A 57,671-nucleotide genomic window follows, 5' to 3' on the forward strand; every position below is an offset into this window, starting at 1 on the left:
GCGCGGTGCCGAGCATGGTCTTCACGCCGAAGGAGCGGGAAATCCTCGAGCTGCTCGCGCGCAATCTGTCGAACAAGGAGATTGCACTGGCCATGGCGATCGGCGAGGAGACCGTCAAATGGCATCTGAAGAATCTCTTTCGCAAGCTCAATGCCGGCACGCGCAAGCACGTAGTGCATCGTGCAACGGCGCTCGGGCTGCTGGATAGCGGCGGCTGAAGCCGGACCTCCAGCCGGCGCATATCGCGCCGCGGCGCCAGCCTCGCCAGCGCGCCGAGGGCGCAGCGAGCCGCGATGGACATGACGCACGAGACCCGGGATACCCGGTAACCCTCCCCCTCCCCGAAGGGGGGGAATCGATCGGCCGTGCACAGTATGCTTTGACACGATGACGCGGCACGCCGCTGCGCCGACAGTTCTACGAGGTAGTCTCCGTGTCAGCGACCCAAGCATCCGATAGCCCCGACAACCTGATTGCACCGACCCCGTCGGCCTACGCCTATCCGCTGCTCATCAAGCAACTGCTGCTGAACTCGCAAAGCCTGAGCGCGCATCAGGAAATCACCTATCGCGGCAAGCTGCGCTATACGTTCGCCGACCTGCGCCGGCGCATCGGGCAGCTCGCCTCCGCACTGGAAACACTCGGCGTGCGGCACGGCGCGACCGTCGCCGTCATGGACTGGGACAGTCACCGCTACCTCGAAAGTTACTTCGCAATCCCGATGATGGGCGCGACACTGTTCACGGTCAACGTCCGCACTTCGCCGCAACAGATCGCGTATGCGCTGAACGACTCGCACGCCGCCCTGGTGCTCGTTCATGCGGAGTTCCTGCCGGTGCTCGAGCAGATCCAGGCGGAGCTGAAGTTCGTGCGCCAGGTCGTGGTGCTCGCCGACGGCCATCCGATGACGCCCACGCCCCTGCCCGTCGCGGGCGAGTATGAGGCGCTGGTCGAGCCTGCCTCGCCGGACTTCGTCTTTCCCGAGTTCGACGAGAACACGCGCGCCGCGCTGTTCTACACGACGGGCACCACGGGCGACCCGAAAGGCGTGTGCTACAGCCACCGTCAGATCGTGCTGCACGCGCTGACGATCTCGACGAGCCTGTGTTCGCCGCGCGATGGACAGCGGCTGCATCGCGAAGACGTGTACATGCCGATCACGCCGATGTTCCACGTGCTCGCGTGGGGCGTGCCGTACATCGCGGTGCTGCTCGGGCTGCGCATCGTGTTGCCCGGCCGCTATGTCCCCGAGATATTGCTGGAGCTGAAGAAGACCGAAAAAGTGACGTTCTCGCATTGCGTGCCCACCATCCTGCAGATGCTGCTCGATGCCGCGCGCCGCGACGGCCACGATCTGAGCGGCTGGAAGATCATCACGGGTGGCGCGGCCCTGCCCCCCGGACTATGCCGCGCCGCCGTCGAGCAGGGCATCGATGTGTTCGCGGGCTATGGGATGTCAGAGACGGGCCCGACGGTGGCGCTCTCGCAGTTTCCTCCGGGCGGCGCACCGGCCGATCAGGACGAGAACGTGCGCAAGCGTTGCATGACGGGACGTCCGCTACCGATGGTGGACCTCCGGGTGGTCGATCCCGACATGCGCGACGTGCCGCGCGACGGTGCGACACCGGGTGAAATCGTGCTGCGCGCGCCGTTCCTCACACAGGGGTACCACAACCAGCCCGAGGCATCCGAGGCGCTGTGGCGCGGCGGCTACCTGCATACCCAGGACGTCGCGGTGATGACGCCGGACGGTTACGTGCAGATCGTCGATCGTATCAAGGACGTCATCAAGACGGGCGGCGAATGGGTGTCGTCGATCGAGATCGAAGGCTTGATCGGGGAATTGCCGGACGTGCTGGAATGCGCGGTGATCGGCGTCAAGGACGACAAGTGGGGAGAGCGGCCAATGGCCCTGGTGGTGCCGGTCGAGGGAAGCTCGCTCGGCGTCGAGGACGTGCGCGAGCATCTGCAGCGGCACGTCGAGTCGAAGCGCATCAGCCGGTACGCGGTACCGGAAGCGAACCGGATCGCGTTCGTGGACGGCATACCGAAAACGAGCGTCGGCAAGATCGACAAGAAAGCGATCCGCAAATTGACTGAATGACGCGACGCGAATCGGGCGCAGCCGATAACGGATTCACTCTCTGAGGACAGCATGAAACTGGACAGCTATCGCGACCAGGCCGTCATGATCACGGGCGCCGCCGGTGGCTTTGGTGCCCTGCTCGCGACGGAACTGGCAGGCATGGGCGCACGCCTCGTGCTCGCTGACTACGACGCCGACGGGCTCGAGCGCATCGCCGGGACCTTGCGCGGCATCGGCGCCGAGGTCGTCGCGCAGCGTTGCGACGTGACCTCGGAAGCCGAGGTCGAAGCGGTGGTGGCCGCCGCCGTCCGGCAGTTCGGGCGGTTCGATGTCGGCATCAACAACGCCGGCATTCTGGTGCCGATGAAATCGCTGATCGAGACCGAGGAGAGCGACCTCGACCTCGCCTTCGCGGTCAATGTGAAGGGCGTGTTCTTCGGGATGAAGCATCAGATTCGCCAGATGCTCGCGCAAGGCGGCGGTGTCATCCTCAACGTGGCCTCGGTGGCCGGCCTCTCCGGCGCGCCGAAGCTCGCCGCGTACGCGGCCGCCAAGCACGCCGTGGTGGGCCTGACACGCACCGCGGCGGTCGAATACGCGCGCAGGAACATTCGCGTCAACGCGGTTTGCCCGTACTACAGCGCAACGCCGATGGTGACCGAAAGCGATGTCGGCGAAAAGCAGGAATTTCTCGCGCAGGGTTCGCCGATGAAGCGGCTCGGGCGGCCCGACGAGATGGTCGCCGCGATGCTGATGCTGTGCGCAAAAGAGAATTCGTACCTGACGGGCCAGGCGGTTGCCGTGGACGGCGGCGTTTCCGCCCTGTGAATGAAAGCGTTTGTCGCGCGCGAGGATAGCCTGTGAATTCGACGAAGAGCAAAGCTGAGACTTTCACCCCCTCACCTGCGCCGGGGCAACGCGACCGTGGCCGTCCAGAACGGCTGCGCGCCGGAACCCTCGATCCGGAAGCCGAAGTGCTTCTGACGATGCTCAACTTCACGAAACAGAAGCCGGTCAACCGCTCCAACATTCGCCAGCATCGGTTGAGGTGGCGTCTGTCCGCGCTTGCGCTCGGCCATGCTGATGCGGTGGCCCGCGTCGAAACACTGTCGATCCCCGGGCCGCACAAGCCGATCCGGCTGAAGATCTATCGGCCTTCGGTGACGGCCGAGGCTGCACCCGCACTCCTGTGGTTTCACGGCGGCGGCTTCGTGATGGGCGGACTCGCGACCGCCGACGCCATTTGCCGGCATATCGCGATGGCGAGCGGCGTGACCGTCGTCGCGGTGCGCTATCGCCTGGCGCCGGAGCACGACCTGTACGCCGGCCGCGCCGATTGCATGGCGGCGATGGACTGGATCGTCCTCGAGGGGCATTCGCTCGGCATCGATACCACACGTCTCGCCGTGGGCGGCGACTCGGCCGGCGGCAATCTCGCCGCCGCCGTAGCCCAGCGTCATACCGAACAAGCGGGAACGGCACTGCGGCTTCAGGTGCTGGTCTATCCCGCGACGAATCTGCGCGACGACTTCGCATCCAAGGCAGAAAACGCCAGCCGCTACATGCTGACATCGGCAAGCATCGATGCGATCCGCGTGCTGATTACACAAGGGCGCACGGACCTGGCCGACCCCTGGATCTCGCCGGCATTCACTCATGAGCTGCACAACTTGCCGCCGGCAGTCGTCGTAACGGCCGGCTTCGATCCGATCCGCGACGATGGTCTCGCCTACGCCGGGCGTCTGCGTGAAGCCGGCGTGCCGGTCGAACTGCTGCACTACGCAGGGCAGTTCCACGGCTTCCTGAACTTCGATGGCGTGCTGCGGGCAGCGCGCGATGCGCTCGAACGCATCGGCACGACGCTTCGGCTTAACCTGGTTTCGCCTGCCGGCGAAGCTCCCGCGCCAGCCGATCGCACGATCGAGTTGTCGGCGCGCTGCCAACATGATTTCGCGTGGGCGGGACTGCGCATGGGCCGCAATCTGCTGATCGGGTCGCTCATGCTGGGGGAGCAACTCGAAAGTTGGTACTGGACCACGACGCGCCGCGCGATGGCCGATGCCGGATGGACCACGGGCCTGCCCGCTTTTCCGCTGTTCAATCCTGTTGCCGCCTATCGGGAATGGCTCGGGCAGCACTTCGCGCCGATCGAGGCAAGCGAAACCTACCGTGGCGGCGTGCAACCGTGATGACCGGCGTGCTGCATCGTGACACCCTGCGCGGCGGACAGACTGAATTCGCAACGCGCGAGCATGCCCGATTTCCGCGCATCGATCGTATCGACCTGTATTGACCCGTATCGACCTGTATTGACCGTTAGGAAGCGAAATGGCCTCCCCTGCATTCCCCGATCCGTTTCAGATGTGGCGCGACGCCTTGTCGAAGTTCGAGAACGACGCCAACACGCTCGCAACCGGCAGCATGCAATCGCAGGACGTGCTCCAGTCACTCCACCAGTTCTCGTCTGTCTGGCTCGGCATGCAGCAGTTGTTCGAAAAAGCCGTCACGGACTATCTGCGGCATGCCAACCTGCCGAGCCGCAAAGAGGTCGCAAAGCTAGCGGTGTCGTTGCAGCGCATCGAAGACAAGCTCGACCGGTTGTTGCCGCAGGAAACCGCCGCCCCACCCGCGCCGCGTCCGGCGCGAACACGCCGCCCGCCCGGTGCGGCGTCCCCCGCCGAACCTCACGCCGCGGCAAAGCAAACGCGCCGCGGCACGCATGCCGACAAGGGCTGAACGATGGCCTCGCAGCCCACTGACAGGAAGAGCGCGAATCCCGCGCTGGCTGAGCGCCTGCAGCTCGAAGTCGAGCGTGCGGTGCAGCGTGGCCTCAAGGGGATGGAACTGCTCGGCGTCAATCAGCCGGCGGTCGGCCGCACGCCGAAGACCACGCTGCATCGGCGCGGCACATTGGAGCTCGTCCACTATCACGCAAGCGTCGACGAGGTCTATCGCGTGCCGATCCTCGTCGTGATGGCGCCGACGAACAAGGGGTACATCCTCGATCTGGCGCCGGGGCAAAGCCTGATCGAGTTCCTGCTCGGGAGCGGCTACGACGTGTACCTGATCGACTGGAACGAGCCGACCGACGACGAGCGCGACCTGAAGATCGAAGACTACGTGCTCGACTTCATTCCCGACTGTATCCGCCGCGTGCAACAGGACTCGGGCGAGCACGACGTGACGCTCCTCGGCTACTGCGCGGGCGGCATGCTGTCGGTGATCCATCAGTCGCTGCACGTGGACGGACCGGTGAAGAACCTGGTCTGCATGACGACGCCGATCGACTTCTCGAAGATGGAGCTGTTCCGGTCTTTGTCGGATGAACGCAGCTTCGATGTCGACCGCTTCGTCGACGGTGTCGGTGTCGTGCCGGCCGATTTCGTTCTCGCGGGCTTCGACGCGTTGCGCCCGGCGAGCCGCATCGCGGGGCAGATCAGGCTGTGGGACAACCTCTGGAACGACCGGTTCGTCAAGGGCTACCGCATGATGGAGCGCTGGGGCAACGAGACGCTGCCGCTTCCCGGCGGCTACTTCCGTCAGACGACCAAGGAGCTGCTGCAGAAGAATGCGCTATACGAAGGCACTTTGCGCATCGGCGGGCGACTCGTCGAGCTCGGCAAGATCACCGTCCCGCTCCTGCACATCGTCGCGCAGTACGACCATATCGTGCCGCCGGCCTGCGCGCGCCCGCTGGTGGAGCGAGCCGGATCGCCCGACAAGGAGGAAGTCGTGCTGCCGGGCGGCCATGTCAGCATTGCCGCCGGCGCGAACGCGATCAAGCGCATGTGGCCGAAACTCAATTCCTGGCTGGAGGAACGTTCGATATGACCGAGACATCACGCAGCTATCCGCGCAGCATCGAATGCGCAGGCAAGCAGATCGAGATCGCGCGGATGACGAGCGCCGACCGGGACGCGGTGGTCGCGTTCGTCGCCACCTTGCCGGCGCACGATCTGCTGTTCGTGCCGCGCGACATCGGCCGGCCTCAGGTCATCGACGCGTGGATGCGCGCGCTCGACGGCGAGGAAGTGACCAGCCTGATCGCGCGCGAGCGCGACGGGACGGTGGTCGGCTGCACGGCGATCGTCACCGACGATCTGAGCTGGTCGAGACATGTCGGCCAGTTGCGTATCCTGGTATCGCCCGCATCGCGCGGCACGGGCCTCGGGCGCGGACTGATCCAGGCGTGTTTCGCGCAGGCGCTCGAGCGCGGACTGAAGAAGCTCGTTGCGCAAATGACGACCGACCAGGGAGCCGCGATCGCGGTGTTCGAGGAGTTGAGTTTTCGGGCAGAAGCGCTGCTGCATCGCCAGGTGGCCGATCGGGACGGCAACATGCATGACCTGGTGGTGCTCAGCCACGACGTCGACGCCGTGGCGACGCGCCGCCAGTTGTATGGGTTGAGCGACGCGCTGAATGACGTGAACCCGCGGTAGGCTTTACAGGAGACCGCTGACGAGTTGTTGCGCCGACCTGGTGATCCCGGCAATGCGTAACTTCGTTTCGCCGCAACCGTATGCTTCGACCGCTCCTGGCCTTCCGGTCAAGGTCGGCCGAATATCTTGCAGGCCGCCCCTTACTATCTTCACTCCCGTGCGACACGTGCCGCCGTCAGCTGTGCGTAAAGCAGCATTGTAGTAAGACGGTAAAGTTCGTCCTTTGCCTTGTCATGTGCCGTGACCTGTTGCATGACCAGCACTTACCTATCTGGACATGCGCGGCGGGTACACATGGCGCGCAGTGCGAGGTGGCAACGAATGGCGAGGGTATTTGTGGCCCGGTCAGGCATGGGAAGTGAGCCAGCATTCTTTGCGTCAATAAGCATTGGATGGGTGAGACTGGCCAGCCATTTCTTCATTTGTAGCTCTGCTCAGAGAACCGTTCGGCGAAAGAGCTCAAGGACATCATCGACCCGTACGTCGACGCAAACCGAATGCTTCGTCCTTACGTCCCAGGCAGCAGCCGGCACTTTCATGTCCGCGGGTTTCTGAATGGTCTGTCCAATCGCGACCCCCTCAGTGACTACGCAAATTGCACCGCGACGGCACGCGTACAGAGACGGGTCGATGAGATATGCGACGGTCGACGGGTCGTGAACGTAGATGCCGTAAACGCCGGCGCTGTCCTGGTGAAACTGCTCATACACTCGCGTCACATCCCAGACAAGGCGCGCTGCTCCGCTTCCGCCTTCTTTGAATTGTTCAAGATACTCGTGCGACATAATCGTCCGTTGCGTCACATCGAGTCCGAGTACTGTCACAGGACACGCCGAGGCAAAGACAATGTCCGCTGCATCTGGGTCTGCAGAAATGTTCGCCTCTGCGCATGGCGAGATATTTCCTAGAGCCCCTCCGTAGCCGAAGGCGCCCCCCATTACGATGACGCCCTTCAACAGGTACTGGATTTGCGGGTCTTCCTGAAAGGCGGCGGCGAGGTTCGTGAGAGGGCCGACCGCGAGCAGATTGATTTCGTTCGGACTGGCGCGAACAGTATCAATGATGAAGCGAACCGCCGACCGTGGATCGATTCGTTCTCGCCAATCGGAGTCCAACGCTGGTAGCGCGATGTCACCGAGTGCGTTGTTTCCATGGATATGGCCGATGGGGGCAGGTGCTTTGCGACGGATGGGATCGGCCGCGCCTTGTGCGACCGGCACGCGCGGATCGAATAGCTCGTCGCGCAGGTAGACAGCATTGCGCGTGGTGACGTCAATTGTCGAGTTACCGAAAACGGTAGTCACGCCGACTACCTGCAGCGACGGATGCCGCGCAAGGAAGGCCAGCGCCATCGCGTCATCGACACCTGGGTCGGTGTCAAAAATCACCTTTTGCATACCTCTCCTCCAAACTTTTGTCACATGAGCGACAGATTTGCGAACACGGCGCCAGCGCGCCGAGGTCTTCCGGAGGCATTAAACAAGTTAAATCGCCCAACGTCAAGCGATTGACGTATGGGTTTTTCTGCATTATTCGTCGTTCAGAGGTACAGTTCCGGACAGGGCCCAATTCTTTCGCGAGCCCGCCAAGTGGACAAGGGATTGTCCTCGCCGGGTGTCTTACAATATCCGCAGGCTAATTCGTACTCCGCGAGACGTGTCGAGCTTACAGGAAGAGAATATGAAGACAAAACGCGCCACCGCGAAGGATGTTGCAGAACTTGTTGGGTGTTCCGTATCGGCCGTCTCGCTCGTTGTCAGCGGTCGCACCGAGGGACGCATCAACAATGATCTTCGAGATCGGATAGAGGCGGCAGTTCAGGAACTCGACTATCGCCCGAATCAAAGTGCCCGGACGTTAGCTACGCGCTCGCCATCCAACATTGCTTTCGTCTGTCCGGATATCCGCAACCCATTTTTTGGTGAAGTTTTCCATGGGCTCTCCGCGAGCGTCGCGGCTCAGTACAGGGTTCAGTTGCGAGTGCCATCAAGCGGTCTCGACTTCGGCATCGACGTCGTGCGGGATGCCCAGTCAGAGAATATCGCCGGTCTTATCCTGGCCGCCCCGTCGTCCGGCGTTATGGAGCTGTTTCGCTCGACTTGCCCAACTGTACTGCTTGAAGCACCAGACCAAACGCTTGGCTTGCCGTGTGTTGACTTGAATCTTGAATCAGCGGCAAAAGGCCTCGCGCAGCATTTGCTGGCCATGGGCCACCGAAGAGTCGGTTACCTCAGCTATCAACCGAAGAAGGGAACGTTCGTTGTCCGCCGACACCACCTCGAGGTTGCAATGCAGGAAGGCGGCGCTCACCTGCTAGACGCGATCGCTTCAGCGGGAGAACTCACGATTGAAGAGGGCGAAGCAAGGTTCTTCGAATCGTGGAAACACTGGAAGGAAAACGGGGTTACAGCAGTTGTCGCGGCAGACGATATCCTCGCGTACGGCGCGATCCGTGCGGCGAAGAAAGCCGGCCTTCATATTCCCGGCCAACTGAGTGTTGCTGGCTTCAACGATATTCCTTTCTCTGCCCTTATCGCTCCCCCGCTCACTTCCGTCGACTTTCGAGCTTACGAGCTCGGACAGGCCGCTGGCGCCGCCATGATAAATACCATAAACGGGCGTGCAACCAACCTCACCGTTGTGGAAACGGAACTCCATCTTCGAGCTTCCACCGGGGCCGCGACACCACTAAAAGGCCCAAAGCGACGCGCCTCGGGCACATCCTCCGCTCCCGCCGTCTGACCTCACCTGCATCCCGGTGAGGTGCGGATCTTTCCCCATCCGCGCCTCATCGGACGTTCCTGGCGATCTTGTCTCGCAATCAAAAATTGCCCCTGTAAACCCTAGGTAGTTTCATCCGCACTTGCAACGTCAAGCGCTTGATGTAACATACGTCAAGCGCTTGACGTAAAGGTTGCGGGCATAGATCAGACATTCAAGGGTTTGCCCCTACAATCCCTCGCGGGACGTGCATCTGCATATTTTTGTGGAGTAACAAGGAGATTTTCTGTGGAAGACATCAAGAACATCGATTCGGAGTCCAAACTGATTCAAACCGGTGCGAATCGTATGGACTGGATTCGCTCGCGCATGTTCATGCTCGAGCGGGTGCGTCGTGAATTCAAGGAGACCAGGCCCTTCGCAGGCCATCGCATCGGTATGTCGCTGCATCTGGAGCCGAAGACCGCCGTGCTTCTGGAAACATTGGCCGCCGGGGGTGCTGAAATCGTCGCCACGGGCAACCATGGTTCGACGCAGGACGACATCGTCGCGTTTCTCCGAAGCCAGGGGATGAAGATCTTCGGAGCGCGTGCCGACAGCCTCGAGCAGCACCACAAGAACATCGCCGCAGTACTGGACTCGACGCCGGATGTCCTTCTGGACAACGGCGCAGACCTGGTTGCGGGCATCGCCGAACGCGGAGCATACGACAGCGTTCTGGGTGGCACCGAAGAAACGACTTCCGGCGGGTTGCGCCTTCGGGATCAACTGCGGGAGAAAGTCCCCTACCCCGTGATCGTCATCAACGACAGCCTTCTCAAGGCAATCGGCGAGAATCGTCATGCCGTCGGACAGTCGGTGGTCGAGAGCCTTATGCGAATCACGAACCTGATGATTCCCGGCAAGCACTTTGCGGTGGTTGGTTACGGATGGTGCGGTCGAGGCGTTGCGCAGTATCTGCGGGCGTTGGGAGGGATCGTCACGGTCGTCGAGACAGACATCTTGAAGTCGTTTGAGGCAGCGCTCGACGGGCACCGCGTCGATAGCGCGAAAAACGCCGCGGCATGGGCCGACGTCGTCATCACTGCAACGGGCCAGAACAACGTTTTCGGGTCGTCGGAATTCAGGAATCTGCGCAACGGCGTAGTCCTCGCAAACTGCGGTCACTTCCCATGGGAAATTGACGTCGAGTCGCTCAAGAATAGCGCGCGCTCGGTGGTCGACATTGACGGAACGTTGGAGCGCATCGAGCTTGACGATGGACGAAAAGTGGTCCTGGTCGCAGACGGTCGTATGTTCAACCTCGCGGGCAATCAGCCGAAGGGCAACTCTATCGAATCGATGGATCTCGGATTCATGCTCCAGGCTCTGTCGCTCGAGTATGTGGTCAAGAATCACCAGGCGATGCAAAACGGTGCCCAATGCGTGCCACGCGTCATCGAGGAAGAAATTGCACGGCGCCTTCTCGACTCAATGGACGTCAGCCGGTAAGCAAGACGGCCCCGCCGGGCAACTTAAGGCAATAAACAACCGGGCGGCACACCGAACACCGTGCCGCTCGAAGAATAAGGAGACCGTGGCAGATTTGTCACGTGATTCACGCGAGGCGCGGGAGTACAACGACAGCCGTGCCCGAGAACAGTAAGGGTTAAACGAAATGACGAGCTACCCGGATGTTACCGCGACGCAACCGCGCGGAGAAAGTCTTACTGCGATTATGGTTGCGCTCCTGGCCGCCTGCGTTGCGTTTCAGTTAAACGCGAGTATGGTCAGTCCAGCACTCGAAACTATATCGGTCGAGTTGCACACTTCAGAACGAATGGTAGGGCTGTCACAGACGGTTTTCTTCACACTTGCGGCGCTGTTCTCGCTTTTCCTCCCTCGCTTCAGCGACATCGTCGGGCGAAGAAAAATTCTTGCGGGTATTCTCGGCGTAATGACTGCAGGAAGCGTGCTGTGCGCCTTCGCTCCGAATATCGAGACCTTTATTCTCGGACGCGCTATCCAAGGTGCATCCGGACCAGTCATTCAACTTTGCCTGCTCATGCTACGGGTGAGCGTAACCGACAAAAAGCAGTATGGTCTGCTTCTCGGAGTGATTACCGCCGTCAACGGCGGCGTCGCAGGGATAGACACCATCGTAGGCGGCTTTCTCGCAAGTCATATCGGCTTTCGTTCAATTTTTTGGGTTGTGACTGCTATCTCTGCGATTGCACTCGCGCTGGTCCTCCATCAAACGGACGAGTCGATGCCTTCGGCGGGGACAAAGATGGATTGGCCTGGCGTCTTTCCTCTCGTCGTTTCGCTGACCGCCTTACTGCTCGGGCTAAACGAAGCAGGCCGTCTGGACGCCGCGAACTGGTCAAAGGTCGGACTGTGCGGCTTGGTCGGAGTCGCCGCATTTTGTGCTTTTTACTTCGTAGAAGCTCGAAGCAAAGCGCCGTTGGTCGCGCCGAGGCATTTGCGACAGCGCGCGACGTGGTCTCTGCTGATAACCACGGCGCTCACCTTGGCCGGAGTTTATGCGGCAGTCTATGGCGTGGTTGCGTCTCTGGCACAAAACCATCCGGCTGGCTTCGGCATGGGCGCGGACACCACCGCGTACATCTTCCTGACGCCCTTCGCGATTGTCGGCTGGATTGCAGGTCCCATCGCCGGCCGCCTCGGTCCGCTCGTCGGATATCGGCGCATCTTGCGTGTCGGTCTTGCTCTCTGTCTTGTCTGCCTGGCAGTAGCCGCCACCAGCGGAATCAAGTCTCTGCCGATCATGATTGCGTGCGTACTCGTGATGGGCGTGGCATACGTCGGGATGGCGAACATCATGCTAAACGGACTGGGGATCGTATTGTCGCCGCCTGAGAATCCCGGCTTTCTTCCGGGTCTGAATGCCGGTGCATTCAATCTCGGTGCAGGTTTGAGCTTTGCGGCTCTCACCGCAATTCAGGTGAAGGGTTCCCCGCACGGCAGTGCTTCACTGGCCGGCTACTCGAATGCGCTGCTGTTTGGTGCAGCTGTGACGGCCGCCGCTCTTGTCGCCTCGTATTTCATTCCACAACCGAAGAACGCTGAAGAAACCGAGTAACACAGCTACAGGCGAAGCCCTTACGCCCCTGCCGTTTCGCCTTGAGGATTGGAATCCTGAAAAAATGAATACTCCTGTCAATAACCCGCAATCCGAAAACACATCCTTGCGACGCGTGATTGTCGTTGGGTCGGTGAACGAGGACATCGTTGTGAACGCCACGAGACTTCCCGTGCCCGGCGAGACAGTCAGCGGCACTGCAATCGAGCGGCTGCAAGGCGGCAAGGGAGCGAACCAGGCAGTTGCGTCCGCACGAGCCGGCGCCACCGTGTTTATTGTCGCGGCCGTTGGAAACGACGATGCGGGGCGCGCGGCGGTCGCCGATCTCGCTGCCAACGGCGTGGACACGTCGCACGTTTGGGTCGACAACACGGCTCCCACCGGGACGGCAGTGGTTAGCGTCAGCGCAGATGGAGAAAACAGCATTGTCGTAGTCCCGGGCGCCAACGCAACACTGAACTCAGACTTTGTAAGTGCCGCGCTGCTCAAACTGAACCTAAGGCATTCGGATATTGTCGTGCTCGGCTTTGAGGTTCCCGACGAAGTGGTGCTGGGCGCAGCCCGCGTCGCACAAATATCGGGGGCCCAAATCGCGCTGAACCCCTCCCCTGTTCGCGAGGTTCCGCAAGAGCTCTATGCGCTTCGCCCCATCGTAGTCGCGAACGAGGGGGAGGCAAAAGCGCTTACCGGAACCGCTTCAGTCGAGGATGCCATTCGCCAGCTATTGTCGCAGACCAGGGCTCCCGTCGTTATCACTATGGGTGAGAAGGGTGCAATATTCGCCTCGGCTTCCAGCGCGGCCTTCTCCCTCGCGCCCGCACTAAAGGTTAAACCGGTGGACACAACGGGCGCGGGGGACACATTCATGGGGGTTGTCTGTGCGTCCTTGGCTGCTGGCGACAACCTCCAAGATGCGACACGCCACGCAGCTGTAGCCGCCAGTCTCGCTGTCACGAAGCTTGGCGCACGAGCGTCGAGTCCGCATGCAAGTGAAATAGCAAACGCGCTCGAAAGCGTTCCGGCTTGAATCAGCAGCACAGCAACATCGCGTCAAAAGCATCATCGAAGAAGAGCCGACGGGTAGGTGTAGTCCAGATCTGGATGGCGCCAGCCGAAGCCTCTTTGTAAGCAGAATAACAGCGACGCCGTCTGGCAGTCGGGCAGAAGATCAATGAAATTCAAAATATACTTAGGTCTACTATTATGATGACTTGCTTCAACCTCTGGAGCGAGGCAGAGCTTGCGTCGAAGTCGATGTTGGATCGTGAAAAGTGGCTAGCGTTGTCCGCAACGGTGTTGCTCGCGTCGGTCGCTCCAAAGCCAGCATGTGCTCAACAGCAAGATCTGGCACAACCGCAAAGCATCGCAGCCGCCACGGACACAGCTCCAAACAATCTGATGGCCCAAAGCGGGCAGCAGAGCGCCGGCGGTGCTGGTGTGCCGCTTCCGTCGCGACCGGTGAACGAACCACCGCCGGAGCCGTCGCCTTACCTGTCCTCCTGGCTCAATCAAAGCTTCGGTGTGGTGGGAAGCGCACGCACCCGATTTGGGCCGTACCTCAACAACGACGTCTACGCCGAATACGAATTCTGGGGACGCAAAGGGCCTTTCGACCTATACGGCTACGTCGACCTCCCGCGTGCATTCGGTGTGGGAAACGTCCACGATACGGGTGTCACGAACAATGGCTCACCAGTCTTCACGGAGCAAGAGCCTCGCATTTCGATTGACCACTTGCTGGGTCGAAGTCTGGCCGTTGGGCCGATCAAAGAATGGTACATGTCGTTTGACTGGATTTACGATCTGGGCCATAGCCGGGCAGGACGACAGAACACGCTCTATTCGGGCTTTGGTGTCGACATCGATACGCATACAAAGTGGCTGCTCTCCGCGAACCTATATGTTCGCAGACAGTGGGAGAACTATGGCGCTGCCAACGAAAACAGCTGGGATGGCTACCGTTTACAGATGAAGTACATATATCCAATTGCCACTTTCTATGGAGGAAAGCTTACCTACATCGGGTATTTCAACTACGACTTCGGTTCGCGTCTGCGTGAAAAGACGGGGGACAATAGCCGAACTAACAATGCATTTGTTGCAACGAACGCGTTAAATTATGGATTTAAGCATTGGCGGTTCTGGGCTGTTGCTCGCTACTTTCATAACGGTGGGCAGTGGCAAGGAGGCGAGCTCGAGACGCCAGGCGGAACGATTCAGGTCCGCTCGACGGGATGGGGTTACTACGGGTACGTTGGCTACCAGTTCTAAGGGATCAGTTACACAGAGAGGATTCTGCCCGTCACAACGAGGGCGACGCTTCACTGGTGAAGTCGGAAACGAAGCGTCGCATCAGTTCGAGCCGCTCCGCAGCAATCTGGCGAGCAGTTTGCGTCCGTAGCCCGTCACCGAGCATAAGCAGTTTGGTCCGAAAGTGGTCTAGTGCAAAAACGTTGTCATTCAGTTCTCTGTCACGTGCGAGCGGGTCCTTCGCGCAATACAGGCTCCGACCGAGTCGTCCAGCGACATAGAAAGTACGCGCGATGCCAATCGCTCCGAGTGCATCAAGCCTATCGGCGTCGCGCAGGATGAAGGCTTCGAGCGTTTGGGGCTCAATGCCAGCCGAGAAGCTGTGAGACTGAATGGCATGCGCAGTAGCCGCGATACGCATCGGAGTCCAGCCTATCTGCAGAAGGAGCTCTGATGCAAGCTCTGCAGACAGCACCGAGGCTTGCGACCTCCGCGGGTCGTTTTTTTCTATATTCACGCAATCGTGAAGTAGCGTCGCAGCGGCTAGAAGTTCTTTGTCCACGACAGGTTCGTGTTCCGCAATTCGAGACACGAGGTTCCAGACGCGGACGATGTGCCCGATGTCATGTGATCCGTCCGTTCCAAAGTGGTCGAACGCACGAGTTTGCAGTAGCGATTCAACCAGCTGTTCGTGGGGAGCAAACGAGCGTGCGAAATGCTCGACGGCAGACGTTTCATTCGGATGAGATTTCATGAGTGAAGGTGTGGTTTGTTGAGAGCGACAGGTCGCGAGTTCACACAAGGCATATCGATCGCTCATAAGGCTGGGCAATCGCGCCGCGAGGTGCAATGATTTTATCCTGATTAGGGATACAGCTCGTATCGATGGACTAGAGTTCACAAACGCGTAGAGAACTTTCCTTGCCGCCCTGCTGGTCGACTCCTGACAACGGTAGCGCCCGATTAGACCTGTCACGCCCGATTCCCCAAGATATAGCATGCTGCAATCATTCAGCTCGATTACCTACAGGAAGCACCTTCGTGCGTTCCCGTCTCCTAAGCAGCTTTTGTTACCGATGCCCACCGAGGTCACGCGACATATATCCCTTTCCAATCACCTTGCGCTGGTCGGAATCGCTCGGCGATATCAGCTTAAACATTCATTCAATGAAGTGATCCGGATTACATATCTGTCGTATTTTCTATGGGAAACAGGCTTCGGTGACGCCGACATCGGTCTTTTTGAAGAAGCTGAGCGGGTAATGGATTCCGCGACCGATCGTGCAACCAAGGAGGATGCATGGTTCCTCGATGAAGCAGAGCTGACCGTTCTTAAGCGCGTGGTAAGTCATCATGACAGCCAGCTCGACACAGTTTCAGCGAAGGCCTATTTCGAAGCTACGTATCGGCTCAACGCGCTTCTGGGCTCGAAAAATGGTGCGTCGCCCATTCGCAAACGAACTTACACGAAGTCGGTCAACGACACGCCCGCGAAAGATACTCTACTTGTTTCAAAGCAGGCCAGGCAACGTAAAGTACAGAAACATAACAAATGAAACAGTCTTCGCTGTTCGCCTTCGTGCTTTTCGACGCAACAGGTGACCTTTCGTTCTGGAAAACAATTCCAGCGCTGTACCAGTCAGACCTGGACAGACCTCTCTCGCCGGAGGACAGGATCATCGCCGTTTCCCGCGATGAGCTAGACACACTGTCGTTTTGCGGGCTTGCGGGACGAAGGATTTCTGGCAGCGACGGCGGCAGTCGGACCGGAGACGGCTGGCTGCGGCTCGTCAATCGATTTGATTACGTTCGAGTGAGTATTGTTCCTTACCGAGGTGGTACCGGCCCAGCCACGCGGAAAAGAGATTCACGTGATCTTCGACAACGTGAGCAACTACAAAACCGACATCGTTCAAACATTTTTGATTGACTATCTGAATGTCTCAATACATTACACCCCACTCGATTGTCAAACGACGGGCGGGAGCATTTATATGACGACAGTTCCACCTGCTCCCGTCTTACCGATACCGTCAGCGATACCGAGAAATTCTGTCGGCACTCCTCGACCACGCAGCGATCGTAATGGACGCCGGTGCCGCTCTTGCTTAAGTCATCACGGAGAACGAGGCAATTAGAGACATTGCGTGACTGCAATCCTGATTGAAATCATGGGGTAGTCGTGACAGTTGGCGCCGGTGCAGATGTTAGGCTTCCGTTGATAGGGCAAGGTCGGTCAGAAGACATCCCGGATCGAACGGCAGCTCGGGGCTGCGGAGATCCATAATGGTGCCTTTCTGACTTTGGTGTGCAGTGGCAACCGAGTCTCTTCGACTTCGATGCCATATTCATCCGACGCGTTTGGCCGCCCCATAACGACATCAAACCACTGAGCGCGGTCTTCCACGGCGCGGAACATTTTCTCGTCATGGGTTCTCATTAGGTACGGCTCATAAACTTCGATATTCTTTCCGACTCGTTCAGCCAGTGCACCGATCCGATCCAGTCGACCCGTCCGCTGTTCAAGAACGCTGGGGTTCCAGTCCAGGTCGTGATGGATAACGAATCGGCATCGTGATGACGGCCGATGCCCTGGCGCCCGTCATGTGGCATCCTCGACTGCAATTGTCCAGCCGCAATAGATTGCAACAGGCATTCACAGTGTCCCACTCGTTAGAACTTGTCAGCTAGCAACTGTTCAGTTTTTCTGCGTCGCGTAGTGTGCACTGCCTGCAACGCGAACCTTACTCCCGAATCGTTCAGTGAACCTGGGTCAACAGTTCGTCGAGCGATTTTCTGGCGTCGCCATAGAACATCCGCGCGTTCTCCTTGTAGAAGAGCGGGTTCTCAATGCCAGAGTAGCCGGTGCCCTGCCCCCGTTTCAGTACCAGCACATGCTTCGCCTTCCAGACCTCAAGCACCGGCATGCCTGCGATGGGCGAGTGCGGATCGTCCTGCGCCGCCGGATTGACGATGTCGTTCGAGCCGATGACGATCGCAACATCGGTAGAAGGGAGGTCTTGGTTGATCTCGTCCATTTCGAGCACGATGTCATAAGGCACCTTGGCCTCGGCGAGCAGCACGTTCATGTGCCCGGGCAGCCGCCCTGCTACCGGATGGATACCGAACCGTACCTGCTTGCCTTTGGCACGCAGCCGCCTGACCAGCTCGGAGACCGACTGCTGGGCCTGCGCAACCGCCATGCCATAGCCTGGCACCAAAACCACCGATTCGGCGTCGTCGAGCATCGCCGCGACGCCATGGGTATCGATCGCCACCTGTTCGCCCTCGATCGCCTGTGCCGGTCCGCTGCGCGCGCCGAAGCCGCCCAGGATGACACTGAGAAAATTCCGGTTCATCGCCCGACACATGATGTACGACAAAATGGCGCCCGACGAGCCGACCAGTGCTCCCGTCACGATCAGAAGATCGTTCGACAACGTAAATCCGGTTGCGGCCGCCGCCCAGCCCGAGTAGCTGTTCAACATCGAGATCACCACGGGCATATCGGCGCCGCCGATCGCCATGATCAGGTGCCAGCCAACGACGCCTGCAATGAGCGCCACGCAGATCACGGTCCAGATCCCGGCGCAGCGGAAATACAGGCCGCCGAGCAGCAGGCAGCCGAGTCCCGCCGCAATATTGATCGCGTGGCGGCCCGGGAGGATCAGCGCCTTTGACTGGATTTTTCCGGCGAGCTTCCCATAGGCGACGATCGAGCCCGTGAACGTGATTGCACCGATCAGTATGCCGAGGAACACCTCGACCCGCATGATCGACAGTTCGATAGGTGTCTTGTGCGCGAGCATCGCCACGCCGCCTGAAAGCGTGCTGGCAGCGCCGTCACGCAGCGCCTGCGCCGCCTGCTGTGCCTCGATATCGGCATTCAGACCGATGAACACGGCCGCGAGGCCGACGAGGCTGTGGAATGCCGCCACGAGTTCCGGCATCTGAGTCATCTGAACTCGCCGTGCGACGATTGTGCCGCAAGCACCGCCCAACGCGATCAGGCCGATGATTGGCACGATCGCGCCGCCACCGCTGAATATCGTCGCAAGGAGCGCAATCGCCATGCCGGCGATGCCAAACCAGATTGCGCGCTTTGCCTTCTCCTGATTGGAGAGGCCTCCTAGCGCCAGTATAAAAAGGACCGTTGCGCCAATATAGGCGCCCGTAACCAAACCCGAATGCATAGCCTGCTCCCGACTAGCTCTTGTTGAACATGGCCAGCATCCGGCGCGTGACCAGGAACCCGCCAAAGATATTGATCGACGCCATCAAAATGGACAGTGCCGCCAGGCTTCCGACAATCAGATCGGATGAACCCACCTGCAGCAACGCACCGAGAACGACGATCGATGAAATGGCGTTGGTTATGGCCATCAACGGCGTATGCAGAGAATGCGAAACGTTCCAGATCACATGGAAGCCAACGAAAACCGCCAGCACGAAGACCATGAAGTGCTGCATGAAAGCTGGCGGCGCGGTTGCGCCGACCAGGAGGGTAACGATCACCCCGGCGAGAAGCATCCAGGTTTGACGCTTGCCCGCGACCTTGCGCTGGGCATCTTCGCGCGCCGCCTTTTCCTGCACCGACTCAACCGGAGTTCTGTTCGGCGCGGCCCTTGCAATCGCCTGTACCTTTGGCGGCGGAGGAGGGAAAGTGATTTCTCCCTGCCTGGTCACAGTGGCGCCGCGAATCACGTCGTCCTCCATGTTAACGAACGCTATGCCGTCTCTGGCCGGTGTCAGGTCGTCCATCATGTGGCGGACGTTGGTGGCATAGAGTGTCGAAGCCTGCGCCGCCATGCGCGACGGAAAGTCCGTGAAGCCGATGATCCTGACGCCGTTCACCGTCTCGATCGCCTGTTCCGGGACGGTGAGTTCGCAGTTGCCGCCACGCTCGGCAGCAAGATCGACGATGACTGAACCGGGCTTCATGGCATCGACCATATCCCTCGTCCAGAGCTTCGGCGCCGCCCGCCCCGGGATCAGGGCTGTCGTGATGACGATGTCGATCTCCGGCGCCAGGCCCCGGAGTCTTGCGAGCTGTTTGGCCTGGAATTCCGGCGACGAGGGAGCCGCATAGCCTCCCGTGACGGTCGAGTCCTGGGTCTGCTCGAATTCGAGAAAGACGAATTCGGCGCCCATCGATTCGATCTGTTCGGCGACTTCCGGCCTTACGTCGAAAGCGTAAGTGACCGCACCTAGCGACACCGCCGTGCCGATAGCGGCAAGACCGGCTACGCCCGCCCCGATCACCAGCACCTTGGCCGGCGGCATCTTGCCGGCGGCGGTGATCTGGCCGGTCATGAAACGGTCGAAATGGTTGCAGGCTTCGACCACCGCGCGGTATCCGGCAAGGTTGGCCATCGACGACAGCACATCCATCTTCTGGGCGCGGCTGATGCGAGGCACCATGTCCAGCGCCAGCGCGGTGACGCATCTCGCGTTCAGCGCCTCCAGCAATTCGGCATTCTGGCCAGGATACAGCAGCGACATAACGATCTGGCCGCTGCGGGTCATCCCGACTTCGACCGGTTCGAGAGGCCGTATCTTTGCGACGACGTCGGACAGCGCCCAAAGGTCCGCGGCGCTCGGCACGACGGTCACGCCAGCGTCGCGATAGGCCTCATCGGGGAAGCGGGCAGCGATGCCGGCGCCCGCTTCGATAAAGCAGTCATAGCCGAGTTTCTTAAGGGCTAGAGCGGACTGGGGCGTCATCGCCACACGTCTCTCGTCCTTTAAAATTTCCTTCGGAGTACCAATTTTCATAAGCGTCTCGTTTCTTTAATATGCCTACCATGCGATACGAGCCACAACTTGAGAAGTCCAGGCTGCGGCATTGTCGGGCGCCTTTCCTCCACCCGGATTTCGCATGCGCACCCGATCGCGGGCAACTCGAGCCGTGTCGCCCGCGGCTCCGAAGCACACCCGATCAAGCGATCGTGACACCCAACGCTGGGCCGCAAATATCCATAAAACTTTGGTGTTGAAGCTTTTGCTGAGCCTGGCTCCGGGCGATCCCGTCGAGGCGGTCCTGCGGAACCGCGATCTCCTTTCCGATCTCTACCCTTCGTTGATGCTGGCTGAACCAGTCAAAGAGTTTGGGGTGCAACTGCTGAACCGGATAGCCAAGCAGCGACAGTCTCTGGGTGTAGATAATCCACGCGATATCCACCAGCGAGAAGTCATCCGACGCGATGTTGCGGGACGAAGTCAACCGTTGGTTCAAGTCCGAGAACGCGGCGTGGAACCGCAAGGCTGCCGCAACCGAGACTTCATCGGTAATGCCCTCCCGGTTATAGCGATCCCAGAACTCGAACTCCCGCTCTTTTTCCAGATCCTTCACCCCTCCAACAGTGCCCGCCCCACGCTCCCGATAGTTCTTCAGATCGTCGGCGCTCTTCGGAGGCGTCGACCGTACGACCAGAAATCGGAACGTGAGTGCGCGCATATCCAGATGGAGATCGTTCTCGAACTCAAGCATCTTCTCGATATCCGAGCCGAGTTGCGCCGGAACCAACGACGGAGAAGGAAAGCGCTTTTCAATGTGAAGCAATATGTCGTTGCTTTCGATGTGAACGTCACCTTCATCGACAAGCACAGGGACCAAACCTCGAGGGTTGATACCGAGAAAATACTCGCTCAGGGTCTCATTTGTGCCAATATTTATCGTATGCGAGGTCCAGTCCACCCCCTTCAGGTTGAGAAAAGTTCTCACCTTCTGGGAGCAGGTCGACATAGGCGCGTGAAACAGGTGTAGCCCCTTCCAGCTCAGCACTTCAGTGGTACGAATATCGGATCTTGCCAGCTTTACCATCTCTTCCTCCATCATTAGGCCATCAGCCGTGAATCTTCTGCCGTGCGTGTTCAGGTGTAGTGCTTAAGATTCGATCGCTGGTTTCATGAGATCCGCGATCGGATCACGGGATCGCGCATCACGAGCGTATCGTCTGCGTCCTGAGAGTGACGAACTCTTCGGCGGCGCTCGGATGGATGCCGATGGTCCGGTCGAAGTCCGCCTTGGTCGCCCCGGCGACGATTGCCACCGCCAGACCCTGCATGATTTCTGGCGCATCCTCGCCCAGCATATGCGCGCCCACGACCTTGTCGGTTCTTGCATCCACAATCAGTTTCATCAGCGTTTTGCGCGCCCGACCTGTTAGCGCATGGCGCATGGGCGTGAATCTGGACATGAAGATCTTGATCCCTTCCATGCTCTGCGCAGCCTGCTGCTCCGTCGGCCCTACCGTGGCGATAGGTGGGATGGAGAACACGGCCGTCGGGACGTACTCCAGGCTTACCTCGCGCGGCCTGTTGCCATAGAGCGTATCCGCGAGAGCATGTCCCTCGGCCGTGGCTACGGGAGTTAGGTTCATCCGGTCCGTCACATCGCCCAGCGCGTAGATATGCGGCACGTTGGTGACAAGATCCGCCCCTACCGCGATCTCGCCTCGCGCCCCGACGTTCACCCCTGCGGCCCCGAGATTCAGCCCCTCGGTGTTAGGCGCGCGACCAGTGGCAAAGAAGACCATATCCACCTCCAGCACGGTGCCATTCGAGAGCGTCGCTTGCTTGCCGGCACCGTCCGCGGTGACGGCGACGGGGGTGGTGCCTGGATGCAGAATGATGCCGTTCTGCACCAGCGCCTCAGCCAGTGCGACGCGCAGATCCTCATCAAATCCGCGCAGTGGTAGCGGCTGCCGGTAGACGAGGTGCGTTTGCGCTCCAAGTCCGGCGAACACACCGGCGAATTCCACTGCAATATAGCCGCTACCGATCACTGCGACTCGCTTTGGCATTTCCTTCGCCACAAAGATGTCATCGGAGATAGCGGCATGTTCGGCGCCGGGAATACCAAGCCCGACAGGATGGCCGCCGGTAGCAATCACAATCCGTTCCGCCGTGACTCGCCGCCCGCCCACGTCGAGCGTATGGGCGTCGACGAAACTTGCTTTGGCATCGAAAATTTTCGCGCCGGCATTCTCCAGAAGACGACGATAAATGCCGTTCAATCGCGAAACCTCCCTGTCCTTCGCGGCGATCAGAGCAGACCAGTCATGCCCGTTGCGCAGGATATCCCAGCCAAATCCGCGCGCATCCTCGGCCGTGGCACCGTATTCAGCAGCCATGACCATGAACTTCTTGGGCACGCAGCCAACGTTTACACAAGTCCCTCCCCAGAAACGGGCCTCCGCCACGCCGACGCGCGCGCCATGCCCAGCCGCGATACGTGCGCAACGCACGCCGCCAGAGCCACCGCCAATTACGAAGAGATCGAAATCCATCATCACAATCCCGTTAATTTTTTCAAAATCCATTCATCCCGCTAAGGGGCAATCCAGCGGCCTTCCCATCCGTCGGGAACTCGACCGAATCGGGCCCGCCTGGGCGCATCGGCGATCGACAAATCAAGCCAGTCAATCATTGAGGGCCGGACTTCGACGATACAGAAGTTTTCGAAGCCGTCGGACGCCTGAAATACGTCAAGCTTTGGAGCCGCTGCTGCGACTGGCCGGTCGACGGGTGTCCCGGGAGCAAGCGTGGTCTGATAGACAATCTGGCTTTGGGCGCGACCCGATTCCCATGCGGCCCTTCGCGCCTGCGCTTCATGAACGATCCGTGCTTCGCCTTGAATACGTATCTGAACGTTGCGATCGGGGTCTACGCCTACCAGCGCAATTCGTCGATCATTTTTTAATTCCGCTGACTTGGGCGAGCGTATATCCGTATGAAACGCGATGACGTTATCGGCCTCGCATACCCGACGCAGGACAATCGAGCGAACGGCTGGCGCGCCGTCCAACCCGATTGTGGCCGCCTGCATAATCTTGAACGGGACGCGCCCGGGTGCCGTTCCACCAAGGAGGTTTTCCCAAACGGCCGCATAAGCATCGGCGAGCATCATGCAGTCACCTTCCCAACTTTGTTTCGTGGATCGCGAGCATTCGATCCACGGTCGCACTGAATAGCGTCGTACCAAAAAGACCCGTCTCTGCACGCACGCCGGATCATGAACCTGACTGACCAGGAAGCACCTAGGCTCTACAGCATTCCCACCCCCAACTCATCAGCTTCCTCTTTTGCAGCACGAATCGCCTCGTAAAACGTGGGCTCCGTGGCCACTTGCATTCTGTCGACATGAACGACCCAACTGTGTAGCGCAAAGCGCCACCGAATACGCCGCTCTTCCAGCAGCGCGGAAAACCAGCGCCAAACCGATGCATCTTCGGCGTTTGCCGCCACTGCGGCGTCGCGACGTGCACGACGTGTGGCTTCGATGTCAGGAGAGCGCTCACGACAAGCAGCTACCCTCGCCCCTGAAATTAGTACTTCCACGATCGTGTGTTCCCATCAGAAGAATTCTTGCCACAGTAGCGCAACGCCGTCTTCGCCTGAATCGAGCCATCTTTCCCACCTACACGATCATGCAGGCGTCGTCGAATTCGAATCGGGGACTGCGTGGGAACAGTCCGGCCGGATCGCCATAGCCAAGGCAGCACAGAAAATTCACGCGCAGCGACGTACCTTCGAAGAACAGCGAGTTGACGAGACGGGCATCAAAGCCCGACAGGGGTCCGCAGTCCAAACCGAGCAAGCGTGCGGCGAGGATGAAATACCCTCCTTGCAGGGAACTGTTGCGAAAGCCGGTCTCCTCGGCAAGCGCGGGCTGGCTCCGGAAGATGTCGCCTGCATTCGGGCGATGCGGAAACAGCGTGGAGAGCTTCTCGTAAAACGCCAGATCGTGAGCGATGATGGCCACGATGGGCGCAGAGCGAACCTTCTCGACATTGCCTGCCGAGACGGCGGATAAAAGCCGCTCGCGCGCTCCGGGCGAACGCACGAACGTGACTCGCATCGGCGAACAGTTCATGCTTGTCGGCCCCCACCTCGTCAGTTCGAATAACTCACGAAGCAACTCGTCGGATATCGGGTTCGCAAGCCAGGCATTCTGGCTTCGAGCCTGCGTAAAGAGTTGCTGCCGGGCGTGAATGTCGAGCGGCTCGCTCATGGATGCATGCTCCTGATTCTCGTCGTTCCCGAGTACCATCCCGGCCTAAGGCCGCGTGGCTCCCACCATGAAAAACGCGACCGTTGCCGGCGCATCGCTCTTGTTGCGCCACGCATGCCGCGGGCCCTGCTGCACTGCGACGTCCATCGCACGCACCAGCGTCTGTTGCCCATCGTCGAGCTCCAGCCAGATCTCACCCGACAGGACGATCGCGTAATCGACCGTGTCGGTGGTATGCATGCCCGGACAATCCGGCTCGAATGTCCTCACGAAGTCGGGCATGTGCCCTGCCAACTCGGCGCCCGCCGCAGCCCGGTCAAAACCCGGCACGGACATCGCGCTTTCGGGAGGAAACGTGACGATCAGAAAACTCGTGCCGCCCGGGGAGGGCAGGATATCCGTCTGCCCTTCAGTCGGATCACTGCCGGACGCCGAGAGAACCGGTGATGGAGGCGTCGTCCAGAGCTGCGCGAACGCATAACCAGGAACCGCCTGGAAAGTGACGGCACGCGACGGCACGCCGTCTGAAAGCAGTACTGAACGGCCATTCCGATCGCGGCCGGTTACCACTCGTCGGATCTGCATCTGCGTACCCCTGTTTATACGAGAATGACGTACTGGTTTCCCGAGACCTAACGTAGACCGTCATGCCCCTGAATGTCCGATGCCCGGAGTCCTCCCAACCGGGCATGGACACGCCCGCCCGTCGCCATCGCGAGCGCAAACGCAATTTCGTTGCGCCGCGGACCGTCCCATACGGTGACCTCACAGGTACCGTAATGGCTGCGAACATACGATGCATGAATGTGCCCCAGTGGAACCATCAGACGCGTTCCCACGCCACCAATCGTCTTGGCAGAAGGAACCATTGCCTTCGGATCGCCCAACGTCTCGCGCATGGCCCAACCGCCTGCCTCATGCCAGACAGCGCCATGCTCGAGTTCGCCATCCTCACCCACAATAGCGCCCTTGCCATAAGCCTCGACCTTCGATAAGCCTCCCAGTTGCGTAATGAGACGCGACGAAAGATCGGCCCCCAGCTCCCGGAGCGCCTGCATGAAGGGCAAAAGATTGGGTTCGTAGCGACCGGCATAAGGATTGGCGACAATCGCGGTCGCCACTGCGACCAATAGCGGCTCTTCCAGCCGCGCCCCGCCTTCGTGCCAGACCTCCTCCAGATCCAGCTTGACCTTTCTTACGTTCATTAGCGACATCCGCGTGCTCCAGGGAAGTTGTTCCAATCAACTGCGTGCACGGTGCCATGTCGCACGCCAGCGGTTCCATTATAGCCATCTTTCTATTTTATGCACAAAACTATTTTTTACGCCCAAATTTTTCGCATATTCCTGAGATCGCAATTCAAGGAAATGAACTTTGACTATTTCGGTCCTGACCTGGCCGCCGCAGGACGGTATCGTGCAAGCAACGGAGAATCGTAGGTTCTGGGTCGTCTCATGCAATGACCCAGCGGATCCCGCTCAGGTTGAGCAGCTAATGCGAAGCCTCAAGCAGGGATTTTCATCCTTAGTGCCTGGTGGCGCCGTCGACAGTCATAGAACAGAGTCAAGTCAGCAATCAGGTGACTGACAAGCTGTTGCGTTTCGAAGCAATGGCGACGGCGGAGAAGAGAGGTGCTTTCGAGGCGCCGGTTAAAAAGGAACCGCGCAGAAGTCGCTCCTTTTCCCAGGCGAGACCTGGCCTACTTACTGGCGGTGCCAGCAGCCCCCGCATTTTTCTCGGCATAGTGCAGGTCTTCCGGGTAATTCGGGTCATTAGCGGCTGGCTTGTGCCCGTTGCCTTCCAGCTTCTTCTACTCCGCCGAGTTCTCGCGCGCCTCATTCGGAAGACATGCGCTGCAGGCCGTGTGATTTCATACGCCAGAAAAGCGCGTCGATGCGGTCTTGCCCAAAGAACGGCTCTCCTTGGAACACGAAGGTCGGTACTCCCCAATGTCCCGCGGCACCCAGGTCGTTTTCATTGCCTTTGATGATAGCTTCGTAACGCTCCGGGGCGGCCACGATCGCCGCATCGAGTGCTTCGAGATCGAACCCCGCAGACGCTGCCGCACGTGAGAGGTGATCTCCCTCGTTCCATCCGATCACACTGCCGTCCCAAAGCACCGGCGCAATGGCATTCGCGAATGCCAGGGAGCGCCCTTCGAGCTGTGCCGCTGCCGCCAGCCGGGTAAGGCGATGGATATAGGGTTGCTCGGGCGATACATCAAGCGACTCCATGTCCTGGACGATGGGATCGGGACGCGGAAAGTGAAACGGAATGTCCGCTTGCTGAGCGACCCGTGTGGTGTCAAGAGCCACATACTTGACCATCAATGGATTCGAGCGCTTGAAAAAACCCGGCACGCGAACGGCCATCGGATAGACCGGGCGCAGGCGGATCGCTACATCGTGATCCTTCACCCTGTCGCGTAGTTTCACAAGAGCGATATAGCTATATGGGCTACGGAATGAAAAGAAAAAATCGGCAGCAAGTGTCATTACATAACTCCGTATCACAACGCGACCTGGCGCCTTGATTGGGTTTTCGAACACTGCGGGCGGGCGAAATGCTTCGTCTGAAGCATCTCGCCTCCGGGTCTTGCGGTTACGGACAGACCACGAAGTTCGAGAACCCGCCGTTGGTACGGTCCTGACTTCCCTCAATCGCATCGTCGATCGATTCGAGCGGATAGCTGCGCGTCGCGAAAACCGACATGTCGAGAAGACCGGCATGCGCGAATGCGAAGAGTTCCTGGGCTTCTCGCGTCGTAAACCAGAGCGAAGATACGAACGAGATGTTGCTGGACATCAGGTGGTGGACTTCGATCGGCACCTTGCTGCGCGTTGCACCGATATTCACGAACGTGCCCCCGCGTCTCACGCTGTAGAAGCCTTCCAGGAAGGTTTCCTGCAAGGCTCCCGGCCCCAGACAGTCGATCGCACTGTCGACGCCTTCGCCGCCTGTCTCCCGCTTCGCCCATTCCGTGACCGATCCCTGATCGAGAGTAAAGATTTCAATCCGGTCCGGCGCAAGCGCCTTGACCCGCTCGAGCAAGGACCGATTACGGCCCGTCCCGAGAATCCTGTTGACGCCGAGCGCCAGTGCCGAAAGCACACAAGATACGCCGAGCGTGCCGCTTGCACCATTGATCAGCACTGTCGATGGCGCATCGGCGTGACATTTTTTGAGGGCTGAATAGGCCGTGCCGATATAGCCGATACGCGCGCCCTGCTCGAAGCTGATATCGTCGGGCAGTTTGGCCAGCGCGGTCGCGGGCGCCGTCATGAACTCGCCAAACCCCCCGTAGGGGTACTGCTCGAATATCTCCAGCGACTTGTTCGAGAATCCGAAATATCCGGCGAAGGTATACCAGGCGCAGGAGAGAGGATCGCCCCGCCGGCAATGCCGGCATGTGCCGCATGATCGGCCCGGATTGACATAGACACGGTCGCCAATATTGACATCCCGCACCTTGCTGCCGATTTCAACGATCTCGCCCGTGACGTCCAGGCCGAAAATCGCCGGAAAAGGCGGCAGCGGCCGGTTCGGATACCAGCTCGGACCATGCGTGATAATGTTGCGAAGATTGGGCACCACACCGCATGCACGTACACGCACCAGCACGTCGTGATCCCGCGGCGCAGGTCTGGCAATTTCTTCCACGCGCATCGTGCCGCCAACTTCGTGCAAACGCGCAACCCTCATCATCTGATTTGTTGTCAAGATCGTCTCCTTTACTGTTGTGTCTTTGCTCTCGCGTGAACACCGTTAGCATGACTGCACAACCAGGACGTCAGTGCGCAAAAGTGGCGTTGGCTTCGAGAGCAACGGTTACTTACCGGTACAACATCCAATCTCACGACCCCGATGCACCCGTCTTGTGAATGTAGCCATACCATTGACCAGTGACGTGCGATCGAGTGCGAGTGATTCGCCATCGTCGGCGGCTTTCGTCGCGAATTCTTGCGCGTGATCTCATACGGTCATGACGATCTTGCCCAGGACGTCGCCAGCTTCGAGCAGCGTATGAGCTTGCCGCACGTCGGACAGCTTGAACCGTGTCGAGATCGAAGGCTTGATTTCGCCTGCCGCCAGATGGCCAATGAGCGCGCGCATGATGGCTCGGCGACCCTCTCTGTTGCCGTCGTAGATATGGAAAGAAAAGCAGCGAACCGCCGGGCACTTGTTGACATGCTTGCGCATCTCTTCAAGCAGGTTCGCTTCCGGCAGCCTGGTAAAGGCGTTGTAGGAGACAAGGGAGCCCCAATCGCTGAGGACTTCGAGATACGATGGAAATTGATTGCCGCCGACGTGGTCCAGCACCAGATCGACACCACGCCCCTCGGTCAGTTCCAACGTTCGGGTAATGACATTTTCCGTCCGGTAGTAGACGACGTCGCCGGCGCCAATGAATCGCGCGAAGTTCGCCTTCTCCTCGGTACTCACCACTCCGATCACCCGCATCCCCGCCAACGCGGCTAGCTGCACGATTGCGGAACCGACACCACCCGCTGGCCCAATCACCAGAACGCTTTTGGGCGGCGCTTTCCGTGCCGGGGCGTCGTTGAGCAACGCCCAGGCGACCTGGTAATTTCCCAGACACACGGCCGCTTCAAGGTCGACATTGTCCGGCAGCACATGGATGGCGTCCGCGGGCGCCGAGACAAACTCCGCATAACACCCGCCGCGGGTTGCGAGATCGCGAGCGTTAAGCAGCACCTTTTGACCTATTTCAAGACCGACGACGTCGGCCCCGACGGCCTCAATTCGCCCCGCGACATCGTTTCCCGGGTTCGCGGGAAGCGGGGGCATCCATCTGTAGATGCCTTTGCGGATCAGGACATCGGGATCGCCAACACCAAAGCACTCGGCGCGGATAAGAACGCTGGTCCTCGACACAGTTGGCACGGGCAAATCGACATAATCGAGAGCCTCCGGCCCTCCTGGGGTGTGAACCAAAACCGCCTTCATCGTACCCTCCACGGATTCATCAACCAACCCGGCTGGATTCTGATTCTCACATTTCCGAATCCAGCGCTTCTTTAAATTCAAGACTACATATCATTTCGGTTCCTGAAATACTGCGCCCACGTACCCTCGAAACTCAGGATTAGCCTGCAACCTCAGCATCCGTCACGACCACCAACGCAAGTACGCAGATATGCCCGCGGCTCGCACGGATGATCGGCGCATGAGATCGAACAGAGACAAATCGCATGGGTCATGAACGACGAAGTCGGATTTTATGCATAAAAATAATATCTGTACACAGATTCGTGCCGTGGTGTTTACCCGCATCAGAACCCGTTCCTCCATGAGCGCGGTATAGGCGCGTGCTACTGGTTCACGTCGGGTTCACGTCGGCTGCGACCGGCACCTTGGCCTGCCACAGTGCAGTTCCAATCGCAAAGCACGTCACTCTTGCATCATAGACGAAATACTGTAATATGCACAAAAATACTCAATGTGCCTAAAAATGGAGGCGACTATGAAGCTCGTCACGTATAGACGAGATGGCCGGCGCAGCTTCGGCGCGGTCAAGGAGCAAGGTGTCGTCGATCTGGCCAAACACCTCACGGCCATCGTCGATCTCAAGATGCTCATGTCGAGCCCCATCGCCAACGAAGCATGAGCTACGTGCCAGGCATCGCCCGTATGCACGTCAAGCAACGTAGCAGGAGATCAGTGGCATGAAAGACAATTTCATCGGCGGAGAATGGCGCACCGGGATAGCATCCCGCAGAAACATCAACCCGTCCGATCTCGACGACGTGGTCGGAGAATATGCACAGGCCGATGCCGGGCAAGCATGCTCTGCGATCGAGGCAGCGCGGGAAGCGCAGCGAACATGGCGCAACGACGGCATTCAGGCGCGCGCGAACGCGCTCGATTGCATCGGCTCTGAACTGCTGGCAAGACAGTCCGAACTTGGCACTCTCCTGTCTCGTGAGGAAGGCAAGACCCTCGTCGAGGGAAGCGCGGAAGTGGCGCGCGCCGGGCAGATATTCAAGTTCTTTGCCGGCGAAGTCGTGCGCACGGGCGGCGAGAGACTCCCCTCCGTCCGTCCGCAAGTCGATGTCGAGATCACGCGAGAACCTGTCGGCGTTGTCGGCATCATCACACCATGGAACTTTCCGGTCGCGATCCCGGCATGGAAAATCGCGCCCGCACTGGCGTATGGCAACAGCGTGGTGTTCAAACCGGCCGATCTGGTGCCGGGCTCCGCGTGGGCACTGGCTGAAATCATCGCGCGCAGCGGGATTCCGCGAGGCGTGTTCAATCTCGTGATGGGACGTGGTAGCGTGGTCGGCAATGCGATCGTCACGTCGCCTGAAATCGACGCGGTCTCGTTCACCGGATCCGTTGACACGGGCCGCGAGTTGCTGCTGCAGGGCGCTCGCCAGTTCAAACGGATGCAACTCGAGATGGGCGGCAAAAACCCGCTTGTGGTGCTTGACGACGCAGACCTCGAAGTCGCAATCGAATGCGCTATACAAGGTGCTTACTATTCGACGGGCCAACGGTGCACTGCATCATCGCGCTTCATCGTGCAAAAGGGCATCTACGCGCGGTTCGTTTCGCGACTGGGCGAAGCGCTCGCAGGACTTCATGTCGGCCATGCGCTCGACCCGCTGACAGAGATCGGCCCCGTGGTCGACGCAGCCCAAATGGATCAGGATCTGGCGTATATCAAGATCGGGAAGAGCGAGGGCGCAGAGCTTGCCTACGGAGGCGCACCCGTCAGCAGAAGCACCCGCGGATACTTCCTCGCGCCCGCGCTATTCACCGACGCGACGCCGAAGATGCGCATTGCGCGCGAGGAGATATTCGGGCCGATTGCCTGTGCCATTCCGGTCGACAGCTATGAGGAAGCGCTCGCCGTTGCGAACGACAGCGAATTCGGGCTCTCGTCCGGCATCTGCACCACTTCGCTCAAGCACGCCACGCACTTCAAGCGACATGTCCGCAGCGGCATGACGATGGTGAATGTCCCGACCGCAGGCGTCGATTATCACGTGCCGTTCGGCGGGACGAAGGCGTCCAGCCACGGGCCACGCGAGCAGGGAACGTACGCAGTGGACTTCTTTACGACCGTCAAGACCGCCTACACGAAAGCATGAATCAATCCGTCTGGCACCGGCAAGGCAGCCAGGCTCCGCACGACACACGCACCCCGTGCGTGTGCACCGGCGCCCAGCATTCACCATGGAGGAGAGATGAACTTTGATCTGATTATTGTCGGCCTTGGACCGGTTGGTGCCGTGGCGGCCAATCTGGCTGGCCAGGCCGGACTGCGCACCCTTGTGCTGGAGAAGTCCCTGACGATCTTCGACAAGCCACGCGCAATGGGCTTCGACCAGGAAGTCATGCGCATCTTCGACAATCTTGGACTCAGCGAGAAAATTGCACCCTACGTGATGCCGTACCGGTCCTCAATATTCCAGACGACCGATTCGAGTGTGATCCTCCACATCAAGGCAAACGAGCCCCCCTTCCAGCTCGGCTGGGCTCCCAACTACGCGTTCAAGCAACCTCAGATCGAAAGCTCGCTGCGCGCACATCTGGCCAGCTTCCCATCGGTAACGGTCAAGCTCGGTGTGGCGGTCGAGGTAGTCCACTCCGGCGACGATGGGGCGTCGGTTACGGTCCTCGAGGCCTCAGCCGGCCAGCGCGTCTACCACGCCGATTACGTGCTTGCCTGCGACGGTGGAACGAGTCCGATCCGCACACAGCTCGGATTCGACATGGAAGATCTCGATTTCGACGAACCCTGGCTGGTGGTCGATATCCTGCTGAAAGAAGGATGCGGCGAGAACCTGCCCGCGACCAACGTCCAGTACTGCGAGATCGCCCGACCCTGCACCTTTATCGTCGGCCCCGGGCAGCTCCGGCGCTGGGAGTTCATGATCAATCCCGGCGAAACACCCGCTCAGGTCATGGAGCCCGCGTTCGTTCGCCAGCTCGTCTCGCGCTGGCTCGATGACGACGAATACGAAATCTGGCGTGCCTCCTCCTATCGCTTCCATGCGCTAGTCCTGCACAACTGGCGCTCCGGTCGCGTGTTCTTCCTCGGTGATGCCGCTCATATGACGCCGCCGTTCCTGGCCCAAGGCATGTGCCAAGGCATTCGCGACGCAGCCAATCTCATCTGGAAACTCGCACTCGTCAGGCGCGGTATGGCCGCCCCTGCGCTGCTCGACACCTATCAGGCGGAGCGGCTCCCCCATGTCAAGCAGACCACACTCGTTTCCAAGACGCTGGGCAAGATGATCTGCGAGCGCGACCCAGCCGCTGCACGCCAACGCGACGAACGCCTGCTTGCCGAGATGGCAGCCAATCCCGGTGGTACCGTGCGGCAATCGCTGATTCCCGGACTGGGCGCCGGCTTCCTCTCTTCATCGCATCACGGGCCGCGCGGCCAGTTGCTTCCCCAACCGCTCGTCAGGATGCCGGACGGACGTGAATGCCTGCTCGACGAAGTGACGGGAGCGACATTCCGGCTCGCCATCAGCGCTGACGCAGACGCCGCCTTCGTCGCACAGATCGCGCGCGAATGCGACGCACTGCGAGACCTGCCGCTCGAACTAGTCCTCGTCGGGACCGAGCCGCCCGCGAGCAGCGCACCGCCCTACACCCTGCAAGACGTCAACGGCGTGCTGGGCGACTGGATGCGCCGGCATGACTGCGGTGCCGTGATTGCCCGGCCCGATCATTATGTGTTCGGCGCCTGCCGCAAACCTGAAGATGCCGGAGCGTTGATCCGCGAACTGGTCGCCGCACTTCGAGCCGAAAAGCCGCAGGAAAGCCCACTCTCCGCCGCTTGCTCCTGAACGGCCAACGACACCTTGGGGTGCAGGGCGACTGCGCGCTTCGCCCCTTTTCGCTCCCGCGGCAAGATACTCTTACCTTGCATATATCGAGGTTTTGCGCATAAAATTGACGTATTGACAACCCGTTGTATACCTACGCCTATGGACTCGACGCTTGCCTCGAATGGTGTTCCGTTGATCGATGTCGCGTTCGCCCGGATGAAGACGTCCATCATCCGATGTGAACTCGAGCCCGGCACCCGACTGAAGGTCGAAAGCCTTTCGAAGGCATACGGGCTCAGCAGCTCGCCGATTCGTGAGGCCCTGAACCGGCTGGCGCAGGACGGCATCGTGCAAGCGACAGAGAATCGCGGATTCTGGGTCGCGCCCATCAGCATCGACGACTTCAGGGACATTACGCGCCTTCGTGTACTGCTCGAACACGAGGCGCTGACCGACTCGATCGAACATGGCGACGAGGAGTGGGAGGTCGCCGTGCTAACCGCGTTTCACCGCCTGAGTCTGGTCGAGAAGCGCCTCGGTTCTGGTCCGGTGGTGCTGGACGACGACTGGTCCGAACGACACCGCGCTTTCCATATAGCGCTGCTTTCGGCCACGCCGTGTACGTTGCTGAGAGGCATGGTCGAATCTCTTTTCGATCGTGCCGAGCGCTACCGCCGCTATTCTGCGCTGCATCGAACCGAGCCGCGGCACAAGAGCAGTGAACACGAACTCTTGATGAAAGCCGCTATCGACCGCGACGCGGACAAGGCCGCGCGGATTCAGCGCAAGCATATCGAGGGCACGCTGGGCCGTGTCGTAGCCGCGCTTGAGCAGCAGTTGGCCACCGTCCAGTAGTTCAGGCAACTGCGCGACGCGCCGTCAATTTGAACGCAGAGACGAGATCGGCCGACTGGTGCCGGGACAACTCATTGACACATCCACTGTCGCGCCCCAAGGATTCCATAACTGCGCGGTCAACCCGGTGCGACGAGCAAGATGCGGCAATCGCCTCTCGTGGCTAGCTCATCCATTCGCATTCCTACTAAAGAAAATAATAACTGGATGTCCTGGTTCGCCTGAACGCCCTTCAGCGGCGGCTCGTTACAGCCCTCCTCCCTCGCCCATTCTGCTGATCAACCGGTCCGCACCTCTGTCCCGAACGCGAGGACAGCCGACGCCCCACGCCCGCCCCCCACGCTGATCGCCATCAGAACGTTCTTCCCGAGGCAGTCGCCTTACGCGCGGCACCAACGTACTTGTGCCACCTGCGCCCTGCCCATACGACACAGCCGCCGTCACAGCGCGTCCTCGATCGCCCCGCTCGACCGGTCGACGAATACCGGTCTTGCAGCATGGCACCACGAACGCGGGTAAACGCTAGCCGAATATTTTGTGCATATATAGTATTTTTATGCACAGGAACAGCTTTTCGAGCTGCCTTGATAGTTAACTATGGAACACGTGGAGCAACGACAGTGAAACTTCTTTCTTTTCGCATTGCCGGCCGCGAAGCATTCGGGGCCGTCGTGGACGACGGCGTGGTTGACCTCTCGAACTGGCGCGCAGATGTACGCACTCTGGCTGACTACATCGCATGCGGCGCGTATCTCGATGCGGCCGAACACGTAGAAGGTCGACCCGTGATCGCCGCACTTGAGGAAATCGAGTACCTTCCGGTCATCCCACGCGCAGAGAAGATCGTGTGCGCGGTGCGCAACTATCTCGATCACCACAACGAGGCCGTGGCTGCCGGGCTGAACCGGGATCTGTCCGAGTTCCCCCCCATCTTCCTTCGCGTGTGGCGCTCACAAGTCGCTCATAATCAACCCATCGTCAAGCCGCACTGCTCCGATACGCTCGACTGGGAAGGTGAGCTTGCGGTCATCATCGGCGTCGGCGGCCGCGATATTGCCGAGGCAGATGCGTGGAATCACGTGGCGGGCTACAGCGTTTATAACGACGCCAGTGTGCGCGAGTGGCAATTTCACGCCAAGCAGATCGCTGCCGGGAAGAACTTCGAGGGCACCGGAGCCTTCGGCCCGTGGATGGTCACCGCGGACGAAATCGCTCCGGGTCGCCCCCTTAAGCTGCTAACCCGGCTCAATGGCGAAGTCGTTCAGTCCAGCGATACGAGTCACCTGATTTTTTCGGTTCCCCAACTCATTGCGTATGCGTCGACTATCTTCACCCTGGTACCAGGCGACGTCATTGTGACGGGGACTCCATCCGGAGTCGGCCTGGGCCGCAAGCCGCCACGCTACATGAACCCGGGCGACGTCGTCGAGGTCGAGATTGAATCTGTCGGCACACTTCGCAACCTGGTCGTAGAACAAGACTGAGCAACGCTCGGCGTTCACAGCGTTTGTTCCCGGGTCCAGCGGCCCGATCAGCAATATCGGGCGCACAGCCGAGACTGTGCGCCTTGACCGCCGAGGACGCCTCAGGTTTCACAGATATCCTCCGCCCGTCTTCATCGCGTCAATGCAGCTAGCGCTAGTGCCTTGACCACCAGGAGCCACAAGCATGTCCAGTGCTGCAACACCACAGATCTCTCATTTCGGGGTCTTTTGCCGAGACCTCGATCATATGGTCGCCTTTTACACCAGCGTCTTCGGTCTGACAGTCACCGATCGCGGACAAGGCCATACGATGCCATACGAAATAGCCTTTTTGAGCTCCTCACCGCGCCAGCATCACCAGCTCGCTTTGGCATCTTCTCGCGCGGAGGGAGCCCAGAGCACCGTCATGCAAATCTCATTCAAAGTGCGGAGCTTGGCCGAGTTGCGTGAGGTAAGGCATGGTGCAGTTGCTCATGGCGCCTCGAAAATGAGAGGTCTAAATCACGGCAACGCATTGTCGATCTACTTCAACGACCCCGAGGACAATACCGTCGAGGTCTACCTGGATACGCCATGGTACGTCGCACAGCCCCACGGCGACCCGCTCGATCTCGAACGCCCCGATGGCGACATCTGGGCAGAAACCGAGCGAATCTGCCGTGCCGATCCGACTTTCATGCCCGTTGAGGAATGGCAGTCCCGGTTCAATCGCCTTTGAAGTGCAGGATCAGCCCGGTGTCGCTACGATGTAGAGAAAAACCACTCGTCAACAGAGACAGGCGACGTGGACATACCAACAACGTCATCCCGAGATCGAACCATGAGCATCTACAAAAAAATCTTGCTCTGCTATGACGCCACGCTCGAGGGAAGAAAGGCGCTGCACCAAGGCGCTGAACTCGCTGTCCAGTTCAACACCGAGACTCACCTGCTATCCGTGCTCGATCTCCACTCCCGAATCGGTCAAAGCGCCGGCCTGGTATTCGATGTCGTCTGTGACCAGTTCGAACAGGATGCGAAATCTATTCTGAGTGACGGTGTCGAGCAATTGATGGCGGAGTGGGGACTTGACGTACAAGGGCACTATGCCTTCGGCAACCCTATAGACGTCATAGCCCGATACGCAAACAGATTGCAGGTCGATCTGATCGTGGTCGGCCATCGCTGCCGCAAGAACCTCTCACGATGGTGGAGCGGCTCCGGACACGCCCCCCTGCTAGATCGCGTCTCCTGCAGTATTCTCGTCGCTTGCGCCGGGTCTGCGAGCGACCGATAATCGGTTTCCTTCACACGAGTGTTGCGACTCCCGCCTCAATATCGGCGAGGCAGCGAACCGCCTCACCGACTGCCTTTCTTCAGAACGTCGTTTGCATGCCGATCCGGCCAATGAATTGCGTATTTCCACTCGACGAGCCGAACGTTCCGTTGATCAACGCGTTCGCACCAGAGTTGGTGATTTGATAGACGGCCTGCACATAGACTGCGGTTCGCTTGGACAGGTGGTATTTGAAGACAGCATCCAGTTGGTTTGCGTGATTGTGATCCACCACGGCATTGCCCCACATATAAGTGTAGGCAAGGCTCGTGGAGAACGACGGAACAACGAAGTAAAGCGCCCCGACTTCAACAGCGTTCACCATCGCCCCATTTAGCGTATTGAGCGTATTCGTGAAGAGCGCGGTTAATAGCAGTTTCGGAGTGTTATAGCTCGCGCCCACACCGATATTGCGAACGCTATCGCCGAGCAACGTCGCGTAGCGGATATCCGTGTATGCCACGCCAACAGCAAATGGTTTGAAGCTGTAGCTCAAACCGAAACTGTCCGCACTGTTTTCACGAAAATCGCCCGCTGTGCCGCCAAAGGCATACATTCCCCCGAACCGCAAACCATCGATGAGTGGGCTCGTGTATTTGACCACATTGTCCAATGCCGTATCGGCACCCATATGGTCGAAACGGTACGACCCATCGCCAGGCGGAGATCCGGGAATAGCCAGGTTGCCGAACGGGCCGTCCCGATATTGATAATAGCCACCTCCGTACCGCGCCGCATCGGCGCCAACGTCGGAATACAAGGTGTCCATCATGAAATCGTACTGCCGGCCGAGCGTGAGCTTGCCGTATCGCTCGTTATCCAATCCGACCCAGGCGTTTTCCGCGAAAAGCCCCGTTCCAGACTCACTTCCGTTGTTCGGCAACGCGAGAATATTTCCATTGACCCCAAACTGCGTCACCAACCTGAAAATCGCATGCGTGCCGTTGCCGAGGTCTTCGCTGCCACTGAACCCCAGCAGATTTGGCAAGTCGACGTTGTCCATTCTCCATACAGAGTGGCCTCCAATATTACTGATGTATGAAATGCCCAAATCCAGCGTGCCCCACATCGTCACGCTGCTTTGCGCTTGCGCCCGAGGCGCAACACCAAGACCTGCAGCCACGACTACCGCCGTGGTCATGATCCCCTTCCTCACCATCGTCTCCTTCGAGTTGACTACCTCCAATGACCTATGCTGTAAATGCCCGATCCTATTTTATGCATTCTTTTTATTTTTATGTATATTCAATCAAATGTGCGTATAAGCCAAGGCCTATGTAGCCAGAAAGGGATAGGTGTTTACACGCCCGTGATGGGACACCTTCGTCTTGCCGTCCGCGTCTGTCACAAGGTGGAAACTCTTGCGGTCAGCGCAAGCACGAATGGTTCTGATCGCCAGGTGGCGAGCGTAAGGCGGCGTAGGCCCTCGGGAGAGCAGATGAAGCGAAGGCTTTGCAGGCGTCTCGGTCGAGAGTCCTGCGGCGTGCCTGACGTCGACTCGCAAGACGCTGGTCAGGACTGGACAAAGAAGGTGACCCAGGCACCAGCCGCACGACTTCGGCGGCAAGGTCGCCGCGTCATTTGCACATGGCGGCCTGCCGTGGGACGAGATAGGGTGTGGCGAGTGACGCGCCTGCGTGCCCAACACGACAACGGTCCTTCTGCACTAGACGCCTGAACTACAATGAATACACGCAGGAATGCCTGGCGATTTAGGTCGGCGCTCGCAAGACGTGCTGGTGCCTATCGGCCCGGCCTTCGTCACGCCCGGTAGCACATGGCAAAACGGCTTCGCCGAAAGCTTCAATGGCACACTGAGCGTCGAACTACTGAATCGCGAATGGTTCGGCAGCCGCGCCGAAGCCAACGTGTTCATTGAGCAGTGGCCACTGATAACAGAGTCATCGGCGGGGTCGCTCTGTCAACCGAGCGACCCCGCATCCGTCTACCGACTGTGTGAAAGTCTCGAGCCTGCTGACTGTTAGGGATACGACTCACATCTTCTGGACAGACAGAGTCGATTTCTTGCCGCCCTTGTAGTCGTAGAGCGTAATCACCGGTTCACGCAGATCGCCCTTGTCGTCAAATCTGACATCGCCTATCACACCGTTGTAGTCGCTACCGGACATCGCGGCGAGTACCTTCGACGGATCAGTGGAGTCTGCCCGCTTCATCGCAGCGACAATGATACCAACCGAGTCATAAGCGAACGGAGCATACAGCTCGATGGGTTGATGGAAGCGTGCCTCATAGGCCTTCTGAAATGCCGCACCTCCCTTCATTTGATCCACCGGCATCCCGGGTTGAGAACAGATCACGTTCTTCGCGGCGTCGCCCGCGAGATCAGGGAGCTTGCCTGTGCAGACTCCGTCGCCCGCCAGCACCCTCATGCTCAACCCCAGCTGGGACGCCTGCTTCGCGAACGGACCGCCCGTAGCGTCTTCACCGCCGTACATGATTGCGTCTGGACGCTCACCCTTGATCTTCGTCAGGATTGCCCTGAAGTCAGTGGCCTTGTCGTTGGTCGCATCATGACTCACCACCGTTACGCCCCCAGCCTTCGCGGTCTTCTCGAATTCATTCGCGAGACCCTGGCCATAGGCAGTCGAGTCGTCCACAATGGCCACCGATTTTGCATGCAGTACTTTCTGTGCGTACTCAGCTAACGCAGGGCCCTGCTGTGCATCGGTCGCGACGAGCCGGTACGTTGACTTGAACCCCTGCTGGGTATACTGCGGATTGGTGGATGCGGGTGAAATCTCCAGCACCCCAGCTTCGTTGTATATGCGCGAGGCAGGGATGGAGCATCCCGAGTTCAGATGCCCTACGACTGCGACGACGTGATCGTCAACCAGTTTCTGGGCGACCTGAGTCGCGGTACGCGGATCGGCGGCGTCGTCCTGGGCATCGAGTTGCAGCGTGATCTTCCTGCCTCCGATAACGAGCCCCTTCTTGTTGAATTCCTCCACGGCAAGCCGCGCTCCGTTTTCTTCGTCTTTACCGAGGTGAGCAACTTCGCCGGTTAATGGCGCCGCATGGCCGATCTTCACGACTTCGTCGGCTTTGGCGGTTTGAATGCCCGCCATAGCGAGAGCAACGGCGCAAAGGCGTAATAGTGCTGCTGTCTGTTTCATGAAGATATCTCCCACGAGATGCTACCCGTAGCATGGACATGGGCATCCCAGCGATAACTTCGCTCGGCATGCCGTCAGTAGATTCCGTTCCAACGAACGACCAGCCATGGTCCTGAATCAAGGATGACAACTCCGGAAACCACTGCTGGCGAGCCGAATATAGGTAGCCTTAAATTTCTTGTGCTTAACGGCTTGTAAATCGATCATTAAATACGGTTTAATGGCCGGTCCGCATCGAACGACAGCTTGCAGAGGCGCCGCCCTCGCACGCTCGACCCGGCTGAAGTGGCGTGCGGAAAGGACGTGGCGATCGATTCGCCCATCAATCTTTCCCGAGGATTCTTCGCAGAACACTGACAGATATCCATTCTCCGAACCCTTGCCGCCAGGCCACGTAACTCGAAGTCAGGCGCGTCATTAACGAAGTCTTAACGATAACTTCAGATACCGTTAATCACGGGCGGAGCCATTCGACATATAGTCCTTTCATCCAGATCAACGCCGCATTGTGCACGTGTGCAGCGCGGGCAAACCGAAGGTCCTTCTGATGAACATTGACGAACTGAATACTCCCGCAGCGCTGGTTGACGTTGGCCGTATGTCCCGCAATATCGAACGCATGCAACGCCGGCTCGATTCGCTTGGCGCGAGCTTCCGCCCGCACGTCAAGACGACAAAGTGCGAGCCGATCGTTCGCGCCCAAGTCGCTGCTGGCGCCAGGGGCATTACGGTCTCTACGCTGAAAGAAGCAGAGCAGTTCTTTGCGAATGGAGTCAGCGACATCGTATATGCGGTCGGGATGATCCCCACGAAGCTGCCCCAGGCGCTAGCGTTGCGCCGGCAAGGCTGCGATCTGAAGATCATTGCCGACAGCATACAATCGGCCGAAGCTATCGCGGCTTTCGGACGCGATCACGGAGCCGTGTTCGAAGTATGGATCGAGGTCGATGTCGATGGGCACCGCTCCGGTATCGCTCCTGAAGACGATCTGCTGATCACCGTGGGGCGTGCCCTTGTCGGCGGTGGAATGAACCTTGGCGGCGTCCTCGCTCACGCAGGGTCGAGCTACGAATACAGCAAGCACGAGGACCTGGTTCGCATCGCAGAACAGGAGCGAGCCGGTGCTGTCCGGGCGGCTGAACGGCTTCGCGCTGCGGGCTTGACGTGCCCCGTCGTCAGCATCGGCTCGACCCCCACCGCGCTTTCGGCCGAGCGCCTCGAGGGTGTCACCGAAGTGCGGGCCGGTGTCTACGTGATGTTCGATCTTGTGATGCACAATGTCGGCGTCTGCGGCACGGCAGACATCGCACTCAGCGTACTGACGACGGTTATCGGTCACCAGGAGGACAAAGGGTGGGCCATCGTGGACGCCGGCTGGATGGCGATGAGTCGGGATCGCGGCACGCAGCGGCAGCAACACGATTTCGGATACGGCCTTGTGTGTTCAAAGAACGGCGCTCCCCTCAGCGATTACGTATTGAGCAGCGCAAACCAGGAGCACGGCGTCATCTCTCGTATTGGTTCCGTCGACCGGGATATTGCAAAGCATTTTCCGATCGGGACGCGGCTTCGCATTCTGCCGAATCACGCCTGCGCGACCGGAGCACAGCACCCTGAATATCAGGCAATCGCCGAAGACGGCACGGCTGAAACATGGCCCCGCTTCTACGGCTGGTAAGCCGTGCCCCCTCCGAAGTCGATTGGCGCTCCCGCGCCCGTCGGCTTCAGGCTAAAACGATCTCGCACGCCTATGCGAGGCTGGTACGTGTTTCTCCCTTTTTAATTCAGGGGTACCTGCTCTAGCGGACGTCGTTATAGACAGTCGCCCGCGAGACGCCGAGGTGCTGGGAGATCACATCCATCGCCTTGCGGACCTCAAGATACCCTTCCCCCTTCAACTCCTGCATCAACTCCCTCCGCTGCTCGGCCTTCAGCAGGCGCGGCGTAGTTGCCAGATTCACCGCAAACCGGTCAATACGTTCACGAATCGCGTCTGCGCTCGCAGGATCCAGCGATTCCTTCATCGGTGCGCTATCCGTAAGACAGAATTGCCCCAGGATCGCCTGGATCCCGCGAAAGAGCGACACGTCAACATTGAGGCACAGAGCCGCAATGTAATGCCCGCCGGAATCCTTGATGCCGATGGATGTGCTCTTCGCCGTACGGCCGTCGGAAAAGCGGTTTGGGTAGTTGGAAAGGATCTGCGGATAGTCGTCGTCCGCAATCCGCGCCAGCCCAAGCTCGGTCGCGGGATCGCCAACAGATCGACCCGACAGGTTGTTATGGATAGTCAGAATCGCATTTTTGGGCGTGCGAAGGTCATGCACGACAACCTCGGTAAAGGGCGCAAACATTTCGCCCAACCCCTGCGCGATGCACTGGATCTGTTCCAGCAACGACTCCTGCTCGGAGTTCGCCTTTTTCTTTGCCATGGTTGACGATTTATCCAGACTTAACAGAACTGTTCAGATTCTCGCACAAAACCGACCCTGTGCCGATTGCACTAGCGAAGGCAGTGATAACCCTTGTTGCACTTTTTATCCATCATTGTACATTTCGTCTAGTCCAATCAACCGGACATCCGGCCTGTCGCGCTAGCGAATCGCCGGCAACCGCATCCCGTTCCCCCTGCTGTCGCAGAGTGGTCGAGCGCTGCAAGCATATTCAATTTCGGAGACACCCAAAATCATGGCAACAAACACTGGACTTCGCCTGGCAACCCTCCTTGCGGCCAGCACCGCGCTGCTGACATCCCTTCTCTGCCCCACTGCGTCGATGGCGGCCAATGAAGCTCAACATGCGACCCAATCGCAGGACAATGCGATCGCGCGCCCGCGCATTATTGTCCTCGCCACTGGCGGAACGATCGCCGCCGTCCCTGATACCAGGTCCGCGATCGGTTACAACGCGGGTGGCTTGACGGGCGACCAGCTCGTCGCCAGTGTTCCCGGACTCGACAAGCTGGCAAACATCAAGGCTGAGCAGATCTCGAATGTCGGCTCGCAGGATATGAACGACAAGATCTGGTTCCAGCTTGCGAAGCGGATCAAGGAAATCTTCGATCGCAACGAGGCGGATGGAGTCGTCATCACGCATGGAACCGATACGCTCGAGGAGACAGCGTTCTTTCTTCAAAACGTTCTCCACTCGCACAAGCCGGTTGTCCTGGTCGGTTCGATGCGCTCGGGAAGCGAGCCAGGCGCCGACGGCCCGGCTAATCTGTACGAGGCCGTAAAAGTCGCGGCGAGCCCGCAGTCGACCGGGCGCGGCGTGATGGTGGTGATGAACGATACGATTCAGGCACCGCGCTGGGCCACGAAATCGAACACCACTTCGGTTCAAACCTTCATGTCGCCGAATGCCGGCCCCATCGGCTACGTGGACCCGGCAGCGGTTCGATTCCTTTTTCCGGTCATGGCACGGGAACATCAGGCGTACGCGCTTCCCGCCAACCCTCCGCTCCCACGAGTCGAGATTGTGTACGCGCATAGCAACATGGATGCAACCCAGATCGATAATGCGGTGAAGGACGGTGCGAAGGGGATTGTTCTCGCGGGGGACGGTGACGGGAACACTTCCAAAGAGGCACTTGATGCGCTCGAACGTGCTGTCAAAAAGGGAATCGTTGTGGTGCGGTCGACGCGAGTCGTATCGGGATTTGTCAATCGAAACGTCGAGGTTCCGGACGACCAGAACGGCTTCGTCGTTTCATACGACCTCAACGCGCAGAAGGCTCGTGTATTGGTACAGCTTCTCGTTGCAAACGGCGTGACTGCGCCGGACAAGGTTCAGCAGGCTTTTGCGACGACATACTGATCCCGAACTCACGCTCAAGTCGTGAGGCCAAGCAGCTATTGACCAAGGGCCGCTCGGGCGTTTCCATGTCGTGAAGTGGCTCTATTCATCCTAAACACCATAGTCAAACATAAGGATTACGAAATGTCTGGTCAGAAAACGGACGGTGCAATTCAATGCGCCAACAGCACCGAGATCGCACCGCCCGCTGGGCACTACTCGCACGTCTGCATCGCGGCGGGGCTCGTCCATATTTCCGGCCAGTTGCCGGTGAATCCTGCGGGCCTGCCCCTGCAGGGCCACACGTTCGAGGAGCAAGTGGAACAGGTGCTCGAAAATGTCGATGGCTGCCTGAAGCAAGCCGGTGTCACACGCACGAGCCTTGTACAGGTGCGCGTCTATGTCACGGACATCAAATCCTGGCCTGATTTCGATCGCCTGTACACAGCCTGGATTGGCGATCACCGCCCCGCTCGCGCCGTTGCCGGCGTTTCCCACCTGCATTACGGCGTTAGTGTCGAGGTCGAGGCAGTCGCCTTGGCCCCTTCGGTCTGACGCACCGCTGGAGGAACCACCATCATGAAGACCCAAGGAAAACTGACACGCTGGATCATGATCAGCATGGTTCTCGGCGTGGCGGTCGGATATGCCTGCCATCAGATGGCACCCGATAGCCGTGCCGCCAACGCAATTGCCGCGAACCTCGCCATCGTCACCGAGATTTTTCTGCGCTTGATCAAGATGATCATCGCACCGCTCGTATTCGCGACGCTTGTTTCCGGCGTCGCCAGTATGGACAGCGGGAAAGCAATTGGCAGGATTGGAATTCGAGCCGTGGGGTGGTTCATCATCGCGTCTCTCCTTTCGCTGAGCATTGGTCTGCTATTCGTGAATGTCACCCAGCCCGGCACGAGCATGAACCTGCCGCTGCCCAGTGCAAACGCCACAGTCAATCTTCAGACGGGATTCAACCTGAGGGACTTCTTCACCCACATGTTCCCGAAGAGCATCGCTGAGGCGATGGCGAACAACGAGATCATGCAAATACTCGTGTTTTCGCTGTTCTTCGGCGTCGCGCTTGGCAAGGTGTCGGGTACGCCGGCCGGACAGTTTTTGAAGCGCTCGATAGACGGATTAATGGATGTGATGCTGCTCGTGACCAACGCTGTCATGTCTTTTGCGCCTCTCGGAATCTTCGCTGCGATCGCCGGCGTCGTGACGGTGCAGGGACTGGATGTGCTCGTTACATATGGCAAGCTGATCGGATGGTTCTACGTTGCACTCCTTACCATGTGGATCGTTCTTTATGTTGCCGGCCGCTCAATTCTGGGTCGGCGAATGCCCGAACTCCTCAAGATGGTGCGAGAGCCGATGATGATCGCTTTCTCGACAGCCAGCAGTGAGGCGGCCTATCCGAGACTCATTGAAACACTGCAGGATTTCGGTGTGCACAAGCGGCTTGTTGGTTTCGTATTGCCACTCGGATATTCGTTCAATCTCGATGGGTCGATGATCTACCAGGCATTTGCCGCGATCTTCGTTGCCCAGGCGTTCAACGTCCACATGTCGGTCGGACAGCAGATCACGATGCTGCTAGTCCTGATGGTGAGCAGCAAGGGCATGGCTGCGGTTCCCCGTGGATCACTTGTTGTCGTCGCGGCGATTCTTCCGATGTTTCATCTGCCGGAGGCCGGACTTCTGCTCGTCATGGGCGTTGACCAATTCTTCGACATGGGACGAACCGCGACGAACGTCTTCGGCAATAGTATTGCAACGGCGGTAATCGCCAAATGGGAAGGTGAGCTTGGCGCCGCAGGCTCGCATCAGACGTCCCTCGTGCAGGAAGGCAGTCGGCAACCGGCGGACGCCAACGGCACCAGCTTCGAAACGTCCCGGACCTGATACGGCCTGTGTGTTTATAGCGCTGCATCGGCTTGACTCCGCTACGCGGCCGACCCACCGGCGTAGCGGCGATTGGATGTCCGAAGCGCATCGATAAAACGCAGCGGCATTGACGTTTAATATATTTATAGACAGAATGTAAAAACCGGACGCCGCGCCTGCCCCTTTCCCCGGGGCATTCCCCATCAAGGGCGGTCTCTACCACGTGTCCATTTCCTGCCATGCCTGCTGACGCAAAACTTCTGCTGATCGACAAGAATGCCGTCGAATACGCCCTGCAAACCGAAGACGTTCTTGCCGCTGTTCGGGAGGCCTTCGTGCTCCATAGCCGGCGAGCCGGCCGCGTATTTCCGGTGGTGAGAGAAAGGCTCCATACCGGCGGAATCTTCGGAATCAAATCTGGCGCCGTGGCAAGTCAGGACCTTCTTGGGTTCAAGGCGGCTGGATTCTGGCCGGGCAACCGGCAGCTTGGTGGTGAGCCCCATCAGGCGACGGTGATGCTGATAGATCCCGCCACCGGCAGGCCGCTCGCAATTCTCGACGGTAACGCCATTACCACAGCACGCACCGGTGCAGCAGGCTGCCTGGGTCTGAAAGCGCTGGCGCGTCCGGAGAGTAGTCAGCGCCTTTGCATCTTCGGCACTGGCGTACAGGCAAGAATCCAGCTGACGTACGCGCTGAACGCGCTTCCTGAAGTGCGCGACGTGCGCTATGTGAGCGTCTCGAACGAGACCGACGAAAGCTTCGAAGCCCAGTTCCGCGAGCAATGCACCATCCGACTCGCCAAGGAACGCAACGAAGCCGTGGCGAGCAGCGACGTAGTGATTACCGCGACGCCGGGTGGCGGCCCGCTGTTCGCCGCTGAGGCTGTTCAGTCAGGGACGCACCTGACCTGTGTGGGTGCCGATACGGCCGGCAAACGTGAACTCCCGCCGGGCGTTCTTGAGCGGGCACGTATTGTGGTGGACGACGCTGAACAGGCTCGCGCAATTGGCGAATGTCAGTGGAATCCCACGCTTGCCTGCGTCGAACTCGGCGATCTGCTCGACGGCAAGATGCATTTTGAGCGTGATCCCACTGACATTACTGTTTTCGACATGACAGGACTTGCCTTGCAGGATCTCACCGTGAGCCGCCTGATATACACGGGCACATTGGCCAACGGCACTGGCACCACCGTAGCGTGGCCGTGGTAGTGCACCTACAGCCCCAAAAACAACCGAACATCTCTCACCATGTCTACCCTTTCCCTTCCCTCCTATGCGGACGTTGAAGCAGCTTCTGAACGTATCGCCAGCTTTGCACACCGTACGCCGGTCAATACCTCGAGGACGCTCAACGAAATCGTCGGCGCCGAGGTGTTCTTCAAGTGCGAAAACTTCCAGCGAGTAGGCGCCTTCAAGTTCCGTGGTGCATTTAACTCGCTCGCCAGATTCTCTGCGGAGCAGCGTCGCGCCGGTGTCGTCGCATTCTCGTCGGGGAATCATGCACAAGGAGTTGCGTTGTCCGCCCGGATCCTCGGCATTCCCGCGACGATCGTGATGCCTCACGATGCGCCAGCGACAAAGGTCACGGCCACCAAAGGGTACGGTGCCAATGTCGTGTTCTACAACCGGTACACGGAGGACCGCGAAGAAATCGGAAGCAACCTCGCGAAAGCGCATGGACTGACGCTGATACCCTCCTACGACCACCCGGACGTGCTGGCCGGCCAGGGTACGGCCGCCAAGGAATTGTTCGAGGATGTCGGTTCGCTGGACGCTCTTTTCGTACCGCTGGGGGGCGGTGGACTATTGTCGGGCACAGCACTCGCGACGCGAGCTCTGTCGCCCGCGTGTAAGCTCTTTGGGGTAGAGCCCGAGGCCGGCGACGACGGACAACAGTCGTTCCGCAGCGGAGCCATCGTCCATATCGACACACCGAAGACCATCGCGGATGGCGCGCAGACCCAGCATCTCGGTAACTACACGTTCCCGATTATCAGGCGGGACGTGGACGACATCCTGACCGCGCCGGATTCACTGCTCATCGAGGGCATGAAATTCTTCGCATCCCGCATGAAAATGATCGTTGAGCCGACGGGTTGTTTGGGGCTCGCAGCCATCCTTCAGCGGAAAGACGAGCTGAAGGACAAGCGTCTTGGAGTCCTTATCAGTGGCGGCAACATTGATCTCGAACGTTTTACAGCGCTGATTACCGCGTAATCGCAGAGCGTTAGTACGGCGACGTTTCTTCAAAAAGATCGGCGCACGGTATAGGGTTGCCACCTGAGCGCCAGTGCCTATGCCCGCGTCCAGTCCTGGCCGAATCCGCGGGCCGGCCTCGTCACGAGATCGTCTTCTGCGCGGGTCCGCCGAAATCGGCCACGTGCCCACATAGGCTCGACACTACAATCAATTGAGTGAGAGTAACAGATGAATCCAGCCATTGAAACTACCCCTCATGTCCTGCTCGTGCTAGGCACAGGCGGCACAATCGCTGGCTCCGGCGTCGGCGCAGGAGCAGCGAGTCTCGAATACGTCGCCGGGACCGTCGGCGTTGCCGAGTTGGTGCGTGGCGCTGACGCCCCGAGTGGCTTCGTGTTCCATGCCGAGCAGGTCGCGCAAATCGACAGTAAGGACATGACATTGTCGATCTGGAGGGACCTCGCAGATCGTTGCGCGACCGCCCTGACGGACAACAGCGTCGGCGGGATCATCATCACTCATGGAACGGATACGATCGAGGAAACCGCGTTTTTCCTCGCCTCAGTTTTCCCTTCGCTGACAAAGCCGATCGTACTGACATGTGCCATGCGGCCCGCCACAGCCCTATCGCCTGATGGACCGCAAAACCTGCGCGACGCAGTTGCCGTTGCCGTCGCCTCCGGAATTTCCGGCGTATTTGTCGTGTGCGCGGGTGAGATTCACGACGCGAGCTACGTCCGCAAGTCCCATCCGTACCGCCTCAACGCATTCGAGTCGGGGGAGTTAGGGCCCGTCGGCTATGTCGAGGAGGGGAACCCACGGCTGACGCGCCCGGCAACAAACGCAGGGAACAGCTCCTGCAACTGGAAGCTGATCAGTTCGATCGACATTGCTGACTGGCCTTCGGTCGAGATCGTGACGAGCTTCGCGGGCACCCGCGGTCGCCTTGTCGACATTCTGACTCGCGAACGGGAATCGGGCGCACCCAACGCGGTCGACGGACTAATCCTGGCAGCTACCGGAAACGGCTCGCTGCATGAGGATCTGATCGCTGCCGCCCTTCGCGCGCAGACAGCCGGCATTGAAGTGTGGCGGGCGAGCCGATGCCTGAACGGGACAATCGTCCCAACTTCACGTGACCGCTTCCCGCATGCCGGGACACTCACACCGGTCAAAGCGCGCATTGCATTGCTGCTACGTTTGCTCACCGAGAGGAGTGTCGCGAAATCTCGGCAGCCCGCGTGAAAATGAAATTTCGAAGACACAACCTCCGGTGCCGATAGAACAATAGAAGCGATGTCGGTGGTCATCCGGCCTCAGCACGCAACGAGAGATTTGCCAGGCGTGCGCTCCTGAGGCCCTTGGCGCACCGATTCCGGTAACACAGGCCAGAATCCCTCGGCATAGTCCATAGCTGGCATCTCCCACCAGCTATGGACCGACAAATTGAACGCTAATGGGGAGCTCCGTAGCACCCGTGTGGATAGGCAGTCCGATCGTTGGAACATGCAGTGCAGTCCACACGGCCTGAAAAGCCGCGTCGCCGGTGAATTACCGTCCCGTCACTCCTTCTGTCGTCAGTCATTCGATCGAGAGTCTCGAACAACGTCTTGGTGTTCGCCCGTTCAATCACACGACACGCAGACTGTCATTGACGGACGCAGGCGAACGACTCGCCGATAGGCTCCGTCCCGCTATCTCGTCTGTTGCAGAGGCCATGCTGGCGGTCGACAGGATGCGCGACATGCCGACGCATCAACACCAGTGAAGGCGCGATCCGCATGGTCCTGAGGCCGGTACTTGCGCGCTTCCTGCGTGACCATTCGCAGCAGGTCTATCGCGACGTCGTGACGGATAGGAACGCGCGCCCTACGAGCGGCATGCCGGTCCTCCCTATGACGATGCCGCCCAGCAGATTCTGACCGTCGCGTTTGACGGTCCTCTGATTCCACCGGAGGCGGGTTACGATGGGCGCGAACTGAGTGTCAACGAGATCAATCGCGGCGATGCGCCGTGGTTGCGCACGCAGGATTTCTTCGGCAATGCGCCGGTGCGCATTGTCGCCGGCGTGTCGCTCGAAAGATTCGTGGAGCTGGTCGAACTGGCGGGCGGCAGTGCATTTGCGCCGCTCGACTGGGGTGCGATGCGGCTGGAACCGGTTGGCCCGACCGACGTACCGGCCATGCCGGAAGACAGACATAAAGCCGATGCGGCGTGATCGGCGCTCGCGCGCGTAAGTGGCCTTGCTATCGGACACCGGAGCCCCCGGCACCAGTAGTGGCCTGCGGGCAAATAGCAGGCAAAAATCAATATCTTTATTTGAGAACAAGCCGCCGAGCCTCTTCCAGTAAGGCTCTGCACGATCGCAAGCTCCTCCTGAACAAAAAGATAACGAGCCTTGGGGCAGCAATACTATCAACCTCGCCGGCGGTGGCCCCGTTGTTGCCCGGTTCGGTCACGCGCCGAGGCCGACCACGCCGCGCAATTTCCCGATGAAGAATTGACCGGCCGGGAGTTTGAAGCGCTCACTGCGGCAGCGTCTCGCCCTTCGTCTCCGGCGCGAACGGAATCACGAACAACCCGGCGATGAACACGAGCGCCGTCAACGCGACGGGCACGCCGAGCGTCTGCATATGCAGCACCGCCGCGCCGAGCAGGAAGTTGACGCCGGCGCCGACAAAGCGTCCGAACGACGTGCAGAACGCGAACGCGGTCGCGCGCACGCGGGTTTCGAACTGCTCCGGCAGCCACAGGCTGAACAGCGCGAAATTGCCGCCGAAAAAGCCCAGCACGAATAGCCACGCGATGAACGGCGCCAGCCCGTTCGGCAGATAAAACGCCCAGCCGAAACTCGCCGCGATCGACACCGCCATCCCCGCGAAGTACACCGCGAGCGTCAGCTTGCGGCCGATGCGCTCGGCCAGCGGCGGCAACGCGAGACAGCCGAGAATCGTGCCGATCGACAGCAGCCCGGTCGCGAGCGACGCCGTGCGGATCGAGTCGCCCTTCGACATGCCGGCACGCGCGGCAAGCTGAATCACCGCGGACGGCTCGTACACCGCGCCCGCCCACAAGCCGATGATCGCGATCGTCAGAAGAATGCAGGCAACCCACGTGCGGCGCCGGTACGCGGGCCCGAGAATTTCGCGCAGCGGCTTCGCGCGCACGGTGCCCGCCTCGGCCTTCTGCCACTTCTCCGGCTCCTTCACGCGCAGCAGGATCAGAATCGCGACCACCACCGGCACCGCGCCGGTCAGGAACATCGCGCGCCAGCCGAAATGCACGCCGATCGTGTAATTGAGCGCGGCGGCAAGAAAGAAGCCCGCGTAGTAGCCGGTCTGCAGATAACCGGCGCCCATCTTGCGGCGATCCTCCGGCCACGCCTCGGCGACGTAGGTGCCGGCCAGCGCCCATTCCCCGCCGATACCGACGCCCGCGATGAAGCGATAAATGCCGAGTTGCCACACGTTGCTCGAGGTCGCGGCGAGCCCGGTGAAAATCGCGAACGTGAAGATCGTGGCGGCAAGAACCTTGGTGCGGCCGAAGCGGTCGGCAAGCGGCCCCCAGATGAACGACAGGCCCCAGCCGACCAGAAACAGCGCGAACAGGATCGAGCCCGCGAGTCCGACGTTTGACGGCGTCGCCGCGAACCCGGAGCGCGGCAGCAGCTCGGTCAGCGCCGGCGTGAGCACGAGCGCGTAGATGAACGAGTCCATGCCGTCGAGCGTCCAGCCGGCCCACGCGCCCCAAAACCCTGCGATCTGCGAACGATTGAGCGGCGTGCGCCGCCGCGCGACCGGCGTCCGGTCGGACAGTGAATTCATCATGCTCCTCCAGCCTACGGTGGTCGAACCCAACGAAAACGACGGGCGCGCTCAGTGGTTCATCAGCGACGTTGATTGATCGGCAATGTCCCCATACAACTTACTCAGAGCAACTCACTCAGAGGGCGGCGCAGACACTTTCCGTGAAAATTCTTCCGGGTTTGCCCGCGCTGCAAAACGCGTCTTTTTATATATAATATTTGAAATCATGAGTGACGCAACCGAAGGTTTTCCCCTGGAGTCTCCCGTGCGCGGCCCTCTTCTGCCCGATGCGCTGCCCGCCGCGGCGCCGCGCGAAAGCACCTCGCACGTGATCGCGGAGGCGCTGCGCGCGGCGATTGTCGACGGCACGCTGGCGCCCGGCGCACCGTTGCGCCAAGACGCGATCGCGCGGCATTTCTCCGTCAGTGCAATTCCCGTGCGCGAGGCGCTGCGCCAGCTCGAAAGCGAGGGCTGGGCGCGCGCCGCGGTGCATAAAGGCGCCACCGTCGCGCCGCTCTCCGCGGCCGAGGCGCGCGAGATCTACGAGATCCGCTCCGCGCTCGAAAGCCTCGCGCTCGGCCTCGCCATCCCCAATCACAACGCCGCGAGCTTGCGCGAAGCAGCCGGGCTGTGCCACGCCGCCGAGAGCGAAGCGGACCCGTCGCTCTACGTCGCGCGCAACGCCGCGTTTCACATGAGCCTCTACGCGCCCGCCGGCCGCCCGCAGCTCGCGGACATGATCGGGCTGCTGCACCGGCGCGGCGAACGCTATCTGCGCCTGAAGTTCGGCTTGCCGTCGTACAAGGGCGAGTCCGACAATGAACACGCCGCGCTGCTCGCCGCCGTCGAGCGCCGCGATATCGCGGCCGCGCAGTCGCTCGTGGTCGCGCATCTGCTCGGCACCGGCGAATTGCTGCATCGTTTCCTGACCGAACGCGCGCGAGACGAAGCCGCGCTTGCGCATCCACCGAGGCCGCGCGGCAGACGTCCGCGCGCCACCACCGGGAGTTGACCGAGTCGATGAACCCATCCGCCGAAGCCGCAACGTCCGCTACGTCGCCATTCGCCCCTGCCCGCTCGTGGACGACCCGCCGCGATGAAAAGAACCGCCGCCTCGCGGCCATCGCGCCGTGGCTCGAAGACGGTGTGCTGCCCGCGCACCGCATCGTCGATGCGCTCGAAACGCTGATCCAGCCCGGCGAGCGTGTCGTGCTCGAAGGCGACAACCAGAAACAGGCCGACTTCCTGTCGCGCTCGCTCGCGAAGGTCGATCCGCAGAAGCTGCACGACGTGCATCTGCTGATCTCGAGCATCAGTCGTCCTGAACATCTGACGCTGTTCGAGCGCGGCATCGCGCACAAGGTCGATTTTTCGTTCGCGGGACCGCAGAGTCTGCGCGTCGCGCAACTGCTCGAGGACGGTCAGCTCGAAATCGGCGCGATCTATACGTATGTCGAGCTGTACGCGCGTATGTTCGTCGACCTGAGCCCGCACGTCGCGCTGCTGTGCGCGGAAAAAGCCGACCGCCACGGCAATCTCTACACCGGCCCGAATACCGAGGACACGCCGACCATCGCCGAGGCCGCCGCGTTCCGTCACGGCATCGTGATCGTGCAGGTCAACGAGATCGTCGACGAACTGCCGCGCGTCGACATTCCGGGCTCGTGGGTCGACGTGGTCGTGCAGGCGGACCGGCCGTTCGCGGTCGAGCCGCTCTTCACGCGCGATCCGCGCCATATCGGCGATCTCCAGGTGCTGACCGCGATGATGGTGATTCGCGGCATCTACGAGCCGTATGGCGTGACGTCACTCAATCATGGCATCGGCTTCGACACCGCGGCGATCGAACTGCTGTTGCCCACTTACGGCGAATCGCTCGGCCTCAAAGGCAAGATCTGCCGCAACTGGACGCTCAATCCACACCCGACGATGATCCCCGCGATCGAATCAGGCTGGGTCGACAGCATCCATTGCTTCGGCAGCGAGGTCGGCATGGAGGCCTATATCGAGGCGCGTCCCGACGTGTTCTTCACCGGCAACGACGGCAGCCTGCGCTCGAATCGCGTGCTGTGCCAGCTGGCCGGGCAATACGGCGTCGACCTGTTCATCGGCTCGACGCTGCAGATCGATGCGGACGCGAATTCGTCGACGGTCACGCGCGGGCGGCTCGCCGGATTCGGCGGTGCACCGAACATGGGCCACGATCCGCGCGGGCGACGTCATTCGAGCGAGGCGTGGTTGAAGCTGCTCAAGGGCGACGGCGCGGTGTCACGCGGCCAGAAGCTCGTCGTGCAACTCGCGGAGACGTACAAGAAAGGCGGCGAGCCGACCTTCGTCGATGAACTCGACGCGGTCGCGGTCGGCGCGAAAAGCGGCATGCCGATCGCGCCGGTCATGATCTACGGCGACGACGTGAGCCATGTGGTCACCGAGGAAGGCATCGCGCATCTGCACAAGGCCGAGGGCATCGACGAGCGGCGCGCGGCGCTCGCCGCGGTGGCCGGCGTCACGCCGATCGGCCTGCGCGCGAAGCCGGAGAAGAGCGCGGAATTGCGCCGGCGCGGTATCGTCGCCTATCCGGAAGACCTCGGCATCCGGCGTGGCGAAGCGAAGCGCTCGCTGCTCGCGGCGCGCAGCATCGACGATCTGGTCACGTGGTCGGGCGGCCTCTACGCGCCGCCGGCGCGCTTCAGGAGCTGGTGACGATGGCGAACGCTGCCTCGCTCGAATGCGCGGTATTGTCGTCGGCGTCGATTGCGCGCGGCACGTGCGGTGTGTTTTCCGGCGCGCCGCTCGATGCGCTACGTGATGCGCCGTTCGACACTCGCTTCTCCGCCCAGCGCTTCGATGCGCAACTCGCGCGTTGCGCGATCACCGCGCTCGTCGACGAAGCGCGGCTCACGCCGAAGCCCGCGCTGGTCGATCAGCGCGGCAGCGGCGCGCATCGCGACCTCGATCTCGCCATCATGCTGCGCTCGGCGCACGCGCTGGAACCGACTTTCGCGGCGCTCGCGCGCGTGGCGCGTCACCGCGGCGAACCGTCCGCGCTGCTGCGCAGCGAACTCGCGCAGATCGGCCGCGCGGGCGAACAGGACATGATGCGCGCGACCGGCGGCAGCAACGCGCATCGCGGCGCAATCTGGATCGTCGGCTTGCTCGTCGCGGGTGCGGCGCTGGACATGTGTTCGGGCGCGTCCGCGCCTGGGCCAATGATTACGCCAATGATCGCGCCGCCGATCGCGCCCAACTCCACACCATTACCTGGCAATGCCAGGCATCCCGACGCCGTGCGCATCTGCACGCTGGCCGCGCAGATCGCCTGCTTCCCCGACCGCTTCGCCGCGCCCACCGACAGCCACGGCGAACGCGCGCGCCGGCGCTATCGGGTGGGCGGTGCGCGCCGCGAAGCACAGGACGGCTTCCCGCACGTGGTCGACGTCGGCCTGCCCGCGCTGCAGGCGGCGCGCTCGCGCGGCGCCGGCGAGAACGCCGCGCGCGTCGACGCGCTGCTCACCATCATGGCCTCGCTCGACGACACCTGCCTGCTGCATCGCGCGGGACTCGCCGGTTTGCACGCCGGGCAGCGCGGTGCGCAACGCGTGCTCGACACGGGCGGCAGTTCGACACCCGCGGGCCGCAACGCGCTCGACGCGCTCGAACGCGAACTGCTGTCGCTCAACGCGTCACCCGGCGGCGCGGCCGACCTGCTCGCCGCCACCCTCTTTCTCGACATGCTGGCGCCTCGCGACGCCGGCCGGAGCTGAGCCCCATGGAACATCTGACCTTCGACTATCCGGCGCAACGCGCCGTCACGACCCGCGCGCATGTCGGCGTGGTCGGCTCGGGCGATCTCGAAGTGCTGCTCTCGCCCGCCGCTGCCGGCGCAAGCGGCCCGGCGCTCGCCGCGCACGTGGTCGTGCGCACGAGCGTCGACGGCTACGGCCACATCTGGAAGAGCGTGCTCGACCGTTTCTTCACGCGCTACGACGGCGCCGCGCGCATCGAAATCAACGACTTCGGCGCGACGCCCGGCGTGGTCGCGCTGCGGCTCGCGGAAGCGGTCGAAGCCGCCGAAGACGGAGACAGCGTATGAGCACGGCCGCCAATCCTCAACCTGCGGTTCATGCCGCGCCGCTGCTGCGCGACAGCTTCATCGAATTGCCCGCGCGCGAGCGCGCCCGCGCGCTGCTCGATGCGGGCAGCTTCCGCGAACTGCTTGGGCCGTTCGATCGCATCGAGTCGCCGTGGCTGCCGCTGCAAGGCATCGTCTGCCAGGCCGACGACGGCTGCGTGATCGCGCGCGGCACGATCGACGGCGAACCGGCCGTGGTGGCCGCGATCGAATCCGCGTTCCAGGGCGGCAGCATCGGCGAAGTGTCGGGCAGCAAAATCGCCGCGGCGCTCGAGATGGCCCTGCGCGACTGCGAGCGCGGCAAGCGCGTGCGCCCGGTCGTGCTGTTCGAAACCGGCGGCGTGCGCTTGCAGGAAGCGAACCTCGGGCTCGCCGTAATCGCCGAGATTCAGGCGGCGATCGTCGCGCTGCGCCGGCACGTGCCGGTGGTCGGCGTGGTCGCGGGCATGGTCGGCTGCTTCGGCGGCATGTCGCTCGCGGCCGCGCTGTGCTCGTATCTGCTCGTGACGAAGCAGGGCCGGCTCGGCATGAATGGCCCCGAAGTGATCGAGCAGGAAGCCGGTATCGAAGAACTCGACGCGAGCGACCGCCGTCGCGTGTGGCAACTGATCGGCGGCGAGCAGCGCGTCGCCACCGCGCTCGCCGACCGGCTCGTCGACGATGACGCCAACGCGGTGCGCGCCGCGGTGCACGCGGCGTTCGTGCAAGGCGTGCCGGCCGCACACCGCAGCGAGCAGGTCGACACGTTCCTGAGCCTGCTCGCGCAGGTGGATCCCGCAAGCGTCACGCCGCAGAACATGCGCGAGCTTTATCGATCAGGCATTCACGGCGCCGCGAACAAGGAGCAGCCATGAGCGACACCACACCTACCCGCGGCGCGCGCTGGTTCCATGCGCTTGCAGGCCAACCGGCCGGCGCGGCGCCCGTGTGGAGCGGCGATGCGCCACTCGGCGGGGAAACCGCGCGCTTCATCACGGTCGTGCCCGATCCGGCGAACCGCTTTGCGCGCGCGACCAGCAACGTGGTCGGCCTCGAACAGGGCTGGCGGCTCGCGCGCGCGGTGCGCGAAGCGATCGATGCGGATGCAAACGTGAATGCAGGCGCAAATACGGCAGGCAGCACGCGCCGCCCGATCGTCGCGATCGTCGACGTAAAAAGCCAGGCGTACGGCTATCGCGAGGAAATGCTCGGCATTCACCTCGCGTGCGCGGCCGCCGTCGATGCCTATGCGAGCGCGCGCGACGCGGGTCATCCGGTGATCGCGCTGATCGTCGGGCCGGCGATGTCGGGCGCGTTCCTCGCGCACGGCTATCAGGCGAACCGCATCGTCGCGCTCGACGCACCCGGCACGATGGTCCACGCGATGGGCAAGGAAGCGGCCGCGCGCGTCACGCGCCGCACGGTCGAAGCGCTCGACGAACTCGGCGAGACCATCGTGCCGATGTCGTATTCGATGGCGTCGTTCGCGAAGCTCGGGCTGCTCGATCAGTTGATCGAAGGTGTTGATGCCGATGCGCCGGATGCAGCGCAGATCGAGTGCGTACGCGGCGTGCTCATCGAGCAGATCCGTAGCGCGCGCGAAGGCGGACGCACGCTGGCGCATCGGCTCGAATCGGCGGCGGCGCGGCAGAATCGGGCGGCGTCGATCGAAGTGCGGCG

At 60.5% G+C, this 57,671-nt stretch carries 53 protein-coding genes and 3 pseudogenes (2 of these 56 cut by a window edge); 37 read left to right on the plus strand and 19 right to left on the minus strand.

Annotation, left to right across the window (positions count from 1 at the left end; translation table 11 throughout):
- The 7 genes from B9Z01_RS28370 to B9Z01_RS28400 form a co-directional block, all read left to right on the plus strand.
- On the plus strand, positions 1-218 hold the final stretch of the coding sequence (locus B9Z01_RS28370; protein WP_085488881.1) for a LuxR C-terminal-related transcriptional regulator. The gene continues 2,485 nt to the left of window position 1, outside the view; only the last 218 of its 2,703 coding nucleotides appear in the window; its start codon lies off the left edge, out of view; its stop codon occupies positions 216-218.
- Between the two features lie 215 nt (positions 219-433).
- Positions 434-2,104, plus strand: a complete 1,671-nt coding sequence (locus B9Z01_RS28375; RefSeq protein ID WP_085488882.1) for a fatty acid--CoA ligase — start codon at positions 434-436, stop codon at positions 2,102-2,104.
- Positions 2,105-2,155: 51 nt separating this feature from the next.
- A complete protein-coding gene (locus tag B9Z01_RS28380; protein WP_085488883.1) occupies positions 2,156-2,914 on the plus strand; it encodes an SDR family NAD(P)-dependent oxidoreductase in 759 nt (252 codons plus the stop codon).
- A gap of 32 nt (positions 2,915-2,946) precedes the next feature.
- Positions 2,947-4,275, plus strand: coding sequence for an alpha/beta hydrolase (locus B9Z01_RS28385; protein ID WP_143809093.1), 1,329 nt, complete (start codon positions 2,947-2,949; stop codon positions 4,273-4,275).
- Positions 4,276-4,414: 139 nt separating this feature from the next.
- A complete protein-coding gene (locus tag B9Z01_RS28390) occupies positions 4,415-4,822 on the plus strand; it encodes a hypothetical protein (protein ID WP_085488885.1) in 408 nt (135 codons plus the stop codon).
- A 3-nt stretch (positions 4,823-4,825) separates the two neighbouring features.
- Positions 4,826-5,917, plus strand: a complete 1,092-nt coding sequence (locus tag B9Z01_RS28395; RefSeq protein WP_085488886.1) for a PHA/PHB synthase family protein — start codon at positions 4,826-4,828, stop codon at positions 5,915-5,917.
- Positions 5,914-6,525, plus strand: coding sequence for a GNAT family N-acetyltransferase (locus tag B9Z01_RS28400; protein WP_085488887.1), 612 nt, complete (start codon positions 5,914-5,916; stop codon positions 6,523-6,525). The genes B9Z01_RS28395 and B9Z01_RS28400 overlap by 4 nt, the downstream gene beginning before the upstream one ends.
- Positions 6,526-6,959: 434 nt before the next feature.
- Here B9Z01_RS28400 and B9Z01_RS28405 read toward each other — a convergent pair whose 3' ends face one another.
- Positions 6,960-7,922, minus strand: coding sequence for a nucleoside hydrolase (locus B9Z01_RS28405; protein WP_085488888.1), 963 nt, complete (start codon positions 7,920-7,922; stop codon positions 6,960-6,962).
- A 283-nt stretch (positions 7,923-8,205) separates the two neighbouring features.
- On the opposite strand from B9Z01_RS28405, the gene B9Z01_RS28410 reads away from it, so the two are divergent.
- From B9Z01_RS28410 to tsx, 5 genes are all read left to right on the plus strand, one after another.
- Positions 8,206-9,267 (plus strand): LacI family DNA-binding transcriptional regulator, encoded by a 1,062-nt coding sequence (locus B9Z01_RS28410; protein WP_085488889.1) that lies wholly within the window; start codon positions 8,206-8,208, stop codon positions 9,265-9,267.
- A gap of 267 nt (positions 9,268-9,534) precedes the next feature.
- Positions 9,535-10,737, plus strand: coding sequence for an adenosylhomocysteinase (locus tag B9Z01_RS28415; RefSeq protein WP_208626273.1), 1,203 nt, complete (start codon positions 9,535-9,537; stop codon positions 10,735-10,737).
- A 166-nt stretch (positions 10,738-10,903) separates the two neighbouring features.
- Positions 10,904-12,328: a uridine transporter UriT gene (gene uriT, locus B9Z01_RS28420; protein WP_085488890.1), complete on the plus strand. Its 1,425-nt coding sequence runs from the start codon at positions 10,904-10,906 to the stop codon at positions 12,326-12,328.
- Positions 12,329-12,392: 64 nt separating this feature from the next.
- Positions 12,393-13,355 carry a ribokinase gene (locus tag B9Z01_RS28425; protein ID WP_085488891.1) on the plus strand — a complete coding sequence of 321 codons (963 nt, stop codon included), beginning with the start codon at positions 12,393-12,395 and terminating at the stop codon, positions 13,353-13,355.
- A 227-nt stretch (positions 13,356-13,582) separates the two neighbouring features.
- Positions 13,583-14,599, plus strand: coding sequence for a nucleoside-specific channel-forming protein Tsx (gene tsx, locus B9Z01_RS28430; RefSeq protein ID WP_085488951.1), 1,017 nt, complete (start codon positions 13,583-13,585; stop codon positions 14,597-14,599).
- Positions 14,600-14,630: 31 nt separating this feature from the next.
- Here tsx and B9Z01_RS28435 read toward each other — a convergent pair whose 3' ends face one another.
- Positions 14,631-15,332: an HD domain-containing protein gene (locus tag B9Z01_RS28435; RefSeq protein ID WP_085488892.1), complete on the minus strand. Its 702-nt coding sequence runs from the start codon at positions 15,330-15,332 to the stop codon at positions 14,631-14,633.
- 244 nt (positions 15,333-15,576) lie between these two features.
- Here B9Z01_RS28435 and B9Z01_RS28440 point away from each other — a divergent pair, with 244 nt between their 5' ends.
- Together B9Z01_RS28440 and B9Z01_RS28445 are read left to right on the plus strand one after the other, a co-directional pair.
- The gene (locus B9Z01_RS28440; protein ID WP_085488893.1) at positions 15,577-16,134 is read left to right on the plus strand and encodes a hypothetical protein; all 558 of its coding nucleotides are present in this window, start codon (positions 15,577-15,579) and stop codon (positions 16,132-16,134) included.
- Positions 16,131-16,508, plus strand: a complete 378-nt coding sequence (locus B9Z01_RS28445) for a hypothetical protein (RefSeq protein WP_085488894.1) — start codon at positions 16,131-16,133, stop codon at positions 16,506-16,508. The genes B9Z01_RS28440 and B9Z01_RS28445 overlap by 4 nt, the downstream gene beginning before the upstream one ends.
- 829 nt (positions 16,509-17,337) lie before the next feature.
- Here B9Z01_RS28445 and B9Z01_RS28455 read toward each other — a convergent pair.
- From B9Z01_RS28455 to B9Z01_RS28510, 13 genes and pseudogenes are all read right to left on the minus strand, one after another.
- Positions 17,338-18,771: an NAD(P)(+) transhydrogenase (Re/Si-specific) subunit beta gene (locus B9Z01_RS28455; RefSeq protein WP_085488896.1), complete on the minus strand. Its 1,434-nt coding sequence runs from the start codon at positions 18,769-18,771 to the stop codon at positions 17,338-17,340.
- Between the two features lie 13 nt (positions 18,772-18,784).
- Complete coding sequence (locus B9Z01_RS28460) at positions 18,785-20,353, minus strand: Re/Si-specific NAD(P)(+) transhydrogenase subunit alpha (protein WP_085488897.1); 1,569 nt, start codon at positions 20,351-20,353, stop codon at positions 18,785-18,787.
- Positions 20,354-20,516: 163 nt separating this feature from the next.
- On the minus strand, positions 20,517-21,401 hold the full coding sequence (locus tag B9Z01_RS28465; protein ID WP_167387581.1) for a glutathione S-transferase family protein: 885 nt from the start codon (positions 21,399-21,401) through the stop codon (positions 20,517-20,519).
- A gap of 118 nt (positions 21,402-21,519) precedes the next feature.
- On the minus strand, positions 21,520-22,875 hold the full coding sequence (gorA, locus tag B9Z01_RS28470; protein WP_143809095.1) for a glutathione-disulfide reductase: 1,356 nt from the start codon (positions 22,873-22,875) through the stop codon (positions 21,520-21,522).
- Between the two features lie 35 nt (positions 22,876-22,910).
- Positions 22,911-23,489, minus strand: coding sequence for a pyridoxamine 5'-phosphate oxidase family protein (locus tag B9Z01_RS28475; RefSeq protein ID WP_085488899.1), 579 nt, complete (start codon positions 23,487-23,489; stop codon positions 22,911-22,913).
- 137 nt (positions 23,490-23,626) lie between these two features.
- Entirely contained in the window at positions 23,627-23,920 is a 294-nt protein-coding gene (locus tag B9Z01_RS28480; protein WP_244196178.1) for a hypothetical protein, read from the minus strand.
- Between the two features lie 79 nt (positions 23,921-23,999).
- Entirely contained in the window at positions 24,000-24,593 is a 594-nt protein-coding gene (locus B9Z01_RS28485; protein WP_085488900.1) for a malonic semialdehyde reductase, read from the minus strand.
- Positions 24,594-24,638: 45 nt separating this feature from the next.
- The gene (locus B9Z01_RS28490; protein WP_085488901.1) at positions 24,639-25,178 is read right to left on the minus strand and encodes a cupin domain-containing protein; all 540 of its coding nucleotides are present in this window, start codon (positions 25,176-25,178) and stop codon (positions 24,639-24,641) included.
- A 47-nt stretch (positions 25,179-25,225) separates the two neighbouring features.
- Positions 25,226-25,807, minus strand: coding sequence for an amino acid synthesis family protein (locus B9Z01_RS28495; protein ID WP_085488902.1), 582 nt, complete (start codon positions 25,805-25,807; stop codon positions 25,226-25,228).
- A 485-nt stretch (positions 25,808-26,292) separates the two neighbouring features.
- A pseudogene (locus B9Z01_RS36430) lies at positions 26,293-26,403 on the minus strand (DUF4148 domain-containing protein); the annotation flags it as partial.
- 25 nt (positions 26,404-26,428) lie between these two features.
- On the minus strand, positions 26,429-27,088 hold the full coding sequence (locus B9Z01_RS28500) for a 2-hydroxychromene-2-carboxylate isomerase (protein WP_085488903.1): 660 nt from the start codon (positions 27,086-27,088) through the stop codon (positions 26,429-26,431).
- A 106-nt stretch (positions 27,089-27,194) separates the two neighbouring features.
- Complete coding sequence (locus B9Z01_RS28505) at positions 27,195-28,313, minus strand: alcohol dehydrogenase catalytic domain-containing protein (RefSeq protein ID WP_244196179.1); 1,119 nt, start codon at positions 28,311-28,313, stop codon at positions 27,195-27,197.
- Between the two features lie 252 nt (positions 28,314-28,565).
- The gene (locus B9Z01_RS28510; RefSeq protein WP_085488905.1) at positions 28,566-29,561 is read right to left on the minus strand and encodes a zinc-dependent alcohol dehydrogenase family protein; all 996 of its coding nucleotides are present in this window, start codon (positions 29,559-29,561) and stop codon (positions 28,566-28,568) included.
- Between the two features lie 517 nt (positions 29,562-30,078).
- On the opposite strand from B9Z01_RS28510, the gene B9Z01_RS35730 reads away from it, so the two are divergent.
- The 7 genes from B9Z01_RS35730 (at position 30,079) to B9Z01_RS28540 (ending at position 37,018) form a co-directional block, all read left to right on the plus strand.
- Entirely contained in the window at positions 30,079-30,222 is a 144-nt protein-coding gene (locus B9Z01_RS35730) for a hypothetical protein (RefSeq protein ID WP_167387582.1), read from the plus strand.
- 58 nt (positions 30,223-30,280) lie between these two features.
- Complete coding sequence (locus B9Z01_RS28515; protein ID WP_085488906.1) at positions 30,281-31,711, plus strand: aldehyde dehydrogenase family protein; 1,431 nt, start codon at positions 30,281-30,283, stop codon at positions 31,709-31,711.
- A gap of 96 nt (positions 31,712-31,807) precedes the next feature.
- On the plus strand, positions 31,808-33,421 hold the full coding sequence (locus B9Z01_RS28520; protein WP_085488907.1) for a bifunctional 3-(3-hydroxy-phenyl)propionate/3-hydroxycinnamic acid hydroxylase: 1,614 nt from the start codon (positions 31,808-31,810) through the stop codon (positions 33,419-33,421).
- Between the two features lie 174 nt (positions 33,422-33,595).
- Positions 33,596-34,258, plus strand: a complete 663-nt coding sequence (locus B9Z01_RS28525; protein WP_244196180.1) for a GntR family transcriptional regulator — start codon at positions 33,596-33,598, stop codon at positions 34,256-34,258.
- Positions 34,259-34,878: 620 nt separating this feature from the next.
- Positions 34,879-35,742, plus strand: coding sequence for a fumarylacetoacetate hydrolase family protein (locus B9Z01_RS28530; protein ID WP_085488909.1), 864 nt, complete (start codon positions 34,879-34,881; stop codon positions 35,740-35,742).
- Between the two features lie 184 nt (positions 35,743-35,926).
- A complete protein-coding gene (locus B9Z01_RS28535; RefSeq protein WP_085488910.1) occupies positions 35,927-36,460 on the plus strand; it encodes a VOC family protein in 534 nt (177 codons plus the stop codon).
- A 102-nt stretch (positions 36,461-36,562) separates the two neighbouring features.
- Positions 36,563-37,018 (plus strand): universal stress protein, encoded by a 456-nt coding sequence (locus B9Z01_RS28540; RefSeq protein ID WP_085488911.1) that lies wholly within the window; start codon positions 36,563-36,565, stop codon positions 37,016-37,018.
- 79 nt (positions 37,019-37,097) lie between these two features.
- Here the strand turns inward: B9Z01_RS28540 and B9Z01_RS28545 are convergent, their stop codons facing one another.
- Positions 37,098-38,198, minus strand: coding sequence for a porin (locus tag B9Z01_RS28545; protein ID WP_085488954.1), 1,101 nt, complete (start codon positions 38,196-38,198; stop codon positions 37,098-37,100).
- A 604-nt stretch (positions 38,199-38,802) separates the two neighbouring features.
- On the opposite strand from B9Z01_RS28545, the pseudogene B9Z01_RS36435 reads away from it, so the two are divergent.
- Positions 38,803-38,943 (plus strand): annotated as a pseudogene (locus B9Z01_RS36435) (integrase core domain-containing protein); the annotation flags it as partial.
- A gap of 108 nt (positions 38,944-39,051) precedes the next feature.
- On the opposite strand, the gene B9Z01_RS28555 reads toward B9Z01_RS36435, so the two are convergent.
- Entirely contained in the window at positions 39,052-40,143 is a 1,092-nt protein-coding gene (locus tag B9Z01_RS28555; protein WP_420814735.1) for a branched-chain amino acid ABC transporter substrate-binding protein, read from the minus strand.
- A gap of 595 nt (positions 40,144-40,738) precedes the next feature.
- On the opposite strand from B9Z01_RS28555, the gene B9Z01_RS28560 reads away from it, so the two are divergent.
- Positions 40,739-41,869: a DSD1 family PLP-dependent enzyme gene (locus tag B9Z01_RS28560; RefSeq protein ID WP_085488913.1), complete on the plus strand. Its 1,131-nt coding sequence runs from the start codon at positions 40,739-40,741 to the stop codon at positions 41,867-41,869.
- 121 nt (positions 41,870-41,990) lie between these two features.
- Here B9Z01_RS28560 and B9Z01_RS28565 read toward each other — a convergent pair whose 3' ends face one another.
- On the minus strand, positions 41,991-42,623 hold the full coding sequence (locus tag B9Z01_RS28565; RefSeq protein ID WP_085488914.1) for a helix-turn-helix transcriptional regulator: 633 nt from the start codon (positions 42,621-42,623) through the stop codon (positions 41,991-41,993).
- Positions 42,624-42,966: 343 nt separating this feature from the next.
- On the opposite strand from B9Z01_RS28565, the gene B9Z01_RS28570 reads away from it, so the two are divergent.
- The 8 genes and pseudogenes from B9Z01_RS28570 to B9Z01_RS35950 all read left to right on the plus strand — a co-directional run.
- The gene (locus tag B9Z01_RS28570; protein ID WP_143809096.1) at positions 42,967-44,007 is read left to right on the plus strand and encodes an asparaginase; all 1,041 of its coding nucleotides are present in this window, start codon (positions 42,967-42,969) and stop codon (positions 44,005-44,007) included.
- Positions 44,008-44,130: 123 nt separating this feature from the next.
- Entirely contained in the window at positions 44,131-44,541 is a 411-nt protein-coding gene (locus tag B9Z01_RS28575; RefSeq protein ID WP_085488916.1) for a RidA family protein, read from the plus strand.
- A gap of 24 nt (positions 44,542-44,565) precedes the next feature.
- The gene (locus B9Z01_RS28580; RefSeq protein WP_085488917.1) at positions 44,566-45,888 is read left to right on the plus strand and encodes a dicarboxylate/amino acid:cation symporter; all 1,323 of its coding nucleotides are present in this window, start codon (positions 44,566-44,568) and stop codon (positions 45,886-45,888) included.
- Between the two features lie 221 nt (positions 45,889-46,109).
- On the plus strand, positions 46,110-47,084 hold the full coding sequence (locus tag B9Z01_RS28585; RefSeq protein WP_085488918.1) for an ornithine cyclodeaminase family protein: 975 nt from the start codon (positions 46,110-46,112) through the stop codon (positions 47,082-47,084).
- Between the two features lie 39 nt (positions 47,085-47,123).
- The gene (locus B9Z01_RS28590) at positions 47,124-48,092 is read left to right on the plus strand and encodes a threo-3-hydroxy-L-aspartate ammonia-lyase (protein WP_085488919.1); all 969 of its coding nucleotides are present in this window, start codon (positions 47,124-47,126) and stop codon (positions 48,090-48,092) included.
- Positions 48,093-48,302: 210 nt separating this feature from the next.
- Positions 48,303-49,319, plus strand: coding sequence for an asparaginase (locus B9Z01_RS28595; protein WP_085488920.1), 1,017 nt, complete (start codon positions 48,303-48,305; stop codon positions 49,317-49,319).
- A gap of 301 nt (positions 49,320-49,620) precedes the next feature.
- Positions 49,621-49,842 carry a LysR family transcriptional regulator gene (locus tag B9Z01_RS35945; RefSeq protein ID WP_208626276.1) on the plus strand — a complete coding sequence of 74 codons (222 nt, stop codon included), beginning with the start codon at positions 49,621-49,623 and terminating at the stop codon, positions 49,840-49,842.
- Positions 49,843-49,938: 96 nt separating this feature from the next.
- Positions 49,939-50,292: pseudogene (locus B9Z01_RS35950) on the plus strand (hypothetical protein); the annotation flags it as partial.
- Positions 50,293-50,599: 307 nt separating this feature from the next.
- Here B9Z01_RS35950 and B9Z01_RS28610 read toward each other — a convergent pair.
- A complete protein-coding gene (locus B9Z01_RS28610) occupies positions 50,600-51,898 on the minus strand; it encodes an MFS transporter (protein WP_208626279.1) in 1,299 nt (432 codons plus the stop codon).
- Positions 51,899-52,106: 208 nt separating this feature from the next.
- Here B9Z01_RS28610 and B9Z01_RS28615 point away from each other — a divergent pair, with 208 nt between their 5' ends.
- The 6 genes in view from B9Z01_RS28615 to mdcE are tightly spaced (at most 8 nt apart) and all read left to right on the plus strand, a layout consistent with a single transcriptional unit that may run on beyond the window.
- Positions 52,107-52,892 carry a GntR family transcriptional regulator gene (locus B9Z01_RS28615; protein ID WP_085488923.1) on the plus strand — a complete coding sequence of 262 codons (786 nt, stop codon included), beginning with the start codon at positions 52,107-52,109 and terminating at the stop codon, positions 52,890-52,892.
- An 8-nt stretch (positions 52,893-52,900) separates the two neighbouring features.
- A complete protein-coding gene (gene mdcA / locus B9Z01_RS28620; RefSeq protein WP_085488924.1) occupies positions 52,901-54,583 on the plus strand; it encodes a malonate decarboxylase subunit alpha in 1,683 nt (560 codons plus the stop codon).
- Between the two features lie 2 nt (positions 54,584-54,585).
- The gene (locus tag B9Z01_RS28625) at positions 54,586-55,644 is read left to right on the plus strand and encodes a triphosphoribosyl-dephospho-CoA synthase (RefSeq protein WP_085488925.1); all 1,059 of its coding nucleotides are present in this window, start codon (positions 54,586-54,588) and stop codon (positions 55,642-55,644) included.
- Between the two features lie 5 nt (positions 55,645-55,649).
- Positions 55,650-55,973, plus strand: coding sequence for a malonate decarboxylase subunit delta (locus B9Z01_RS28630; protein WP_085488926.1), 324 nt, complete (start codon positions 55,650-55,652; stop codon positions 55,971-55,973).
- Positions 55,970-56,866: a biotin-independent malonate decarboxylase subunit beta gene (locus B9Z01_RS28635; RefSeq protein WP_085488927.1), complete on the plus strand. Its 897-nt coding sequence runs from the start codon at positions 55,970-55,972 to the stop codon at positions 56,864-56,866. Before B9Z01_RS28630 ends, B9Z01_RS28635 begins: the two co-directional genes overlap by 4 nt.
- Positions 56,863-57,671, plus strand: the 5' portion of a protein-coding gene (mdcE, locus tag B9Z01_RS28640; protein ID WP_085488928.1) for a biotin-independent malonate decarboxylase subunit gamma. It continues 31 nt past the right edge of the window; 809 of the gene's 840 nt are visible here — the first part of the coding sequence; it begins with the start codon at positions 56,863-56,865; its stop codon lies beyond the right edge, outside the window. The genes B9Z01_RS28635 and mdcE overlap by 4 nt, the downstream gene beginning before the upstream one ends.

This window comes from Paraburkholderia susongensis (assembly GCF_900177725.1).
Taxonomy (GTDB): Bacteria; Pseudomonadota; Gammaproteobacteria; order Burkholderiales; family Burkholderiaceae; genus Paraburkholderia; species Paraburkholderia susongensis.

What these genes read in the sequence shown, in the direction of transcription:
- B9Z01_RS28515 (WP_085488906.1), top strand. Translation starts at nt 30,281, where the DNA reads ATGAAAGACAATTTCATCGGCGGAGAATGGCGCACCGGGATAGCATCC.
- B9Z01_RS28575 (WP_085488916.1), top strand. Translation starts at nt 44,131, where the DNA reads ATGTCTGGTCAGAAAACGGACGGTGCAATTCAATGCGCCAACAGCACC.
- B9Z01_RS35730 (WP_167387582.1), top strand. Translation starts at nt 30,079, where the DNA reads ATGAAGCTCGTCACGTATAGACGAGATGGCCGGCGCAGCTTCGGCGCG.
- B9Z01_RS28630 (WP_085488926.1), top strand. Translation starts at nt 55,650, where the DNA reads ATGGAACATCTGACCTTCGACTATCCGGCGCAACGCGCCGTCACGACC.
- B9Z01_RS28460 (WP_085488897.1), bottom strand. Translation starts at nt 20,353, where the DNA reads ATGAAAATTGGTACTCCGAAGGAAATTTTAAAGGACGAGAGACGTGTG.
- B9Z01_RS28390 (WP_085488885.1), top strand. Translation starts at nt 4,415, where the DNA reads ATGGCCTCCCCTGCATTCCCCGATCCGTTTCAGATGTGGCGCGACGCC.
- B9Z01_RS28635 (WP_085488927.1), top strand. Translation starts at nt 55,970, where the DNA reads ATGAGCACGGCCGCCAATCCTCAACCTGCGGTTCATGCCGCGCCGCTG.
- B9Z01_RS28535 (WP_085488910.1), top strand. Translation starts at nt 35,927, where the DNA reads ATGTCCAGTGCTGCAACACCACAGATCTCTCATTTCGGGGTCTTTTGC.
- B9Z01_RS28495 (WP_085488902.1), bottom strand. Translation starts at nt 25,807, where the DNA reads ATGTCGCTAATGAACGTAAGAAAGGTCAAGCTGGATCTGGAGGAGGTC.
- B9Z01_RS28540 (WP_085488911.1), top strand. Translation starts at nt 36,563, where the DNA reads ATGAGCATCTACAAAAAAATCTTGCTCTGCTATGACGCCACGCTCGAG.
- B9Z01_RS28485 (WP_085488900.1), bottom strand. Translation starts at nt 24,593, where the DNA reads ATGAGCGAGCCGCTCGACATTCACGCCCGGCAGCAACTCTTTACGCAG.
- B9Z01_RS28510 (WP_085488905.1), bottom strand. Translation starts at nt 29,561, where the DNA reads ATGAAGGCGGTTTTGGTTCACACCCCAGGAGGGCCGGAGGCTCTCGAT.
- B9Z01_RS28555 (WP_420814735.1), bottom strand. Translation starts at nt 40,143, where the DNA reads ATGGCGGGCATTCAAACCGCCAAAGCCGACGAAGTCGTGAAGATCGGC.
- B9Z01_RS28445 (WP_085488894.1), top strand. Translation starts at nt 16,131, where the DNA reads ATGAAACAGTCTTCGCTGTTCGCCTTCGTGCTTTTCGACGCAACAGGT.
- B9Z01_RS28595 (WP_085488920.1), top strand. Translation starts at nt 48,303, where the DNA reads ATGAATCCAGCCATTGAAACTACCCCTCATGTCCTGCTCGTGCTAGGC.
- B9Z01_RS28625 (WP_085488925.1), top strand. Translation starts at nt 54,586, where the DNA reads ATGGCGAACGCTGCCTCGCTCGAATGCGCGGTATTGTCGTCGGCGTCG.
- tsx (WP_085488951.1), top strand. Translation starts at nt 13,583, where the DNA reads ATGTTGGATCGTGAAAAGTGGCTAGCGTTGTCCGCAACGGTGTTGCTC.
- B9Z01_RS28425 (WP_085488891.1), top strand. Translation starts at nt 12,393, where the DNA reads ATGAATACTCCTGTCAATAACCCGCAATCCGAAAACACATCCTTGCGA.
- B9Z01_RS28490 (WP_085488901.1), bottom strand. Translation starts at nt 25,178, where the DNA reads ATGCAGATCCGACGAGTGGTAACCGGCCGCGATCGGAATGGCCGTTCA.
- B9Z01_RS28455 (WP_085488896.1), bottom strand. Translation starts at nt 18,771, where the DNA reads ATGCATTCGGGTTTGGTTACGGGCGCCTATATTGGCGCAACGGTCCTT.
- B9Z01_RS28500 (WP_085488903.1), bottom strand. Translation starts at nt 27,088, where the DNA reads ATGACACTTGCTGCCGATTTTTTCTTTTCATTCCGTAGCCCATATAGC.
- B9Z01_RS28380 (WP_085488883.1), top strand. Translation starts at nt 2,156, where the DNA reads ATGAAACTGGACAGCTATCGCGACCAGGCCGTCATGATCACGGGCGCC.
- mdcA (WP_085488924.1), top strand. Translation starts at nt 52,901, where the DNA reads ATGAACCCATCCGCCGAAGCCGCAACGTCCGCTACGTCGCCATTCGCC.
- B9Z01_RS28435 (WP_085488892.1), bottom strand. Translation starts at nt 15,332, where the DNA reads ATGAAATCTCATCCGAATGAAACGTCTGCCGTCGAGCATTTCGCACGC.
- uriT (WP_085488890.1), top strand. Translation starts at nt 10,904, where the DNA reads ATGACGAGCTACCCGGATGTTACCGCGACGCAACCGCGCGGAGAAAGT.
- B9Z01_RS28405 (WP_085488888.1), bottom strand. Translation starts at nt 7,922, where the DNA reads ATGCAAAAGGTGATTTTTGACACCGACCCAGGTGTCGATGACGCGATG.
- B9Z01_RS28565 (WP_085488914.1), bottom strand. Translation starts at nt 42,623, where the DNA reads ATGGCAAAGAAAAAGGCGAACTCCGAGCAGGAGTCGTTGCTGGAACAG.
- B9Z01_RS28590 (WP_085488919.1), top strand. Translation starts at nt 47,124, where the DNA reads ATGTCTACCCTTTCCCTTCCCTCCTATGCGGACGTTGAAGCAGCTTCT.
- B9Z01_RS28520 (WP_085488907.1), top strand. Translation starts at nt 31,808, where the DNA reads ATGAACTTTGATCTGATTATTGTCGGCCTTGGACCGGTTGGTGCCGTG.
- B9Z01_RS28395 (WP_085488886.1), top strand. Translation starts at nt 4,826, where the DNA reads ATGGCCTCGCAGCCCACTGACAGGAAGAGCGCGAATCCCGCGCTGGCT.
- B9Z01_RS28465 (WP_167387581.1), bottom strand. Translation starts at nt 21,401, where the DNA reads ATGGTAAAGCTGGCAAGATCCGATATTCGTACCACTGAAGTGCTGAGC.
- B9Z01_RS28410 (WP_085488889.1), top strand. Translation starts at nt 8,206, where the DNA reads ATGAAGACAAAACGCGCCACCGCGAAGGATGTTGCAGAACTTGTTGGG.
- B9Z01_RS28580 (WP_085488917.1), top strand. Translation starts at nt 44,566, where the DNA reads ATGAAGACCCAAGGAAAACTGACACGCTGGATCATGATCAGCATGGTT.
- B9Z01_RS28400 (WP_085488887.1), top strand. Translation starts at nt 5,914, where the DNA reads ATGACCGAGACATCACGCAGCTATCCGCGCAGCATCGAATGCGCAGGC.
- B9Z01_RS28440 (WP_085488893.1), top strand. Translation starts at nt 15,577, where the DNA reads ATGCTGCAATCATTCAGCTCGATTACCTACAGGAAGCACCTTCGTGCG.
- B9Z01_RS28570 (WP_143809096.1), top strand. Translation starts at nt 42,967, where the DNA reads ATGGCGGCCAATGAAGCTCAACATGCGACCCAATCGCAGGACAATGCG.
- B9Z01_RS28615 (WP_085488923.1), top strand. Translation starts at nt 52,107, where the DNA reads ATGAGTGACGCAACCGAAGGTTTTCCCCTGGAGTCTCCCGTGCGCGGC.
- B9Z01_RS28560 (WP_085488913.1), top strand. Translation starts at nt 40,739, where the DNA reads ATGAACATTGACGAACTGAATACTCCCGCAGCGCTGGTTGACGTTGGC.
- B9Z01_RS28610 (WP_208626279.1), bottom strand. Translation starts at nt 51,898, where the DNA reads ATGAATTCACTGTCCGACCGGACGCCGGTCGCGCGGCGGCGCACGCCG.
- B9Z01_RS28475 (WP_085488899.1), bottom strand. Translation starts at nt 23,489, where the DNA reads ATGATGCTCGCCGATGCTTATGCGGCCGTTTGGGAAAACCTCCTTGGT.
- B9Z01_RS28545 (WP_085488954.1), bottom strand. Translation starts at nt 38,198, where the DNA reads ATGACCACGGCGGTAGTCGTGGCTGCAGGTCTTGGTGTTGCGCCTCGG.
- B9Z01_RS28585 (WP_085488918.1), top strand. Translation starts at nt 46,110, where the DNA reads ATGCCTGCTGACGCAAAACTTCTGCTGATCGACAAGAATGCCGTCGAA.